Annotated in this window: 50 protein-coding genes and 1 tRNA gene (2 of these 51 cut by a window edge); 36 read left to right on the top strand and 15 right to left on the bottom strand. The window is 42.8% G+C overall.

All coding sequences use genetic code 11. From position 1 onward, the window contains the following. The 6 genes from ACHZBG_RS16925 to ACHZBG_RS16900 all read left to right on the top strand — a co-directional run. On the top strand, window positions 1–873 hold the 3' portion of the coding sequence (locus ACHZBG_RS16925) for a Gfo/Idh/MocA family oxidoreductase (RefSeq protein WP_320130643.1). Its footprint begins 144 nt before the window's first position; only the last 873 of its 1,017 coding nucleotides appear in the window; the start codon falls outside the window, past its left edge; it ends in the stop codon at window positions 871–873. 23 nt (window positions 874–896) lie between these two features. After that, on the top strand, window positions 897–1,889 hold the full coding sequence (locus ACHZBG_RS16920; protein WP_320130642.1) for an ABC transporter permease: 993 nt from the start codon (window positions 897–899) through the stop codon (window positions 1,887–1,889). Between the two features lie 82 nt (window positions 1,890–1,971). Then, the gene (locus ACHZBG_RS16915; protein WP_320130641.1) at window positions 1,972–2,928 is read left to right on the top strand and encodes a sugar ABC transporter substrate-binding protein; all 957 of its coding nucleotides are present in this window, start codon (window positions 1,972–1,974) and stop codon (window positions 2,926–2,928) included. Window positions 2,929–3,037: 109 nt separating this feature from the next. Next, window positions 3,038–4,069 carry a Gfo/Idh/MocA family oxidoreductase gene (locus tag ACHZBG_RS16910; protein ID WP_320130640.1) on the top strand — a complete coding sequence of 344 codons (1,032 nt, stop codon included), beginning with the start codon at window positions 3,038–3,040 and terminating at the stop codon, window positions 4,067–4,069. Between the two features lie 74 nt (window positions 4,070–4,143). Further along, on the top strand, window positions 4,144–4,347 hold the full coding sequence (locus ACHZBG_RS16905; protein WP_320130639.1) for a hypothetical protein: 204 nt from the start codon (window positions 4,144–4,146) through the stop codon (window positions 4,345–4,347). Window positions 4,348–4,438: 91 nt separating this feature from the next. Beyond that, window positions 4,439–5,458, top strand: coding sequence for a LacI family DNA-binding transcriptional regulator (locus tag ACHZBG_RS16900; RefSeq protein WP_320130638.1), 1,020 nt, complete (start codon window positions 4,439–4,441; stop codon window positions 5,456–5,458). On the opposite strand, the gene ACHZBG_RS16895 is transcribed toward ACHZBG_RS16900, so the two are convergent. The 5 genes from ACHZBG_RS16895 to ACHZBG_RS16875 form a co-directional block, all read right to left on the bottom strand. Further along, window positions 5,447–7,558, bottom strand: coding sequence for an AraC family transcriptional regulator (locus ACHZBG_RS16895; protein WP_320130637.1), 2,112 nt, complete (start codon window positions 7,556–7,558; stop codon window positions 5,447–5,449). The two genes, ACHZBG_RS16900 and ACHZBG_RS16895, sit on opposite strands and share 12 nt — an antisense overlap. Window positions 7,559–7,663: 105 nt before the next feature. Further along, entirely contained in the window at window positions 7,664–9,376 is a 1,713-nt protein-coding gene (locus tag ACHZBG_RS16890; RefSeq protein WP_320130636.1) for a DUF4091 domain-containing protein, read from the bottom strand. 13 nt (window positions 9,377–9,389) lie between these two features. After that, a complete protein-coding gene (locus ACHZBG_RS16885; protein ID WP_320130635.1) occupies window positions 9,390–10,217 on the bottom strand; it encodes a carbohydrate ABC transporter permease in 828 nt (275 codons plus the stop codon). Then, window positions 10,210–11,085: a sugar ABC transporter permease gene (locus tag ACHZBG_RS16880; RefSeq protein ID WP_320130634.1), complete on the bottom strand. Its 876-nt coding sequence runs from the start codon at window positions 11,083–11,085 to the stop codon at window positions 10,210–10,212. Before ACHZBG_RS16880 ends, ACHZBG_RS16885 begins: the two co-directional genes overlap by 8 nt. Before the next feature lie 155 nt (window positions 11,086–11,240). Continuing rightward, the gene (locus ACHZBG_RS16875; RefSeq protein WP_320130633.1) at window positions 11,241–12,506 is read right to left on the bottom strand and encodes a sugar ABC transporter substrate-binding protein; all 1,266 of its coding nucleotides are present in this window, start codon (window positions 12,504–12,506) and stop codon (window positions 11,241–11,243) included. A gap of 481 nt (window positions 12,507–12,987) precedes the next feature. Between ACHZBG_RS16875 and ACHZBG_RS16870 the strand changes: the two genes are divergently transcribed. The 10 genes from ACHZBG_RS16870 to ACHZBG_RS16825 all read left to right on the top strand — a co-directional run bounded on the left by ACHZBG_RS16870 (window position 12,988) and on the right by ACHZBG_RS16825 (window position 21,523). Continuing rightward, complete coding sequence (locus ACHZBG_RS16870) at window positions 12,988–13,407, top strand: YjdF family protein (RefSeq protein ID WP_320130632.1); 420 nt, start codon at window positions 12,988–12,990, stop codon at window positions 13,405–13,407. A 149-nt stretch (window positions 13,408–13,556) separates the two neighbouring features. Next, window positions 13,557–14,285, top strand: coding sequence for a metallophosphoesterase family protein (locus ACHZBG_RS16865; RefSeq protein WP_320130631.1), 729 nt, complete (start codon window positions 13,557–13,559; stop codon window positions 14,283–14,285). Between the two features lie 190 nt (window positions 14,286–14,475). After that, window positions 14,476–14,949 (top strand): hypothetical protein, encoded by a 474-nt coding sequence (locus ACHZBG_RS16860; RefSeq protein WP_320130630.1) that lies wholly within the window; start codon window positions 14,476–14,478, stop codon window positions 14,947–14,949. Between the two features lie 7 nt (window positions 14,950–14,956). Then, window positions 14,957–15,040: transfer RNA gene (locus tag ACHZBG_RS16855), tRNA-Leu, on the top strand. Window positions 15,041–15,173: 133 nt separating this feature from the next. Then, window positions 15,174–15,611 (top strand): MarR family transcriptional regulator, encoded by a 438-nt coding sequence (locus ACHZBG_RS16850; protein WP_320130629.1) that lies wholly within the window; start codon window positions 15,174–15,176, stop codon window positions 15,609–15,611. 25 nt (window positions 15,612–15,636) lie between these two features. Beyond that, on the top strand, window positions 15,637–16,542 hold the full coding sequence (locus ACHZBG_RS16845; RefSeq protein WP_320130628.1) for a DsbA family protein: 906 nt from the start codon (window positions 15,637–15,639) through the stop codon (window positions 16,540–16,542). After that, window positions 16,539–17,540 (top strand): pirin family protein, encoded by a 1,002-nt coding sequence (locus tag ACHZBG_RS16840; RefSeq protein WP_320130627.1) that lies wholly within the window; start codon window positions 16,539–16,541, stop codon window positions 17,538–17,540. Before ACHZBG_RS16845 ends, ACHZBG_RS16840 begins: the two co-directional genes overlap by 4 nt. 755 nt (window positions 17,541–18,295) lie before the next feature. Beyond that, window positions 18,296–19,204, top strand: coding sequence for a sugar ABC transporter permease (locus ACHZBG_RS16835; RefSeq protein WP_320130626.1), 909 nt, complete (start codon window positions 18,296–18,298; stop codon window positions 19,202–19,204). After that, a complete protein-coding gene (locus ACHZBG_RS16830; protein WP_320130625.1) occupies window positions 19,204–20,043 on the top strand; it encodes a carbohydrate ABC transporter permease in 840 nt (279 codons plus the stop codon). Before ACHZBG_RS16835 ends, ACHZBG_RS16830 begins: the two co-directional genes overlap by 1 nt. Window positions 20,044–20,158: 115 nt before the next feature. Beyond that, complete coding sequence (locus ACHZBG_RS16825; RefSeq protein ID WP_320130624.1) at window positions 20,159–21,523, top strand: ABC transporter substrate-binding protein; 1,365 nt, start codon at window positions 20,159–20,161, stop codon at window positions 21,521–21,523. 168 nt (window positions 21,524–21,691) lie between these two features. Here ACHZBG_RS16825 and ACHZBG_RS16820 read toward each other — a convergent pair whose 3' ends face one another. Continuing rightward, a complete protein-coding gene (locus ACHZBG_RS16820; RefSeq protein ID WP_320130623.1) occupies window positions 21,692–22,918 on the bottom strand; it encodes a pyridoxal-phosphate dependent enzyme in 1,227 nt (408 codons plus the stop codon). A 59-nt stretch (window positions 22,919–22,977) separates the two neighbouring features. After that, entirely contained in the window at window positions 22,978–24,444 is a 1,467-nt protein-coding gene (locus ACHZBG_RS16815; RefSeq protein ID WP_320130622.1) for a pyridoxal-phosphate dependent enzyme, read from the bottom strand. A 654-nt stretch (window positions 24,445–25,098) separates the two neighbouring features. On the opposite strand from ACHZBG_RS16815, the gene ygfK reads away from it, so the two are divergent. From ygfK to ACHZBG_RS16765, 10 genes are all read left to right on the top strand, one after another. Beyond that, window positions 25,099–28,374, top strand: coding sequence for a putative selenate reductase subunit YgfK (ygfK, locus tag ACHZBG_RS16810; protein ID WP_320130621.1), 3,276 nt, complete (start codon window positions 25,099–25,101; stop codon window positions 28,372–28,374). A 10-nt stretch (window positions 28,375–28,384) separates the two neighbouring features. Next, window positions 28,385–29,707, top strand: coding sequence for a putative aminohydrolase SsnA (gene ssnA, locus ACHZBG_RS16805; protein WP_320130620.1), 1,323 nt, complete (start codon window positions 28,385–28,387; stop codon window positions 29,705–29,707). A gap of 50 nt (window positions 29,708–29,757) precedes the next feature. Then, a complete protein-coding gene (locus ACHZBG_RS16800; RefSeq protein ID WP_320130619.1) occupies window positions 29,758–30,972 on the top strand; it encodes a YgeY family selenium metabolism-linked hydrolase in 1,215 nt (404 codons plus the stop codon). 468 nt (window positions 30,973–31,440) lie between these two features. Continuing rightward, window positions 31,441–32,553: an amidohydrolase family protein gene (locus tag ACHZBG_RS16795; RefSeq protein WP_320130618.1), complete on the top strand. Its 1,113-nt coding sequence runs from the start codon at window positions 31,441–31,443 to the stop codon at window positions 32,551–32,553. Beyond that, entirely contained in the window at window positions 32,547–32,828 is a 282-nt protein-coding gene (locus ACHZBG_RS16790; protein WP_320130617.1) for a hypothetical protein, read from the top strand. Before ACHZBG_RS16795 ends, ACHZBG_RS16790 begins: the two co-directional genes overlap by 7 nt. Next, a complete protein-coding gene (locus tag ACHZBG_RS16785) occupies window positions 32,825–33,658 on the top strand; it encodes an FAD binding domain-containing protein (RefSeq protein ID WP_320130616.1) in 834 nt (277 codons plus the stop codon). Before ACHZBG_RS16790 ends, ACHZBG_RS16785 begins: the two co-directional genes overlap by 4 nt. Next, a complete protein-coding gene (locus ACHZBG_RS16780) occupies window positions 33,655–36,534 on the top strand; it encodes a molybdopterin-dependent oxidoreductase Mo/Fe-S-binding subunit (RefSeq protein WP_320130615.1) in 2,880 nt (959 codons plus the stop codon). Before ACHZBG_RS16785 ends, ACHZBG_RS16780 begins: the two co-directional genes overlap by 4 nt. Before the next feature lie 104 nt (window positions 36,535–36,638). Continuing rightward, a complete protein-coding gene (gene ygeW / locus ACHZBG_RS16775) occupies window positions 36,639–37,838 on the top strand; it encodes a knotted carbamoyltransferase YgeW (RefSeq protein WP_320130614.1) in 1,200 nt (399 codons plus the stop codon). 187 nt (window positions 37,839–38,025) lie between these two features. After that, window positions 38,026–38,883, top strand: a complete 858-nt coding sequence (locus ACHZBG_RS16770) for an aldo/keto reductase (protein WP_320130613.1) — start codon at window positions 38,026–38,028, stop codon at window positions 38,881–38,883. A 17-nt stretch (window positions 38,884–38,900) separates the two neighbouring features. Continuing rightward, the gene (locus ACHZBG_RS16765) at window positions 38,901–39,653 is read left to right on the top strand and encodes a VOC family protein (RefSeq protein WP_320130612.1); all 753 of its coding nucleotides are present in this window, start codon (window positions 38,901–38,903) and stop codon (window positions 39,651–39,653) included. Window positions 39,654–39,696: 43 nt separating this feature from the next. On the opposite strand, the gene ACHZBG_RS16760 is transcribed toward ACHZBG_RS16765, so the two are convergent. The 6 genes from ACHZBG_RS16760 to ACHZBG_RS16735 form a co-directional block, all read right to left on the bottom strand. After that, complete coding sequence (locus ACHZBG_RS16760) at window positions 39,697–41,040, bottom strand: MATE family efflux transporter (RefSeq protein WP_320130611.1); 1,344 nt, start codon at window positions 41,038–41,040, stop codon at window positions 39,697–39,699. 2 nt (window positions 41,041–41,042) lie between these two features. Then, complete coding sequence (locus ACHZBG_RS16755; protein ID WP_320130610.1) at window positions 41,043–41,468, bottom strand: winged helix DNA-binding protein; 426 nt, start codon at window positions 41,466–41,468, stop codon at window positions 41,043–41,045. A gap of 279 nt (window positions 41,469–41,747) precedes the next feature. Then, entirely contained in the window at window positions 41,748–42,137 is a 390-nt protein-coding gene (locus ACHZBG_RS16750) for a VOC family protein (protein ID WP_320130609.1), read from the bottom strand. A gap of 116 nt (window positions 42,138–42,253) precedes the next feature. After that, the gene (locus ACHZBG_RS16745) at window positions 42,254–42,853 is read right to left on the bottom strand and encodes a 4Fe-4S binding protein (RefSeq protein WP_394699422.1); all 600 of its coding nucleotides are present in this window, start codon (window positions 42,851–42,853) and stop codon (window positions 42,254–42,256) included. 242 nt (window positions 42,854–43,095) lie between these two features. Continuing rightward, the gene (locus tag ACHZBG_RS16740) at window positions 43,096–44,349 is read right to left on the bottom strand and encodes an NAD(P)/FAD-dependent oxidoreductase (protein WP_320130607.1); all 1,254 of its coding nucleotides are present in this window, start codon (window positions 44,347–44,349) and stop codon (window positions 43,096–43,098) included. Window positions 44,350–44,956: 607 nt separating this feature from the next. Then, entirely contained in the window at window positions 44,957–45,379 is a 423-nt protein-coding gene (locus ACHZBG_RS16735) for a helix-turn-helix transcriptional regulator (RefSeq protein ID WP_320130606.1), read from the bottom strand. 107 nt (window positions 45,380–45,486) lie between these two features. Between ACHZBG_RS16735 and ACHZBG_RS16730 the strand changes: the two genes are divergently transcribed. From ACHZBG_RS16730 to ACHZBG_RS16690, 9 genes are all read left to right on the top strand, one after another. Continuing rightward, complete coding sequence (locus tag ACHZBG_RS16730) at window positions 45,487–46,116, top strand: hypothetical protein (protein WP_320130605.1); 630 nt, start codon at window positions 45,487–45,489, stop codon at window positions 46,114–46,116. 62 nt (window positions 46,117–46,178) lie between these two features. Continuing rightward, the gene (locus tag ACHZBG_RS16725) at window positions 46,179–46,778 is read left to right on the top strand and encodes a hypothetical protein (protein ID WP_320130604.1); all 600 of its coding nucleotides are present in this window, start codon (window positions 46,179–46,181) and stop codon (window positions 46,776–46,778) included. A 131-nt stretch (window positions 46,779–46,909) separates the two neighbouring features. Further along, window positions 46,910–47,482, top strand: coding sequence for a hypothetical protein (locus tag ACHZBG_RS16720; protein ID WP_320130603.1), 573 nt, complete (start codon window positions 46,910–46,912; stop codon window positions 47,480–47,482). 3 nt (window positions 47,483–47,485) lie between these two features. Continuing rightward, entirely contained in the window at window positions 47,486–48,001 is a 516-nt protein-coding gene (locus tag ACHZBG_RS16715; RefSeq protein WP_320130602.1) for a hypothetical protein, read from the top strand. Window positions 48,002–48,017: 16 nt separating this feature from the next. Beyond that, window positions 48,018–48,830: a hypothetical protein gene (locus tag ACHZBG_RS16710; RefSeq protein WP_320130601.1), complete on the top strand. Its 813-nt coding sequence runs from the start codon at window positions 48,018–48,020 to the stop codon at window positions 48,828–48,830. 209 nt (window positions 48,831–49,039) lie between these two features. Next, window positions 49,040–51,538, top strand: a complete 2,499-nt coding sequence (locus ACHZBG_RS16705; RefSeq protein WP_320130600.1) for a hypothetical protein — start codon at window positions 49,040–49,042, stop codon at window positions 51,536–51,538. Then, window positions 51,525–52,232, top strand: a complete 708-nt coding sequence (locus ACHZBG_RS16700) for a hypothetical protein (RefSeq protein ID WP_320130599.1) — start codon at window positions 51,525–51,527, stop codon at window positions 52,230–52,232. The genes ACHZBG_RS16705 and ACHZBG_RS16700 overlap by 14 nt, the downstream gene beginning before the upstream one ends. Window positions 52,233–52,352: 120 nt before the next feature. After that, window positions 52,353–53,363, top strand: a complete 1,011-nt coding sequence (locus ACHZBG_RS16695; RefSeq protein ID WP_320130598.1) for a hypothetical protein — start codon at window positions 52,353–52,355, stop codon at window positions 53,361–53,363. An 8-nt stretch (window positions 53,364–53,371) separates the two neighbouring features. Further along, window positions 53,372–54,451 carry a hypothetical protein gene (locus ACHZBG_RS16690; protein WP_320130597.1) on the top strand — a complete coding sequence of 360 codons (1,080 nt, stop codon included), beginning with the start codon at window positions 53,372–53,374 and terminating at the stop codon, window positions 54,449–54,451. Window positions 54,452–54,850: 399 nt separating this feature from the next. Here ACHZBG_RS16690 and ACHZBG_RS16685 read toward each other — a convergent pair whose 3' ends face one another. Both ACHZBG_RS16685 and ACHZBG_RS16680 read right to left on the bottom strand, forming a co-directional pair. Further along, entirely contained in the window at window positions 54,851–55,771 is a 921-nt protein-coding gene (locus ACHZBG_RS16685) for an EAL domain-containing protein (RefSeq protein ID WP_320130596.1), read from the bottom strand. Between the two features lie 233 nt (window positions 55,772–56,004). Further along, window positions 56,005–56,646 (bottom strand): GntR family transcriptional regulator, encoded by a 642-nt coding sequence (locus tag ACHZBG_RS16680; RefSeq protein WP_320130595.1) that lies wholly within the window; start codon window positions 56,644–56,646, stop codon window positions 56,005–56,007. Window positions 56,647–56,794: 148 nt separating this feature from the next. On the opposite strand from ACHZBG_RS16680, the gene ACHZBG_RS16675 reads away from it, so the two are divergent. Beyond that, a protein-coding gene (locus ACHZBG_RS16675) for a zinc-binding alcohol dehydrogenase family protein (RefSeq protein WP_320130594.1) crosses the window boundary here: on the top strand, window positions 56,795–57,671 show its 5' portion. 143 nt of this gene lie beyond the right edge of the window; 877 of the gene's 1,020 nt are visible here — the first part of the coding sequence; it begins with the start codon at window positions 56,795–56,797; its stop codon lies beyond the right edge, outside the window.

Here is a 57,671-nt window from a genome sequence, read left to right as displayed (position 1 = left end):
TACCCCCTGGTGCAAACTTTTCAGGATTATCATGAACTTCTGGCCCTGAAGGAGCTTGATGCTGTAGTAATAGCTTCCTCTACAAGTATGCATTATGAAATGATAGTTGCCTCTTTGCAGGCAGGAAAAGCAATTTTCTGTGAGAAACCCCTTACCCTTGACAGAAAGGAAGCTTTGGCTCTCAAAACACTGGTACATGAAAAGAAAGCGTTTGTCCAATTGGGCTTCATGCGACGCTTTGACAAGGGGTATCAGCAAGCTAAGAAGATGATTGAAAGTGGGGCAATCGGAAAGCCGATCTCCCTATTGGGGATCAGTCGCGATCCTTCCTGTCCTCCTCTTGCCTTTGCAAAGACGAGTGGTGGTCTGATAGCTGATCTTTGCGTGCATGACATTGATCTCTGCCGTTGGTTTTCCGGTTCAGAGGTAACCCAGGTGTATGCCAGGGGTGGCGTAGTTCGATATGACGAATTGCTTAAAATCGGGGATATTGATCATGTCAATATTGATTTTACGTTCGAGAATGGATTTCTTTGCTCCTTGGAAGGCAGTCGGAATTCTTCATATGGGTACGATGTGAGAACTGAGGTTGTCTGTACCCAAGGAGCTGCCTTTATCGGAAAGCTCAATGATTCATCTCTAAGAGTTATGGATTCCCAAGGTATCCATAAAGAGACGATTCCCGGGTTCCTGGAACGTTTCAAGGCTGCTTATCTAGCTGAAATGGAACATTTTATTTCTGATCTCAGGGAAGGGAATCCTTCTTCTGTACCGGTTGAAGAGGGCCTTATGGCATTGGAGTTGGTTTTGGCGGCCAATGAATCCTTGCGTACAAACAGTCCCGTTTCTATCAAAAATACAAAAGATATCTGAAAAAATGGGCGGAGGAAGCAGTTATGAATTTATCGGTAATGAATCTAAAGAAGAAACTCAGGGAAAGGGCAACGCACACAAAGCACCATAGCTATGGAATTATTCTCAGTTTGGTAGTCTTGTGCATTATCATTGCAATACTGTCACCTCGGTTTCTGACTGTTGATAACCTGAAGAATGTCGCGGCGCAAGCTACTGTAACTGCCATAATATCGGTTGGCGGGTTCTTGGCAATCCTGACAGCCGGTATCGATCTTTCGGTGGGTTCAATTCTTGCCTTATCCATCATGATGATGGGTATCTTTGCCGTGAACCTGGGAATTGATCCCTATATTTCAATGTTCCTGTGTCTTGTCGTCGGAAGTCTCATTGGTCTTTTCAATGGGCTCTTGCTTACAAAACTAAAACTTCCGCATCCCTTCATCTCTACGATGGGCACAAAGTATATAGCAAGGGGATTTGCCCTGGCCGTAACAGCTGCTGCCCCGATAAGTGGGTTTGCTGCTCCCGTCCAGTTCTTGGGCAGTCGTTCCGTAGGACCTATTCCTGTGAGCGCCTTACTGGTTGCCGTTCTCTATTTTTGTATGTATATGTTTTTGACCAGGACAGCAATGGGAAGGCATATCTATGCTGTCGGCGGAAATGTTGAAGCCAGTAGGTTGAGTGGCATCAACGTAGATAAGGTTCTCTGTGTTGTCTATACAATCAGTGGTTTTACCGCGGCCTTGGCAGGTATCGTATTGGTCGGTCGTGTAAATGCTGCCTATCCCCTTGCCGGGCTTGACTATGAAACCGATGCCATTGCGGCAGTCATTATAGGTGGTGCCAGCTTTTCTGGTGGAGTAGGCAAGATAGGAAACACCATTATCGGAGTTTTGGTTATTGCCGTTTTGAGAAATGGGTTGAATCTATTGAATGTAGATTCTGCCTACCAGACCGTTGCAATAGGTGTTGTCATTATCCTGGCTGTGTATCTTGATGTCCTTCGCCAGCGTAAATCCAAAGTTTCCCATTAAGAAACAAGGAAAGTGCATTGCACTTCCTTTGGAAATAAGTTTTCGGTATCTTCTTCGTTTCATGACAAAAAGGAGGATTGAAATGAAAAAAATTAGCGTGGTTCTTCTGATTCTGGTGCTTTTTCTCATCCCTGCAAATGTTTTTGCACAGGGTGGAAAAGAAGTTGACACTGCTGCAAGCGGTGGCAAAATGAAAGTTTCCATGGTTCTCAAGACACTAAGCAGTGAGTATTGGAAACGTGTTGTCGCCGGTGCAGATGAAGCAGCGGCAAAGTATAATGTTGATCTGACCAAGCTTGGTCCTCCCTCCGAAGACGCGATTGAGCAGCAAATCAACATGGTACAAGATGCTTTGACGGCAAACCCTGTGGCCTTGATTTTTTCACCGTCCCAGCCGGCGACTGCAGTCAATGTCTTGAATTCGGCAAAGGCCAAGGGAATTCCGGTAATATTGGTTGATACCCCCATGCCTGATGGCTTTACAGATTATGCTACGTTCATCGGCACTGAAAACTATGCTGCCGGAAAACTCGGAGCCGAGGCAATAATCAAGAAAGTCGGAAAGAGCGGAAAGGTAGTCATCATTGAAGGTGCACCGGGAAATCCGACCACAACCCAGAGAGCTGATGGAGCCCAGGATGCTTTCAAGGCTGCTGGATATGAGATTCTTTCCCGTCAGCCTGGATATAGTGACCGTGAGAAGGCTTATACGACCATGCAGAATATCTTGCAGGTCAACAAGAAAGTTGATGCAGTGTTCGCCTCAAATGATGAGATGGCCTTGGGTGCCTTACGTGCACTCCAGCAGGCAAAAGTGAATGCCGCTGTTGTCGGTACTGACGGAAACAAGGGTGCCCTGGAATCGATTCTGGCCGATGGGCTGTTTGGATCCGTTGCCCAGAAACCAGAGATGATGGGATATTTAGCTGTTGAGAATGCCATCAAACTATCAAAAGGTGAGACAATCGAGAAGCGGATTGATAGCGGCGTCGATGTAATTACAAAGGAAACCGCGCAAGCTGCCTTGGATAAGCTCTAGAAGTTGTCTGTATGCTTTTGGGGGAGGCTAGGTAATGCTCTCCCCCTTTCTGCTTTTCTTGGTTATATGTTGGAACTGCTGTAAAATTTGATGATCAGGGAGGATTCATATGGGCGATTCAATCGTTTCGATCGGCATCATTGGTGCCGGAGGAATGGGAGGGCAACATGCCCTGAATATGTATTCTTCCTTGGCTGGTGCAAGACTTGTCGCCCTTTCGGATAAAGATGCAGATAAAATGGAATCCATTGCTCGATTGACAGGTAATCCTCACCGATATAAGGATCCTTATGCATTGATTCTTGACAAGTGTGTCGATGCAGTTGTTATTGCTTCCCCTGACAATACTCACGCAGAGTTCGTTTTATCTTGTCTTGAAGAGGGGAAGCCTGTGTTTTGTGAAAAACCTTTGGCAACTAATCTACAGGATGGCTTGAGAATTATTGAAAAGGAAGTCTCTCTGGGCAGAAAACTGGTTTCTCTTGGATTCAACCGACGTTTCGATCCTTGGCATTGTGATGTCAGAAAGGAATGTCAGTCAGGGAATCTGGGAAAACCGCTTCTCTGGAAGGGAGTACATCGAAATGCCTCGGCGATGTATGCAAATTCCGGTGCGTTTATTTTGAATAATTCAGCAGGGCACGATGTGGATTCTGCTCGATGGATACTGGACTCTGAGGTTCAGCAGGTTTTTGTATGTGGCTTGAAATCCAGGGAAAGCTTACCTATGGATGCCCAGGACTTGCTGATAATCAATATGGGTATGGAAAATGGGACGCGTGCCGTTGCCGAGGTGTATGTAAATGCTTCCTATGGCTATGAGGTGTCCGTTGAGGTCGTTTGCCAGGAAGGGGTTGTCTCCACGCTTGCTCCCGAGAAAATTGTCGTGAGAAATAAAAGCGGAAGATCTGTTGCGCTATCTGATGATTTTAGGCAATATTTTTCTGAATCCTATCGCATGGAAATGGCAAGTTGGATAGAAAGTATCAGAAACGAGCAGCAATTTCTTGGTTCTGATGCCTGGGATGGCTATTCAGCCATGGTAGTAACGCAAGGGGCAAGTATTTCCCTTGCATCGGGAAAAATCGTGAACCTCGATGCAAGGAAGAAACCGTTGCTATACAACCGACTGGGAATATAAACTTGGTATTGAATCCTTTGGAATTATTCGGTACGAGACAAAAGGATCTGATGCAATGAGTGAAGGACGGCCAAATGCCAGGTTTTTCTGTCCTTGAAACCTATCACAAGTATATTGGCCATCTGTATTGTGATGATAACCTTGGACGTTACGAATCGGGGACAGGAGAGATCAACGATGGCTGGATTTCTCATCGATTGGATGGTTTATTCCATTCGGGGGAAGAGCTTTTGAGCTATCTCCCTTTCAAACATATGAAAAAACTGTCAGAGCAGTGATGTCCCTATGATGAACCAGTTGCTTATCCACTCCTTGAAGTTGTATAAAAAGATATACTGTGATTAGTCAATTGCTCTAAAGGAATCGAATATGGTAAGTATCAAAGAAATAGCAGAAAAGGCAGGCGTCTCGGTCTCTACTGTTTCCCGGGTAATCAATGATAAGCAGAATGTGAATCCCGAGAAGAGGGCAAAAATCCTGCAAATGGTAAAAGCTACCGGATATGTTCCCAACAGAGCTGCGAGGGACATGGTCATGAAACGTAGTTTTACGGTCGGGATCATTATCCCCATGACGTTCAATATGTTCCAACGTCAATTATTTTCTGATATTGAGCATCATTTGGAGGAATTTGGCTACCATTCCAGTTTTTATTTCGTTGCCATGAGTCAGGAGAGTGAAACAGCCTGCCTGAGACGACTGAAAGGTGAAAAGACTGATGGGGTAATCTTGCTTCATGAGATAGAGTTGCCTGAGTTCCATGAGTACTTGGAAACAAATGATATTCCTTCTGTAATCGCTACCTTTGAGAAGGAACAGTGGAAGGCGACCAGTATACATATCAGCGAGAAAGAAGCTGCTTGCGCTGCCGTTAACCACTTGATCATGCTCGGTCATAAAGAAATTGCCCTTATCTGCGGGAAACGATATTCTTTCGGAAACCAACGCTGGCAAGGGTATATGAATGCACTGGAAGCTGCTGGAATTTCCTATGATGAGAAAAATGTTGTTTTTGTCGATTCTTACAGTATTCCTGATGGTATGGCGGGAATGAAAGAATTGCTTGATCGGAAACTATCTTTTTCTGCTTTGTTTGCCATTACCGATGAATTGGCCATTGGGGCAATGAGATACTTGGAGGACCAGGGGTATCATGTCCCTGGTGATATTTCGGTGGTAGGGTGCGATGATATCGAAATATCTTCATATACCATTCCCCGTTTGACGACAATTCGGCAACCGGTTTCGGAAATGGGCCATATGTCAGTTTCCATGCTCCATTCGCTGATAACCAGTGAAAGCAAGATGAACGTGAATATTGCTCTTCCCTTCACCTTGATCGAAAGGGAGTCAACAGCCAAACCAAAGAAAGCCAAGCTACTTCCGTAACATTCCAGGAGTTTTCCTCTCATATCTCTTGAATACCCTGATAAAGGAGATGTCGCTGGAGAATCCGACTTCCAGGGCAATCTCCTTGATGCTTTTATTTGTTGAAAGGAGCATCTCTTTTGCCAGCTTGATTCTCAACTGGTTGATATATTGCACGACTCCAATTCCATAGGTTTCCTTGAAGGTTGTTGAAAGGTATGAGTTGCTGACTGATAATTTCTCTGCAAGTTTATACAAGCCTAAAAAATAGTCGGTATATTCACTATCGATGATCTCTTTTGCCTGTTTTGCCATACTAGGTTGCGAAAAAACCTTAGCTGGGCTTGCAACTTCCTTGGTGCAGAGCGAAAGGACTGACAAGAATCTTGATTTCCAGTATACCCCTTGTTCATCAGTACCTATTTCATGAGCGATGGACTGTGCACGAAAATATGTATTGAATACCTCAGCTAACGGTTCTCCCATTGTTTTTGAAATTGTTTTTTGTCCATTAAACATTGAGTCGATCACTACCAAGATGGCATGCCCATCGTTTTTCTTGAGAGCCAGTTCCAAGGATTGCAAGAGAGTGGAGTTGTCATTCTTTTCGCTTGCAAACAGTATCGATCCCGCGTTTCTGGAATTGCCTGGATACTCTTTCAAGACAGCAGTGAAGCGATCCCTGATTCCCAGTAAGGAGTCTGAACCAAGGGCGATAAGAGCTTGGGTATCAACGGAGACGAAGACTTGTTCCCTGATCGTTCTGGCAAGGTTCTCCAGCTGTTGATTCTCCAGGACTTCATCTGCATGGAGAACCATGACAAAAAAACTTTTCCATGGAGTTGCCCAGCACTCATAGCCCAATTCAGTGAGAAGTGACATGAATCTATCATTATTGACCTGGCCAATATCCTGTGGTGATGAAAAAATAATAGGATAGAAATACTGGTTTTGCATCATGATTCCATTGCGTTTGGCTATTTGGAATGCTTGTTCCTCACTGGTAAGCGAAGGGGAGAGCAGCAAGAGCAAGAATAGGCTATCAATATTGTCTTGTTGGGCTTCCAGTTTGGATATTCGCAAGGATTTTTCATCCAGAAGCAAGTCCAATCTATTGTTTATGGTTGTATATTCATCTGAAACTGAGTCAGGGGAAGCTCCCATTTTCAACAGGAGTTCCCGTAGCGGTTTGCTTGTGGCCACACTGAGGCTCAGCGAGAGGATAAATGCCGCAATTCCGATGAGAAGGATTCCCCCTAGCGTGAGAATGAGTAACAACCTCAAGGAACGATAGCTATCTCCAAGATCATAGATGTTTACATAGGAAAGATTTGAAAAGCTTGATGGAATGACGTGAATTTGCAAGGAATTTTTATTGAGTATTTCATATTTACCATTTGCAAGGTCAATTCCCTCCAATAGGTTCTCTGTTGACGAGCGATAGTTCTCCTGGATCAAGGGAATCCCGTCTGCAAGCAAGGAGAGCTTGAAATTCTTGATAGTTGGGGTAATTTGCTCTGAGAAGGATGAAAACAAGTTCTTGATGTTCAAGACAAACACGATATATCCTTGGGGATTCTGGTCATCCCCGATTCTTCTCAGATAGCAGAGAGATTGCTTCTGGGGAAATGACAGTACTGATAACTCAAGAGGTGCCGTAGAAATATCCTCGATCCAATTTGCGTACGTGTCCGTATGTTGATTGCGATAGAGTGCAAAAAAGGATTTGGAAGGGAAGCAACCAATATTTCCCACTATCAAATCAGATTTAGGGTAATAGATGTAAATATCATCTACGATGGGGGTAATCGACTGATAATTCAAGAGATCCAGGGAAAGCTTGTAGATGGGATCAGGGACCCGTTCATAGGATTGAGTATGTTTTGCAGTATCGATACTGGTGGTGTTCAGTTCCAAGAAAAGTGAATAGCGACGAATGTTCTGCAACTGATCATCCAGGGAATTTTTCACGAAGGCACTCATCGATTGGTAATTCTCAAATGTATCCGATCGTAGCGTTTGCATGAGGTATCCAAGGATAATCGAGCAAAACAGGAGGACCAATAACACTACGGTCATGATGTTCATTACCGTTCGAACTTGTGATTTACTTAGTTGCATTATTGTTTTTCCTCCTCTTACGTAGTTTATCCACATGGAAATTGCCACATGATATCAGAAAAGAGGAAGGAAAAACAGAGGAGAAAAAAGCTGAGGGTTCCTTGGTTACAAAATCCTCAGAAGCTTTTCGTCCAGGGAAGTCTCTATCAATCGATCCAGTACTTTTTCTCGTAATTGCAACAGATACTCAGGGGCGCGTGGGTAATCGGTAAAAGTGAAGGAACAGTTTTGTTCCGATTTGACAAGTTCGATCACTTTTTCCCTTCCAATTCTTGACTCCAGCATACAAAGGTACCGTAAATCAAAAAAGGCCTCTTTCTGTACTTCATTTCTCAAGGAAGAGAGTGGTTGTCCATCCTTGCCAGGGTATACCAAAAAAGGATCCCCAGCTGGAAAGGCCTTGTTGCCATCGGTGGTGGTAAAGGGGTTGATGGCATTACGTGAATTCTCATCATTATAAAAATTATATCCCCAATGAAGGAATCCAGAGATTTCATACAGATAGCATAACACTCCCATGATCCTGTTTCTGGCACTGGGGAGCGCAAGGAATCGATTGGGAACCAAGTTGCCTTGGGCTATGCAATAGTAAGTCCAGAGCGGCCGTACATTTTCCTTGAACAATTCAATATGGTCATTGGCAGGAATCGGGATTTGTACGCAACCTTTTTTATAGAACTCATAACTGCTGAGGGCATCCATGATCTGGTACCCTTCCAGAAGATCGGCAATTTGATTCTTTGCAGCAAGGTAGCTGTCCATGTTCGAATCATTGGGTTCATCAGAGATATGGAAAAACAGATGGGTTCGGTCGAAACCTGCTTCTTGTGCTTCTTTAAGAAGAGCAGGAACGAAAGCTTCGAGAAAATTCCGATAGGCAGGATCGGTAGCTGCCACATGCCAGCCAAACAGCTGTTTTTCTTTGCCATCTTCCTCAACCAGTATCTTTGGGGTTTTTTTCGCACCCCACTGGGTAAAGAAATGGGCGAATTCCAGGGAAGTAATCCCTTCTTCCTTGCATACAGCACACCAACGTCTGAATTTTGAAAAATCAAACGTGTAGGAATCTTCCTTTTTACTAATGGAGACCAGCTGTACCGTTGTTCGCTCGCCGCCGATGCTTGTATCGAGAGGGGGTGTAAAGATTGGGGTGAGCAACAGGTTTATGGCACATTCCTTGGCAGCAAAACGAATATAGTTGTGTACTATTTGCCAGTGTTCCTCGCTCCAGGCCTGTACATGATAATAGTTGCATAGGCAATCGACATGGAACCATTCGGTGTGAAACAGTTTCAGGGCGGGTAACTTTTGGTCAAGCACGGTAAGATGCAAGGTTTTTCTCCAAAAAGTATTGGCAATTTGCTTCTCTTCGTTTGTATCGGGATCGACCACGACCTTGCTGGCATTCAGGGTAAGCGAATAGGTCCCGCTCTTGCAATCCTGCAAGGGAAGGGTTATCCAGAGGCTCCTGTATTGATCGGCCATTGGCCTGATGCGTCCCTTGGAAGGAAGGAGCAGATCTGGGAAGAGACCAGGAGTCGTCGAAAGGTAGAAGCGGTCACGCTTTTCGGTTGCCAGATATTGGGCTGGTACAAGTTCTACATCCCTGAACGTAGATTCGCCTGCTTCTGTTTGCAAGGAAATGTCAAAGTATTCAAATCTGCAACTGTTATCTGCATTGGTGAGCTGATAGACCAGCTGGAATGAAAAGGTATCTCCGATTGCTGCCATGAAAGAGTCCTTGACCAAGGCGGTCGGTCTTTTATCAGGGAAAACCTTCTCAAGGGAGCTGCAGAGAAAAAATTCGTATTGGTTCATATGTGTCTCCAAGTCAACCTTTGATGCCACTGAGCGCGATACCTTCAACAAATTGTTTCTGAAGGAACATATACAGAATGAATGGGGGAAAGAAGGTGAAGGTCGCCCCTGCCATCACCAACCCATAGTTGGTGGAATAGCTTCCCTCCAGGGCAGCAATGGCCAAGGTAAGGGTTTTCATCGACGGTTTCGATGCAATTATCAGAGGCCACAAAAAATCGTTCCAGCTACTGATAAAGGTGAAAATGACCAACGAAACCAAAACAGGTTGTACCAAGGGGATGACTATGGTAAAGAAAATCCTGTTTTCGCCACAGCCATCGATGCGTGCGGCATCAAGCAAATCATTGGGAAGACTGACCATGAACTGACGAATGAGAAAAACCCCGAAAGCATTGATGATGGGAAGAATGAGGGCAATATAGGTGTTCATCAGTCCAAGGTTCTTCATGATTATGAAGACAGGTATCATCGTGACTTGTCCGGGAATCATGAGCGTTGCCAGATAGATTGCAAAGAGCTTATCCCTGAAAGGAAAATGTTTTTTCGCAAAGGCATAGGCGGCCATCGAAGAGATGAGTCCATTCAAGATACAGGCTGAAAACGTAACAATGATGCTGTTGCGAAGATTTACCAGGATATTGAAATTCTTTATAACCTTGATATAGTTGAGGGAACTGAAGGTTGCAATATCGAAATCAAGGTTCAGGGTATCCTTTTGGGTCAAGGACATCAGTGCCATGTAGAGAAAGGGAATGCAGGCAATGACTGCAGAAAGGGTCAAAAGTGTTTTGAACAGATAGATACGTAGTTCTTTTGGTTGCTTGGTTTGTTTATTCATTGTCGGTATCTCCGAACACCTTACGCTGAATGGCCTGGGTAAAGAGAACCAGTGCAAATAACAGGAGCGCAATGGCAGAAGCGTATCCCATGTTATAACCTTTGAAAGCTGAGTTATAGATGGTAAGTACTAATGTTACCGTAGACATGCCTGGACCTCCCCCTGTCATGGTGAAAACCATATCGAAAATTTGGAAGGACCAGATTGTTCCCAGGGTTACTACCAGATACGTGACCGAGGAGAGTCCTGGAAGCGTGATGTGGAAAAAACGTTGCCATGGGGTTGCCCCATCCACTTGGGCCGCTTCATAACGTTCCTTGGGGATATCGAGTACCCCTGCATAGAAGATAACCAAAAAATATCCGACATTCTTCCAGATAGTAGCCATGCAGATACTGATCATCGACGTGTATTTTCCTCCTAGCCAATTTACAGCAGGAATATGGAGGAATTCCAAAAAAAGATTGATTGGCCCATGGGGTTCCAAAAAGATTGACCAAAGGGTTCCTACCAGCACTGAAGAGGCAATGACTGGAATAAATAGGGCGCTTTTCAAGGTATCCCCGAATTTTCCCCTAAAATATTCAGCTATGAGATGGGCAAATACCAAGGAAGTGATTGTTTGCAGGGGAACTGTAATCAAGGTAAAGACAATAGTATTTATTATTGAGGAGGTAATATAGGGGTCCGAGAGCATCCGTATATAATTCTTCAAGCCTACAAGTTGAGGAGGTTTGATAATGTTATATTTGGTAAAGCTAAAAAAGATGTTCATGGCAATGGGAATAAGCGAGAAAATGCAGATGAGAATAAAACTGGGTAAAATATATAGATAAGATTGGATGACATCTTCTTTTCTGTAACGCATCGGACACTCCTTGATGAAAATCCCCTCCAGTTAAAGAATACAGGTAATAAAACTATATGAGCGAAGGGGAGTAGGTTCTTCCAGTTCTGTTGGATCACGTGAAAATAGGGCACAGGCGGAGACTGCTCTCCGCCTGGTTTGTTCTGGACAATACATTAGTTCAGGACATTCTTGCTATAATCCATTGTCATTTGAATTGCTTTCTCTGGACTGACTTCACCCATCATCATGAGCTGGAGGTTCTTGCACATGTTATCCATGATGGTTGCAGAACCTTTTGCTACGGGAAGGGTGTGGAAATAGGCAGTATCCTGCTCATACATATCTTTGAATTGTGGATTGTCATTATAGACTTCATCTCGTGAAATTGGGGTGAACTGAGCCACTTCAGTATGGAATTTTGTCATGATTGGGGCACTGGTAATGGTTTTGATCAAGCTTGCTGCCAAATCTTTATGCTTGGAAGCGCTGTTGATGATCAAGGCATCACTTGCAACCCAGATTGCCTTGGTTTTCTTTTCAAGGCTAGGAATGAAATCCCAGTTGATTCCTGCATCAGTCAAGCGTTGTCCTGTTTTGGCATCCATGCAAGCAAATGCAATGGTGCCTTGCTTGAAATCATCCCTTACAGTGGTTCTGCCCAACTCAGCCTCATCGATGATGCCATATTTGAAACGAAGGTCATACAAGAATTGTGCGGCTACAATTGCGGCATCATTGTCCATCAGGGCCAGTTTGGTTCCTTCATCATTATAGATCTTGCCACCTGCCTGCCAGAGGTAAGGGAAGTAGTTGTCATCCAAGAGTCCGATGGAAGGGTCGGCCCAAGCCTGTCCGAATGGCGTAACATCAGGTACATTCTTCTTGATCAAGAGGCAAGCCTGAATGAATTCGTCCCAAGTCTGTGGAAGTTTTGTGACCCCAGCTTTTTTAAGGATGTCCATATTGGCATACATGACTCGTGCATTGCCGACGACAAAGGGAAGGGCATATTGGGCACCTTTGATTTTGCCTTGGTCGTAGTAATAATAATTATCTTTCTCGGCTTGGGTAAAGTACGGGTCCAGATTTTCCAAGGCACCCATTTCAATGTAATCATCGAACATTTGCATGTACATGTAGCCTACATCGGGGCCGTCCCCAGAAGCAAAGCCTGTAAGATACTTTTCCTCATAACCGCCCCAAGGTGTAATCTCAATTGAAAGATTTACATTGTTTTCTTTAGCCCAGGGAGCGAGGGTTGTTGACCAGAATTGCTCATCGAGAGTGTCTCCTGATGAGGCAAACGGTGGAAGCCAGAGAAGCAAATCGGTTTTTTTTGCAGTATCTGTTGCAGCGGTTTCTTTTGATCCTTGGGCAAAAAGCGGTGACAGGGATGCACAGATTGCTAGGATAGAAATAATCAGTACAGTTTTTTTCATAGTCCAGTAACTCCTTACAAAGATGATTTTTATTGTAGGTGACAAAGATACTGCCGTAAATTTTCTATTTTTCCTATAGGGATAATTTGTTTTCGAGCTTACGATTCTTTTGGTGACTAACCATTATTGCTATTTTATAACTGTAACAATTACAAATAAATACTATTAAATAATTAAAAAACAAGAGCAAAATTGCTCATGTTTTTTATCTTGATATTGCGTAATTAAAATGAATATCCATACATAAAATATACAAAATTTGAACTAAATCTTTTTTGAGGTATTTGAAGTGTCCTTGTCTTTGGTTAGTTTTTATCATTTCCCCTTACATAAGATTGACCAAATAGTGATGGCATAGTAAGTTTTCCTTGTCGAAATAAAAACACAGTTCCGGTTGGTAGTCCGGACGCAGATACCTGTCAGTAACCTGCCTCCTTGGTTGTCCGTTTCCGACATTTGATTTTTATAGGAGGCCATATCTATGGAACGGATCGAAGGCAGTTGTACTGTCTATTTTGATGCCCCTTTTTGGGTAGGGGTATTTGAGTGTAGCTACATGGGAACGTATCAGGTAGCAAGGGTTGTGTTCGGCGCAGAGCCAACACCTCAGGAATTTCTTGATTTTCTTGTAAATCAGTATGATCGGATTCATTTCAGCACTCCGCTTGAAGTCCAAAACATTTCCCCAGATACCAAGATGAATGTAAAACGTGCAATTCGAAAGGTAAAAAAGGAAACAGTAAAGGGAATTGGAACGGCAAGCCAGTTGGCCTTGAAAAAACAGCGGGAAGAAATAGCCGTAACGCGAAAGGCGAGCAATAAGGTGAGAAGGGAAGGTCAGTTGGAAAGAAAATTTCTTCTCAGGCAAGAAAAGCGAAAAGAAGCAAAACGAGGAAAGTAGCAGCAGAGAACTTACCTTTTACCTTTCAGCATATTGCTCTTTTGGAATACCCAGATTTTCCTGTTTGCCTGCAATTTTCCCTGTCTATCGGTTTTCATTTATTTAGAAACTGAGACGGTGTATACTGATTAACAGAAGAGGCTCATTCGATGAAAATTGCATGTATCAGTGATGTTCACGGGAATTTGCCTGCCTTTGAGGCCGTAGCCAACGATATCTGTCAGGAAAAACCTGATATGGTAGTATTCCTTGGTGATTTGGTTTTTTGTGGTTTGTATCCAAGGGAATGCTATGAGATGCTTCTGTCCTTGCATCCTTCTTGCTGTATCAAGGGTAATACCGATGCAAATCTGGAAGAGATCACTTCTTTCAAACCGAGTACTGACCTGGAAAAAAAACTATATGAGAATATGGCTTATTGCGATCAACAACTCACAGAACAGGCAAAGGCCGATATTGCTTCCTGGCCAATCGCCCAGCGCATTGTCCTGGAGGGTGAAGAGATAATTGCCTGTCATGGAAGTCCGTATCATTCCAAGGATCATTTGGCACTGGGCAGCAATCAATTGAAGCTTTTATCTTGCAAGATTGAAAAAGAAAAGGTAGGCCATATTTTTTGTGGCCATACCCATATTCCCCAAACTTTCATGCTTGGAAATACCACGATAGTAAACGCAGGAGCCATCGGATATTCCTTTGACGGAGATAAAAGGCCTTCCTACTGCCTGGCAACCTTTGGCAGGGAGATTGAGACTATCCAGATAAAAAGGCTGGGCTATGCAAGCGAGGGATACAAAAAGAAGGTTCTGGGCAGTCCCCTTTTTGGTCACGATCTTTGGTATATCCTTGAACATGGGACCTACGAAAAGAGGGCTTGAAAAGGAACGGCTCTGTATTTCTGCAACTAGGGCGAGTTTCAAAAGTCATGATGTTTCCAGGGATTTTTGCAATTCTGGAACAAAAATCATTCAAACAAGGAGATTGAGAAAGATTTGATTCCTTTTCTCCTTTGACAAAACTGTTTCATTACAGTACCTTTTAGCAAGAGTTTGTAAGTAGGAGTCATGCATGCAGAACTTTCTTATCGGTCTCGGAATCGGAGTTGTTCTTGCTATCGTCCTTGTGGTTACGATGTCGGTGAAACGACACAAGGAAATCCTTGTCGCGACCAAGGAGAACGAAAGACTGAAGCGGATGATTACTGACAGAATGGACCTTGAGGGTGATGGGATTGCGAAATTGAAAGATCTTACCGAGGAGCTCAAGAAACAAAACGAGAATCTCAGGATCAGTTTGAATACCTATTCCCAGAAACCTGGTAGGAAGGAAGTTGCAAGACTTCATGTCTATCAGCTTGCCGTTGACCGATTGACGATCAATAGCCCTGGTTTCGGGGCAGCTTGGCAGGCGGCACTCAAGGAAAGTGAAGACGAGTTCCAGAAGACGTATATCGGAGTCCAACCGTTTATCAAACGATTGATTCCTATAAGGACGGATGCCTCGGTATTTCCCAACATGCTGGATACAGACGATAAAAATTGATCTCTTTGCCGAAATGGTGGAACTGGTAGACACAAGGGACTTAAAATCCCTTGACTGCAAAGTCGTACGGGTTCGATTCCCGTTTTCGGCATGCCTTATACAAAGTAAGGAATTACACCCAAATCAACAATATGTTGGCTTGGGTGTTCTCTTATTACAATGGAAATGATTGAAGACATGCAATCAGCTTGCCGATTGCTACTAATTAGTAGTATTTTGAATGTATGGAAAATAAGAGACTATTCGAAGAAGATGATATAAAGGATCTGAAGCTGATGATTGCACTCAGCAGGACTACCAAGCGGGTGCATGCAAGATCGGCGACAATTTTCATGACTGGAGGTTTGACTGCCAGCCGGTTTGCGGTTTTGGAAGCACTTTACCATAAGGGTCCCCTTACCATACAACAAATCATTGACGCAGTACTTTCAACCCCAGGAAATATGACCGTTGTCATCAGCAACTTGGTCAGAGACGGGCTTGCCAGGCGAACTGTCAATGCCCAGGATAATCGATCGGCTTTCATCGAAATTACAGAAAAGGGACGATCCTATATTCAGGAAATATTTCCACACCATGTAATTGATCTGAAAGATAGTTTCTCTGATTTATCAGAGGAAGAGAAAGACCAATTGATTCATTTATTGAAGAGAATCAAGTAAAGGGTATATGTATATACGAAAAATTATGAGTGAAATACAAAAAATAAAAATTATTGAATTTACTGATCCTGTTTGCAGTTGGTGTTGGGCCCTTGAACCCATTCTCAGAAAGTTGGAGACACGATATAAGGACCACCTTGAACTTACATTTGTCATGGGGGGCTTGGTACGGGATATCAGTGATTTCTATAGCAGTTCGATCAGTTCCGAAAGAAATCCTGAGCATACAAACGACGTTATCAATTCTCATTGGAAAGAAGCCTCCGCAAAACATCACATGCCTGTAGTCGCCAAGGGTTTTCATCTGTTTTCAAAGGAATATCCATCCGCCTATCCTTTGAACATTGCCTATAAAGCGGCTCAGATGGAGAACCAACAGCTTGCAGATAAATTCTTGCGAAGGCTCAGGGAGGCTTCCATTGTGGAAGCAAAACTGACCAATAGACAGGAAGTCCTTATTGAATTGGCTTCGGAAGTTGGCCTTGATGTCAGTCAGTTTATCTTGCACCTCAAGGATGGTTCTGCCGAAAAGGCTTTCAAGGAAGACCTTGCAACTACCCAACGATATGGCGTCCATGGTTTTCCTACTTCGCTTATCCAATATGGAAATAAAGAGGTTTTGCTTCGAGGATACCAGAGCTATGAGTCTTTTAAGGCTGTAATTGACTCCTTGTCAGGCGGGAAAATCATCGAGGCCATCTCTCCTGTTTCCAAAGAGAATATCTTGCAGTTCATCAAGACTTATAAAAGGGTAGCCCCTGAAGAAATCAGGATGGCTTTCGATATACAGGTATCAGAGGTTTCAGCCTATATGAAGACCTTGGTACAGGAAAAAATTGTTCGCAGTATTCTTGCCGGAAACGGAGAATTCATTGAACTTATAGGTAATCCGGTGGTTTGTGATCCGGAAACAGGAGTTTGCCAGATATGAATAAGCATAGTATAAAGATAGAAAAGATTGGATTTCACTGGTCTACAGAGAGTCCCTATTTGTTCGTTGCCCACCATCAGGATCATTATCCTGCCGGCAATGACCAATTAGGACCGAAGGTCTCGTTGCAAGGGCGTCTGATGGGACAGGATTTTTCAGGTAAGGATGGGTTTTCCATGTATCATGGAGAAGTCGTTCCAGGGTTCCCAATGCATCCCCACCGTGGATTTGAAACCGTTACCGTAGTGACACAAGGCTTGGTCGATCATTTTGACTCCAAGGGATCTTGTGGACGGTATGGCAACGGGGATGTCCAATGGTTGACCACCGGTAAAGGTTGTCAGCATGCCGAGATGTTTCCCTTGGTCCACAAGGATAGGGACAATCCCCTGGAATTATTCCAGATATGGTTGAATCTTCCTTCAAAGGATAAAATGGTCGAACCTCATTACAAGATGCTTTGGGCAGAGGATATTCCCAAAGTGAATTTTGAGGGAGGAAGCGTGGACGTCATTGCGGGAAGTTTTTCCGATACCTTGAGTTTGGATCCTTCCCCTGATTCCTATGCAATGGATCGAGCTCATCAAGTGGGTATTTTTCTGATAAAGCTGGAGGCCAAGGGTACTGTGGTGCTTCCCAAAAGAACCGAGAAAACCAAACGAAATCTGTATTTCTTCCAAGGAACAGATACTCTTTCGATCGATGGGGAGAAAGTTGAATCTTCCCATCGAGTGAAATTGGCTGGTGATGAAGAGATTCTCCTGGAAAATGGGAATGCCCAAAGCTTCCTGTTGATTCTTGAAGGAGAGCCAATTGATGAACCAGTTGAGCAGTATGGACCGTTTGTCATGAATTCAGAGTCAGAAATCCAGAAAGCCTTCGAAGACTATCAAGAGACGGAGTTTGGGGGGTGGCCCTGGGAACGTCCTGATCAAGTCAATGCTGGAACACAGGGAAGATTTGCCCGCTATGCAGATGGAAGAGTTGAAAATAGGTAGATGAATCGGTAGTCGATTTCGTAAAAGGGTCCAGAGGGAATTTTCCTCAGGACCCTTTGTTCAATTCCTGGTAGATGAAAAAATAATACCCTAAAAGATAGCTTAAAGGAACTTCCCTACCAAAATAGAGTGAAATGCTCGCCGATCATTATCAGGAGCAAGAATCCCCTACAGATGGATTTATAAAGAAATCAATACTGACAAAGCTGTTTCCATGGTAGACTTATATTGTAGTCAAGAATATTTGAACGATCTTTGGTTTGAATATTTTTTTTCTCATTTGATGTTTTTGCTACAGCAAAAATAAATAAAAGTGTATGAAAACGTTATCATATTATATTTATGTATTAAGAAGATTCAATGCTTACAATTTGATGGATACCGCAGAATATGCGGTTCCTCTTTATAAGTCGTTTTATATAAAAATTAATATATTCCTAACAAAAAAGAAATTAATTCATTCTTATAGTTACTGCAGAAACTCAGAATTTAAAAAAATGCCTTTTTACTTGACGATTCTTGAAAGCCATAAATATAATAAATCTGCTGGTAACGTTTTCAATTATCGGTTCATGATACCTTATTTCAGGGTGGAAATAAGAAAGGGGAGGTTTGAAAGCTGAAAGGCGTTACTTAGTTTTATTGACGTCGTAGGGCTAGGCTTTGCGTTCGTTCCCAATGAAACGAATAGGTCGACCCCAAAAGGGTTTTTATGATCTTGCCGGAAAAAAACAACCAACTGATTGGAGTGCCTAATGAAAGTATCCAAAAAAATACGGATTGCATCTCTTGGGAAGAAAAGTATCTTGAACATATCTGAACCTTACTTGTTCTTACTTCCCGCTCTCACTGTTTTTGCCCTGTTTCTGTATTATCCCTTTATTCGTACAATGTATCTCAGTGCCTTTTTGACCAACAAAGTAGGCAAGCCAAAGATCTTTGCCGCATTCACGGCGAATGATAATTATCTTGCTCTGTTCAGGGATCCTTCATTCTGGGCAAGCATTGTCGTAACGTTTCAATTTGTTATTATCGTAGCACTTGGAGGGTTGATTATCGGCTTGACCACGAGTCTCCTTACAGAAAAGAAATATTTTGGGTCCAGTATAACGGCAGCAGTGTATGCCATGCCTATTGCAATAGCTTCCGCAGCTGCTTCCATGTCTTTCAAGATGATACTGCATCCGACCATTGGGTTGCTAAATTCCTTGATGGGCACCCAAATCAATTTCACTGGGGATTCTCATTATGCGCTGGCCGCAGTGGCGGGAATGACAATTTGGCTTACCAGTGGCATCAACTTCATTTTTATCAGTGCCGGACTTCGCGGAGTTCCTGCAGAACTGTACGACAGCGCCTCCGTAGATGGCGCGGGATATTGGAAAAAAGTTTTCAATGTCACCTTGCCGAGTATATCCCCTACATTGTTCTTCCAAGTGATCATAAATGTCATCGGAGCCTTTCAGTCCTTCAGCCAGATTAAGTTATTGACTGAAGGAGGCCCGGGGGATGCTACCAATGTTATGGTATGGTCAATATACAAAGATGCTTTCAGAAACTTTAGGTTCGGGTCAGCCGCAGCACGATCGATCATCCTTTTTTTGATAGTGCTTACCATTACGGTTATTCAGTTTAGATTCGAGAAGAGGAGTGTAAACTACTGATGCGAATAAAAACCATACAAAGAAAAAGATTGCAAAATGCAGGGCGTTTTGTATTGAATATTCCTCTTATGCTGATAATTTTGGTTCCTTTGCTGTATACGCTATCCATATCGGTAATGCCGGCTGACGAAATATACAGTAACCATCTTTTCCCGACTTCAGTCAATTTTATCAATTACATCCAGGCGTTCGTTAACCCCTATTATAACTTTCTGAGGATGATTTTTAATTCCTTTATCGTATCGACGGTCGTTATGCTAGGACAGATGGCTACCTGTTCGCTGGCAGCGTTTGCTTTTTCCTTCCTTGAATTCAAGGGAAAGAAAATATTGTTCATATGCGTTCTAGCCACGATGATGGTTCCCGGTGAGGTCACCATAATCGCAAATTACCTGACTATGGCCCAGTGGGGCTGGTTGGATACCTATCAGGCTTTGATTTTTCCCTATCTAACCAGTGCAATGGGAATCTTTCTGTTGAGACAGTATTATCTTACATTTGCGAAGGAATTATACGAAGCGGCCAAGCTCGATGGTTGTTCCAATTTACGTTTCTTGGCAAGTATTGTCCTGCCGCTTTCACGGCCGGCTCTCGGAGCCTTGGGCGCATACGTGTTCCTCAATACTTGGAATCAGTATATGTGGCCATTGTTGGTCACTAATTCGCGTGATTACCGTACTGTGCAGATAGGTATATCAATGTTGTATGACATTGATGCACAGTCCCTAGGCCTGATGATGGCAGGAGTTGTAATCGTAATTGTCCCATCCTTGAGTATTTTCGTTTTCATGAACAAGCAATTGATCAACGGCCTGATGGCAGGGGCAGTGAAAGGATAGTCCTTGGAGGAAGGGCTATTATGCTCTACCCCAGAGAACCTGCCGGTTGATTGAGATATTGGCAAAAGAACGAGTTTTACGTTCTTTTGGAATTATGTACGAGGAGGAGAGAAAAATGAAGAATGGAAAAGTGAAGAAAGTCCTTTGCTTGCTTCTGGTTGGTGTCTTTTTAGTTGGAACCTGTTTCGCCAATGGTGCCGCAGAGACAAGCAAGAGTGCTCCTGTAAAGGCTGCTGGACCTCAGGAAATTACGTTCTGGCATGCAATGGGAGGAGTGAACGGTGAAGCCATGGTCTCCATGGTGGATGAATTCAACAAGCAAAATGAGGGCAAGATACACGTAAATTACGAGTTTCAGGGCACTTATGATGATGAATTTTCCAAAATCCAGGCTGCTGGGGGAAATTATCCCTGTGATATCGTCCAAGTCTATGATATCGGAACTCGTTATATGATCGATTCTGGCTGGATAGTCCCAGTGCAGAAATACATTGCGAAAGACAACTACGATATCAGCCAGCTTGAACCTAATATTGCTGCTTATTACACAGTGGACGGAACTCTGTATTCCATGCCGTTCAACAGTTCCACTCCTGTTCTGTACTATAATAAGACGGCATTCAAGGAAGCAGGAATCACTACAGTCCCGACTTGTTTCGAAGATATCTATGCTATGGCAAGCAAGCTGAAGATTGTCAATTCCGACGGAAGCGTCCAACGCTATGGCTTCGGGATGGGTAACTATGGATGGTTCTTCGAGCAGTGGATCGGAAAGATGGGAAAGAACTATGTAAACAATAACAACGGACGTGGCAAAAATTACGCTACGGCAGTTGATTTTGACGCTAATGGTGGTGGTTTGCAAATTGTCAATGTTTGGAACAAGGTACTCAAGGAAGGAATTGCACCATATCTCAACCAAGGTAACAATGATGCCAAGGCAGCTTTTATTTCAGGAAATACCTGCATGGTACTCGAATCCACGGCAGCTTTGAAATCCTTGCTCCAGAACGTTGGGGACAAGTTTGAGATTGGCGTTGCTTACTTCCCTTCGATCAACCGCAATGATGTCGGTGGTGTCTCTGTTGGTGGTGGTTCAATGTGGATGATGAATACCGGCAACGAAGCAAAGATGGATGCTACCTGGGAGTTCCTGAAATTCATGATTTCCCCCGATATGCAGGCCATGTGGAATGCAAAGACCGGCTATTTCCCTGTAACTGTTGCTGCTGCCAATACTGCGACCTTCAAGGAGAATATTGCAAAGTATCCTCAATTCCAGGTTGCTCTTGACCAGTTGCACAGTTCTTCCCCGAAATATGCGGGAGCTTTGCTCAGCGTCTTTGCCGAATCACGTCAGATTGTACAGGACTATATTGCTCGTCTTGCCAACAATGAACTGACTTCACAGGCAACTGTGGATGGAATGGCCAAGGATATCAACAAGTCCATCACTAGTTATAACCTGGTCAATTATTGATTTGAAAAGACATGCCAACTAGAGTAATGGCTGGCATGTCACAAAATGACAAAAGGATGCCGAGATATATTGCGGCATCCTTTTTGAATCTACCGTTCTTGATGTAATTTATATAGAAACAGGCAGGGATCTTGAATCTCTGCCTGTTTTATGAATCGTCTTCAGTCACTATTTCTCGAAGTATTTGATAACTGCTTCCTTGCTATTTTCGATTGCTTCAGGAATTGAGACTCTTCCGGCAAAAGCAGCCATATCCTTGAATCCTGTTCCGGTAAGGAGTGTGCAGACGCTGACTTCCTTGCCAAACTTTTCAAGAAGCATCTTACTGTCCTTGACTACTCCTGCCCAGGCGCAAGCGGCTGCAGGTTCCACGAATATGCCTGCTTCCCTGGTCAGCTCAAGTTGAGCCTCGAAAATCTCGGTATCCTCGACTTCTGTGGCCCAACCCTTGCATTCCTTGATGTAACGCACGGCCATGCGTCCGTTTGCAGGACTCTCGACGCTAATGCTGTCCGCTCGGGTTGTGGCATTTTCCAAACATTTGAATTCACCAGTCTTCCAAGCCTGGCTGATGGCATTGCTTTGTTTGCTTTGCACACAGACAATATGGGGCAGCTTCTCGATTATCCCTGCTTCCAGAAGGTCCTGGAAACCTTTGAATACCCCTGCATAGATACAACCATCGCCAACAGGTACGTACACAACATCAGGGACTTTCCTTCCCATTTGTTCGAACAATTCGATGGAGATGCTCTTCTTTCCCTCTATAGTCATCGGGTTGTACGCGGTATTGCGGTTGATTCCCCCAAAACGTTCAGTATAGGCAATCGAAAGGGCAAAGGCATCATCATAGGTTCCCTTGACGGGAACCACTGTTGCCCCATAGAGGACACTTTGCATCAATTTGTTGATCGGGGCCGTAGCAGGGACAAACAGGATGATATCCAATCCATAGGCCGCCCCTGCACAACTCATGGCTGCGCCTGCGTTACCGGTCGAGGCCAAGGCAATGCGATTTTCTCCATGGGCAATGGCCTGGGCTGCAATCAACTGGCTGGCACGATCCTTGAATGAACCCGAGGGTAGGGCACTGTCAAGTTTGCATGTCAGGTTCTTGATTCCATATTTCTTGCAAAGGCGAGCAGGCGTAGCCAAGGGAGTTCCCCCAACTGGATATACTTGTGGAGTAGGTATGGTATAAGGAAAGAAATCATACATATCCACATGATCCTTTTTTGCCAAGGCTTGCAGATCGTCTTTGTTGAGCCTGACAATCAGGTTGCCCTTGGGAAACGTAGATCCGTCATTGAGTCTGGAACAATCGGGACACTGGTAGAGCACCTCTTCCGATTCAAAGGTCTTGCCACAATCGCAACATTCATAGGTAAACCGCATATTTCCTCCAAGATAAAAAATGCCGGACGATTAAGCCCGGCATTTTTGTAAAAGCGATATTATTTCGCCAAGACTTCCTTGTTGAACGCCTTGATCATCTCATCAATCTGATCTGCCAGGGCGGGAATCTGTTTCCAGTAGTCTTTGTCGTACCACTGGGCATTGATCTCTTCGTAGGTCTTGCCCTGCTGTTCAACCCAAGTATAGTACTTGAGGTTATGAACACGAAGCCTGTCGTAGTAGTTCAATTCAACGGCATTCTCGATACCTTGGTGGTGGAGACAAGCAGCCAAAGTGCGTGCAGCAGCCAGCTCATCGAACTTGCCCTGAAGGTCTTCCTGCTCCTTGATACGTGAGGTATACATGGCGGAACTATCGGTAAGGACGGTGAAGATTACATCATCTTCGTCCATTTCGTAGTATTTGGCCATTTTGATTGCGCCAAGGAAGTTGCCGATACCACTGATTCCGTACAACGGGAGGTTTGCGATATCTTCATCATGAACACCAATTTCCTTGAGGTATTTGATACCGGCGCTTTCATTGAACAAGCGATAGACATCCATGCAGTCCTGATCATCGATGGCAAGGACCATATCGGTGTTCTTTACATTATGGATCCAAGGAACATGTTTATCGCCGATACCCTCGATTCTGTGACCACCGAAACCATTGCGTAGCAAGGTCGGGCACTGCAGGGCTTCTGCCGCACCAATCTTGATTCCAGGATAGTTTTCCTTCAGTAAGTCGCCAGCTGCCAAAGTTCCGCCTGAACCGGTAGCAGATACATAACCACGAACATTTTCAGCTTTGATACCCAATTTGTGAAGTACTTCAAGCATGGCCCCACCGGTTACCGTATAGTGCCAGAGATAGTTTGCAAATTGGTCGAACTGATTGAAAATGACGATGTGCTTGCCGCGTTCTGCGTCGAGCTCATGGCATTTGTCGAAAATTTCCTTGACGTTTGATTCACATCCTGGAGTTGCAATAACTTCACCAGCGACAGATTTAAGCCAGTTGAAACGTTCCTTGCTCATTTCTGCAGGAAGGATTGCAATGGATTTGCAAGCCAGCAAAGCACTGTTGTAGGCACCCCCACGGCAATAGTTGCCGGTGGATGGCCATACGGCCTCTTGGTCGACTGAATCGAAGTTACCTGAAACGAGTGCAGGAGCGAGACAAGCGTAGGTTGCGCCTACTTTATGTGCGCCTGTAGGAAACCATTTGCCGACAAGGGCAAGGATGTGTGCCTTGCAACCGGTGATTTCGCGAGGAACCTCAATATAGTTTACTCCACAGAATTCACCGCCCTTTTCAACTGGTTCATTATGCCAGGTAATCCTAAAAAGATTGACCGGGTCAATATCCCATAAGCCGGTATGCGCGAGCTTGGCCTTGATTTCCTCTGGTACGGTGGAAGGGTCCACCATTTGCTTGAAAGTAGGAAGGACAATACCTTTTTCCCTACAGCGGTTAATGTTCTTTTTCCTTATTTCAGGGTTGACATTCAAATTGATCAACATGTCTTTTCCTCCATGTGGCTACTAGGATGCATATTTCGATTAATCAAGTATACAGTAATGGATTAAAATGTAAAGAGAAAAATTCGTGAAAGTTAGATTTATGCATAAGTAATTGCGCTAATAATCAGTAAATAGTGAAAATATTATGGTAAAGTGAGATTTGTTTTGATACATCACTGTATTTCTGCTGACTTTTATTGCACATAGGGCTACTATAAAGACAGTAGAAATAAAGGTTTTTAAAAATGCTGAAGATTCTTCTTGGCTTTGTTATAGAGGGCTAGGCTGTCAGAATTTTGTTGTAATGCATGGAAAGGACTGAGAGTAATTGATCCTGTATAAGCTGTATGGGACCTGTTTGATTTGGTTGTTTGTCAACAGTGAGACTGGTAGTCGTGTCCGTATCTTCTGGAAAATGAGGTTTTGTATTGGAATATTGCTGTATTTGTTAATAATATTTTTTGGTTTTGTAGTATCCAATAAAATATATAGTAGAATTTATGATGTACAGTAAATTAGATTTTATTTATAGGTATTAAAAAATTCAATTGTTGTTGCAAAATGTTGCAAAAGCAATTGACTTCTCTTGAATCTGCATTAGAATAGAAAAGGTCAGGCCCTTGTGCCCCTAGACACCTTTTTGAAGGAGAGAGTATGGCAGACATTATGCGCCCGGTTCCGTTCTCGGAACTTCTCACCCGTATTGTTGGAGAATATCGTAACCATCATTCAATTTTCGGACTTGCCGAAGAACAGTTTTATATGGACAAAGGCAAACATGGCATGCAAGTATTCGGTCAACAGTGCTCAACTGCCTGTGGCCCGGCAGCCGGTCCTCATACCCAATTAGCCCAGAATATCATTACCAGTTATCTTTCTGGTGGAAGATTCATTGAATTGAAGACTGTTCAGATCATGGATGCCCTGGAGATTGAGAAACCTTGTATCGATGCCCGTGATGAAGGCTACAACGTAGAGTGGTCGTCAGAATTCTCTTTGCGTAAATCCTGGGATGAATATGCCAAGGCCTGGATTATCCTGCACGTACTTGAAGCTTTGCATCACAAAGGAAAATTCGAAAAACCTTCCTTTATTTTCAATATGTCCGTGGGATATAACTTGGAGGGAATCAAGACCGAGAAGATGCAGCAATTCATTGATTCCATGCTTGATGCCCATAAGGACTCCCGTTTCCAGGAATACCTCGATGAACTGGAGGCCATGCTCGAAGAGGGCCTTTTCGATGGTTCTCCTTGGGATGGGTTGGAAAAGAAACTCAAGGGACTGTCCTCCAAGATCAGCGCCAATATCAGCCCCTCAACGACTATCAGTACCATGCATGGTTGTCCTCCGAAGGAAATTGAGGCAATTTGTACCTATATGCTCAAGGAAAAGAAGATTGATACCTTCGTAAAACTCAATCCGACCTTGCTTGGATATGATGCAGTGCGCAATATCATGGATACCCTTGGTTTTGATTATATTGGACTTACCCGTGAGAATTTTGAGCATGATCTGCAATATGATGATGCCTTGGCCATGCTTCACCGCTTGGTATCTCTTGCTAAAAAAGAAGGCAAGGGATTTGGTGTAAAGCTTACCAATACACTGGGGACGGTCAATGACCAAGGCCAGCTTCCCGGTGCCGAGATGTATATGTCAGGTCGTTCCCTATTGCCTATCTCCACCACTGTTGCCAGTAAACTGAGCAAGGAATTTGGTGGAAAACTCCCCATTTCCTATAGTGGTGGTGCCAATGCCCTTACTATCCAGGCCCTTTTTGAAACCGGAATCAGGCCCATCACCCTTGCAACCGATATGCTCAAGCCAGGTGGCTATTCCAGACTTAACCAGATTGTCACCATTCTGGAAAAGAGCGATGCCTGGGATATGCAGTCCATTGATGTTGCAAAGCTGGAACAGCTTTCAAAGGATGCTTGCAATGGCAAATATTCGGTAACGGAAAAGAAATTCAGGGGAACTGACAGCATAAAGATCGGGCAGGCATTGCCTCTGTTCGATTGCTATGTTGCCCCTTGCCAGATTGCCTGTCCCATTCATCAGGATGTTCCTGAATATGTCCAACTGGTCGGTGAGGGACGATACGCCGATGCCTTGGCTCTTATTTACGACAAGAATGCCCTTCCCGCGATTACCTCCAATATTTGTGATCATCAGTGTGAACTTCATTGCACACGAATGGATTATGAAGGTGCAATCAAGATTCGTGAAATGAAAAAGATTGCAGTGGAAAATGGATTTGACGAATTCAAGGCGAGCTGGGAAGGCCCCACGGAAAAGAGCGAGATAAAGGCTGCCGTCATTGGCGCCGGTCCTGCTGGTCTTTCTGCATCTTTCTTTCTTGCCCGCAGTGGTTTCGATACCTCTGTCTTTGAACGTGAGGAAAATGCCGGTGGCGTAATTCGTCATGTCATCCCAGGGTTCCGTATTCCTGTTGAAGCTATTGAAAGTGATATTTCCTTTATCAAGGCCCATGGTGTTGATTTCCACTTTTCGGCAAAACCCGAGGATATTACGGTAAAAGCCCTGAAGGAAAACGGTTATTCCTATGTTTTCTATGCAATAGGAAGTGAAAAGGATAACGATATCCCTCTTATCGGAGGAGATACCTCAAGGGTTCTTCATTCACTGTCCTTCCTTGCCTCCTATCGTAAGGATCCTACTTCGGTAACCCTTGGCAAGAACGTGGTGGTGGTCGGAGGCGGCAATACCGCCATGGACAGTGCCCGTGCCGCATTCAGGGTTCCCGGAGTGGAAAAAGTCACCGTAGTATATCGCAGGACAGAAAAAGAGATGCCTGCTGATCTGGAAGAGTTTGACCTTGCAAAGAAAGAACGGGTTGAATTCCTGTTCCTCTCCAATCCGGAATCTTTTGAAGGAAACATCTTGACTGTCCGTAAGATGAAACTCGGGGAAAAGGATGGCTCAGGTCGTTGTCGTCCAGTTTCTACCGACGAGACCTTTACTTTGGTTGCTGACTCAATGATTACCGCGATAGGCGAGCATGCCGATGGTGAGGCCCTTGGTTGGTATGGTCTTCCCGTAAATGAAAAAGGTTGGCCGAAAGTCGACAGCAAAACCCTTGAATCAGAAATTGAAGGGGTATATGCCATCGGTGATGTGCAAAGTGGCCCCTCCACTGTTGTCCGTTGTATAGCCAGTGCCCGTACGGCAGTGGAAGCCTGCATTGACAAGGTGCTTGGCCCAGTTGATGACAATGAGGATGACGATGACGAGGATTGTTGCTGTGGCCATGACCATGGAGAGGATCATGAATGCACGTGCGGGCATGACCATGACCATGGGGATGACTGTTGTTGCGATGATGACGATGAGGAAGATGACGATGACGAAATGACTCCTGAGGAGCTCGAAAATCTTGCTACTGAGGAAAACGCCTATTTTGCTCTCATCAATGCAAAAAAGAGTCTGATTATGTCTTCAATGACAGAAGGGGACAAGAAATTTGCCCAGACAGAGGCCATGCGTTGCCTCGAGTGTTCCTACCTCTGCAATAAATGTGTCGATGTCTGTCCCAATAGGGCAAATGTCGCTATTGATGTGCGTAATACGGGAGTATTTGACAATCCCTTCCAGATTCTTCACCTCGATGCCTATTGCAACGAATGCGGTAACTGCGAAACCTTCTGTCCTTGGGACGGCGGTCCGTATAAAAAGAAATTTACTCTCTTTAGCAGAATGGATGATTTTGAGAATTCCACTAATGAAGGATTTTATGCCGATAATGGGGAAATCATAATTCGACTTGATGGCAAAATCTACAATTGTTCAATGGATGGAGATGGTATTTTGGTGGGCGACGAGGAAGGCGTGACTGATGAAGTCGCTGCCCTCATTGAAGAAGTATATACATCCTATGCATATCTGCTTGGTATCGTAGAAGACTAAGGAGCGTATCATGTCAACGATCGTAATCAAGAATACCCGTGTCATGCAGACCATGCCTCCCTTTGCTGTAACAGAGGATGTAGATGTCGTCATTTCCGATGGCATCATCCTCTCAGTGGGAAAGAATGCAGGAGATGGTGTCAAGGCAGACAAGGTAATACAGGCAAAAGGCAAGACGGTCATTCCCGGAAATGTTTGTGGTCATCACCACTATTATTCAGGACTCTCCAGGGGAATGCTGATTAGTGCAGGTCCTCAGACTGATTTTATTCAGGTACTGAAGGAATGGTGGTGGCGTCTTGACCGTGGGTTGGATGAGGAGGCCTGTTATTATAGTTCCCTCATTTGTTCCCTCGATGCCATCAAGGCAGGGACCACCACCTGTATTGACCACCATGCAAGTCCCAACTATATCAAAGGTTCACTCGATACCATCGCCAATGGCATGGAAGAGGTTGGGGTACGCGGAACTACCTGCTATGAGGTGACTGATCGCAATTTTGGAATGAAGGAAGTCGAGGCAGGAGTGGCGGAAAATATCTCTTTTGCAAAATCCAGCAAGAGAAGAAAGCTCGTTCGTGGAATGATCGGAGGGCATGCCCCTTTCACGATTCCTGATGAAGGGCTTCGTATGATGTCAGAGGCAATGCAGGAAACCGGATCGGGACTTCATCTTCATGTTGCCGAGGATAAATATGATGTTGTATATTCTCATCACCATTACAATAAGGATATCATAGACCGCCTTGATTTCTTTGGATTGCTTACTCCCAATTCCTTGCTGGTCCATGGGCTTTGGCTCAATGAAAAGGAAATTGCCAAGATTAACGAACAGGGTTGTTTCTTTGCGCACAATGCAAGGAGCAACATGAACAATAATGTAGGGTACTGCAAACATATCCAGGATGTGGATAACCTTATCATTGGTACCGATGGTTGTGGCGGAAATATGTTTGAGGAACTCAAGATTGCCTTTTTCAAGCATAAGGATCAGGGAGGATCTTGGTGGCCGGGAGATTATCTGACGGCTCTTTCCCGAGGCAACAAGCTGGTTGAAAAATATTTCGATGGCAATTTTGGAAGAGTCGAAGCAGGCTATAAGGCTGATTTGGCAATCCTTGACTACCAGAACCCTACTCCTCTGGTAGCGGATAATGCTGCAGCACATTTTGTTTGGGGTATGAGTAGCAATTGCGTGGAAAGTGTTATCGTTGATGGGAAACTTGTCATGGAAAACCATGCTTTTCCTGGCCTCGATACAGCGGAAATCTACGCCAAGGCAGCTGAAGTTGCCCAACGCGTATGGAAAAAAGTTGATAAAATCGCTCCCTGAGTTGGACGATTGAAAAATAAGACTGACAGAAAATCAAAGGGGTTTTTATTATGAGTATTCAGGAACAGATTAGGGCCAAGGCCAGTGAATATCGTGACTATACGGCGCTGAATCTCTCAAAACTGGTGCAGACAAAAAGTTATAGCGCCCAGGAAGAGGATGTTTGCCGTCTCATCGTTACGCTTTGTCAGGAAGCTGGATTCGATGAAGTGTATATTGACGGACTTGGTTCTGTGATAGGTCGTGTAGGAAATGGGCCAAAGAAGCTTGCTTTTGATGCACATATCGATACCGTGGAAGTAGGGAACCTGAAAAACTGGGCTTTTGATCCGTTTTCAGGGGAGATAAAGGATGGAAAGGTCTGGGGCCGTGGCTCTTCCGATCAGAAGGGTGGTGCAGCCTCAATGATAACGGCCGGTCGTATCCTTAAGGAACTCGGTTATGGTGGCGAATATACTTGTTATTTTACCTTTACCGTAATGGAAGAGGATTGTGACGGTATGTGTTGGAAGTATCTTATCGAAGAGGAAAATTTCCGCCCTGACTTGATTGTTTCTACTGAACCTACTTCTTGCCGACTGTATCGTGGCCACCGTGGTCGTATGGAAATTCGTATCATCCTCAAGGGTATTTCCTGTCACGGAAGCGCTCCTGAACGAGGTGTCAGTGCTGCTTATAAAGCTGCCAAGGCAGCTTTGGCCATTGAACAACTCAATAAGGACCTCCAACCTGATGAAGAAAAATTCCTTGGCAAAGGTACCATCACTGTCAGCCAGATGGACGTAAAAGGCCCCAGTCAATGCGCCGTGGCAGACTATGCCATGCTCTATTGTGACCGAAGGCTTACCTGGGGTGAAGATGCAGATCTGGCCATCAGTCAGGTCCGTGAATATGTCTCCAAGGCAACTGGTGATGATCCGCAATCAATTATCGTTGAAATGCCCAACTACGAAAAAATCGGTTGGACAAAGAAACCCTATTCACAGGAACTCTACTTCCCGACTTGGAAAATCGATGCAACTCATCCTTTGGTGAAAGCCGGGGTAGCAGGCCATGAGGCACTGTTTGGAAAGTCTCCTGTCGTAGACAAGTGGACTTTTTCCACCAACCTTGTTGCCACCACCGGACGTCATAAGATTCCGGCTATCGGCTTTGGACCTGGCGATGAGTCCCAAGCTCATGCGCCAAACGAAATCAACAGAATAGATGACCTTGAGATTTGCAGTGCTTTCTATGCAATGCTTCCCTATTCTCTGGAGAAATAAGGCGTTGACTTTCTTGAGAGACTAACTATTGTAGATATACAGCCACGAAGCCGTTCAGGTTTGTGGCTGTATGACTCTCCAAGAGATCATTATGCAAGAAAAAAACTAATGGATGATGATATAATGGCAATAGATATGAACAATTTGGATGTGATCGAAACCAAGTACGGATTCCATCAAAAGAAAGATATGCCAGTTGGGAAAACCCGCTCTGGATATTGTTCTGCAAGAAGGGTGCTGTGAGTTTTGGATTGTTTGAAACAAAGAACTGAAAGCTACATTGATCGGGAAAAACCACAAGGATACTTCCATTATGGTTCCCGCCTTCCTTTTAGGGTATGACAAGAATATACTATGTTATGCCAGAATTGAATCAGAAGGGAGTCGAAAATGAGAATGCTCACATATTTTGGGTAAAAGGTCATCCAAGAAACCTTTTTCAAGATATTTGGATAGGAGTGTCTAGCAATGAACTCTTCGATTTTATTGAAAAACATTTTCTGCTTGCAACCAAGTTTTGATGGTCCTCAGTATCATGGGGCCGATTTGCTCATCATTGGAAACAAGGTGGCAAGAGTTCAGGTTGAAGGTGGTCTGAAAGCTCCCGATGGAGCCCGTGTCATAGATTGTTCGAAGCATGTGGTAATTCCTGGTCTGGTAAATACCCATCACCATTTTTATCAAACATTGACTCGCAATCATCCTGCCGTCCAGGATGCCAAGCTCTTTGATTGGTTGAAATATCTATATGATGTCTGGAAATATATTGATGAAGAGGCTGTTTATTTTTCCTCGATGCTGGCCATGGCCGAATTGATGAAAACAGGATGCACCTGTACCACCGATCATCATTATCTCTATCCTCGAAATTTTACAGGGGATTTGATGGGGTTGCAATTTGAAGCCGCTGATAAACTTGGAATGCGATTCAGCCCTACCCGAGGTTCCATGAGCCTAAGCAAGAAAGATGGGGGACTTCCTCCTGATAGCGTGGTCCAAACCACGGACGAAATCCTTGCAGACAGTCAAAGGTGCATCCTTCAATACCATGACGGGGCTCCTGATGCCATGCATAAGATTGCCCTTGCTCCTTGCAGCCCCTTCAGTGTTACCAAGGACCTGATGATCGAGACTGCGAAGCTTGCACGAGAATATGGGGTCCGGTTGCATACCCATCTCTGTGAGACAGCTGATGAAGCAGATTTTTGCCAATCCATGTACGGCATGCGTCCAGTTAAACTGATGCAAGAATGTGGTCTCATAGGCAATGATGTCTTCTATGCCCATGGAGTACATTTCAACGATGAGGAACTCAAGATATTGCAAGAGACAGGAACTCACATTGCCCATTGTCCCTCTTCCAATATGCGATTGGGAAGTGGTATCTGCAGGGTTGCCGAGATGCTTCCTATGGGAATCAATGTAGGCATAGCAGTAGATGGCAGTGCAAGCAATGACAGTTCCGATATGCTAGCAGAAGTTCGAATGGCTTTGTTGCTCCAACGGGTGAAGTATGGTTCTGGAGCCTTGACAGCATCGCAAGCCTTGACCATGGGAACCCTCAATGGGCAAAGATGTTGAATTTCACGAATGTTGGCTGCCTCCTTGAAGGATGGGCCGCCGATATGGCTATATTCGATGTTTCTACCATACCTTATGCCGGCAGCCAGAGCGATCCTGTGGCGAGCTTGGTGTTTTGCGGTACTGATCATAATACTGATTACACGATTATCAACGGGAAGGTTGTCGTCGACCATAGGCAGTTGGTTGGCTTCGACGAACAGGCATTGGCTGACAAGGCAAATGCCATTAGCAGGAAACTGATGGAAAAGGCTGCCAACAAGGAGATGGTATGATACAGGAATTTCTTATTGCAGATGATATCAAGAATGCCTTGGCTCTGAAACGGAATAATCCCAGGAGTATCTTCTATGCAGGCGGTACTGAAATTAACAGATTGGATTCCACCATTGAGGCCAAGACAGCAATCAGTTTGGTGAAACTCAAGCTCAACACAATCACTGAGGATGGTTCGACCATCCATATTGGGAGTATGGTTACCTTTCAGCAGTTACTTGATTCTCCCTTGGTTCCCCAGTGGCTCAAGGATGCGGCAATATTCTGTGGGTCTTTTCCTAAACGCAATATGGCTACCATAGGCGGTAATCTGGCACTCGGACGCGATGATTCGTATCTGGCCCCTGTCCTGTTGGCCTCTCGATGCCGTCTTTGCACGGCAAGCCTTACCGAGAATGGTAACTATTGTGAAGATAATGTTCCTATTCGGGAATACCATGCCTATCATAACCAGTTCAAGGGAACTTTGTTGATTGCCTTCATCATTTCCAAGGCACCCCGGTTTATCGGGACCTTGAGATTTTCCAATACGGTGGAAAGCCATGCAGCTGTTACCGTTGGTTTTGGGGCCTCTGTCGATGGGGAAGGGGTAATCGACCATGTTCGAATGTATGCCGCAGTGAAGGGCAGTGGAATCCAGCGTCTTTCCTCCATAGAGAATGCGATTGAAAACGGTGAGCTGACTACCGAAACCGATGTACAGCTTGCTATTGTGGGAGTTGTAGAGGCAAAGGATGATTTTTTCGGTAGTTCTGCCTATAAACGGTATATTGCAAGTGAATCCCTTGCCAAATTGTATGCCAAGTTCCTGGAAGGAGGCACAAAATGAGTATTGTTTCTTGTACGATAAATAATAGAAAGGTGAGTATTGATTGCAAGGATTGTGAATCCTTGCGTGAAATGCTCGTACGTTCCGGCCACTTTTCGGTACGTGACAGTGATGACTGTGAAGGCTTTGCCGGAAGCGATACCATTCTGTTCAATGATACGCCGGTCTATGCCAATTTGATGTTGGCCCTTCAGGCAGAAGGGGCTGTCATCCGTACCCCCGATGGCCTGGGTGATAGCCGACATCTGACAGTGATTCAGCAGGCAATGATCGATGCAGGTATCGTCCAGAGTGCCTACAATATTCCAGCGGCAGCCCTGTTGTTGACTTGGTTGCTGGAACACGAAAAAAATCCTTCAAAAGAGGCAATTGACAAAGTCCTTTCCGGCATTTTTATCCGTGATACCGGATATGAACATTTCTACCTTGCCGTAAAACTTGCTACGGAAAAACTTGCATTCGGTTCCTATAAGACACCTGTTTCGCCCTCTTTTCGGGAGAACCTTACCTATATCGGAAAACCGAAATCAAAGGTGGATGGTCCCCAGCTGGTGGCAGGGGAATCCAGTTTCGTTGAGGACAGGGTCTTGCCTGGTTACGCCAGCATGGTTGTTCTTCGCAGTCCCTATGCTCATGCCTATATCAAGAAAATTGATACAAAGAAAGCAGAGGCAATGGAAGGTGTTATTGCAATCATTACCGCAGAAAACTGCCCTGATGTCTTTTACATGCAGGCCGGGCAGGGAAATCCTGAACCCAGTCCACATGACAGACGTTTGTTGAACTGGAAGGTCAGGCATGTCGGTGATCGTGTGGCGGCAATTGTGGCCGAAACCGAGGAACAGGCAATTGCTGCAAAAGCTGCAATTTCGGTGGAATATGAAGTACTCAAGCCAGTTTTTTCTGTAGAAGAGGCCATGGCAGAGGATGCACCCCTTGTCCACAATGGCATTGTTGAGTATCGTGTCGGCGCTCCAGCTGATTTGGACGAATATAACAAGAGTGCTGATAAACGTGATGGAAAAGTTATTTATCAGTTCCCCTTGCATGGCGATATTCATCACAATGTTGCATCGGCTGCCCATGGGCATATCGGTGATATCGAGAAAGGTTTTACCCAAGCCGAGGCTGTGGTGGAACGTACCTATCAGACTTCTCAGATACAATGCACACCGCTTGAACCCCATGTTTGTTATGCTAAAATTGACAACGGAAGATTGGTACTCCATGTCTCGACCCAAGTTCCCTGGCATGTTCGACGTATTGTTGCCTGGGTATGCCAGATTCCCGAGAACAAGATTCATGTGATCAAGGAAAAGGTTGGTGGTGGCTATGGTTCCAAACAGGATATCCTGGTTGAGGATTTGGTAGGATATGCTACATGGCTTACCGGAAAACCGATATATTACCGAAACACACGGGAAGAGGAATTCATTGCCAATTCAACTCGCCATCCCATGAGGGTCACAGTAAAGATGGGTGCGACCAAGGAAGGGTATCTTACTGCAGTCTATATGGACGTAAGGGCCAATACCGGTCCTTATGGAAATCATTGCCTTACTGTTCCCATGAATGCTTGTTCCAAGACACTTCCCTTGTTGAAGTGCGATAACATGCAGTTCGATGTCATTACGTATTATACCAATATTCCCCCGACCGGTGCCTATCAAGGGTATGGAGCCCCCAAGGGCACCTATGGCCTTATGGTATGCATGGCTGAGCTTGCTGATAAGCTTGGTATCGACTACTACGATATGGCGATGAAGAACAAGGTCGAACCTGGCTATATGCTTGAGATTCTCAAGGGCCTCGGAGAGGGACGGGAAGGCAATGTCGTTCCTGTGGGTTCCTGCGGTTTGGATCAGGCTCTCAAGCAAGGAGCAAAGATGATTGCTTGGGGCAAGAAAGAAGTTTCCGAAGATCCTGATTGGAAAATTGGCAAGGGATTTGCCATGATCCAGCAAGGGTCTGGGCTTCCTGGTCTCGATCATGCAAATGCCTGGGCTAAGTTGCTTACCGACGGTACTTTCCAGATTTTCAGTGGTGGTGCTGATTTGGGAACTGGGCTCGATACGATAAGCGTAAAAATGATCAGTGAAGCGTTTTGTGTTGACATGGATAGCGTTACCGTGGTCAGTGGAGATACCGATAGCTGTACTTTTGACACGGGTGCCTATGCCTCCAGCGGAACTTTCTTCAGTGGAAATGCTTCGTATCTGGCTTCGGAGGACTTGAAGAAAAATCTGCTTACAGAGGCTGCCTTGCAAATGGGAGAGTCTTTTGACGACTTGATCTGCAGGGCTCCCGGTGAAGTTTACAGTACCAAGACAGGTAAAACCCTGGGATATGGAAAACTCTCTCACGATGCCCTTACCGGTACAGGCCGTGGGCAGGTCATGGGACGGGCTTCGTTTACGACGAATGCCAGTTCCATCCCGTATGGGGCTCATTTTGCGCAGGTTGCAGTGAATGTAAAGACTGGACAAGTCAAAGTACAGAAATTCTATGCCCTTCAGGATGCAGGAACTCCCATTAACCCGGAGCTAGCCCTTTGTCAGATGTATGGGGCTGCCCTGAAGTCAATAGGACATACCTTGTCAGAACAGATGGTCCTGGATTCCAACGGGCGATGCGTCTCAGCTAATTTCACCGATTATGGAGTTCCCATGATTTGGGAAAAGCCTGATGATTTCAAGGCAGTGCTTATCGACATCAATGATGATGCAGGGCCTTATGGAGCAAAGTCCATCAGTGAGATTGCGACCAATGGGGCCGCTCCGGCAATTGCGACGGCTATTCATGATGCTTGTGGCATATGGATGCGTTCGTGGCCATTCTCGGCAGAAAAAATACTGAAGGAACTTGGAAAGATCTAATAAAGTTGCAACAAACCGCAACATATTCTCTGGACAGCGGGCTTTAGGAATGGTATAGTTCCGCTGTCAAGGCTATTTATGAATATCATGAGGGAGGTTCTTACATGAAGGACAAAGCCACTATCAAAAAGATGATCGAAGAGTTGAAAACGCTCAAGACAGAAGACATGTACCTGAATGACTTTTTCCATACTTGGAAGGAGTCTGATGACGAAATCGAGGCAGTATTCGAAGTTGCGGAAATACTTCGCGCCATGCGTGAGAATAATATTTCTACCAAGGTTTTTGACAGTGGGCTTGGAATCTCGGTATTCCGTGACAATTCAACACGCACGCGGTTCAGTTTTACCAGTGCTTGTAATTTGCTTGGCCTGGCTGTGCAAGATCTTGACGAAAACAAGAGTCAGATTGCCCATGGTGAAACTGTCAGGGAAACTGCCAATATGATCAGTTTCATGGCCGATGTCATTGGCATTCGAGACGATATGTATATAGGAAAGGGTCACGTTTATCAAAAGACCGTTGCCCAAGCAGTTCAGGAAGGATATGACGATGGAATCCTCGAACAGAGGCCTACTATCGTGAATCTCCAGTGCGATATCGATCATCCTACCCAATGTATGGCTGACATGATGCATATCATCAACTATTTTGGTGGTGTCGAGAACCTCAAGGGCAAAAAAGTTGCCATGACTTGGGCTTACAGTCCTTCTTATGGAAAGCCACTTTCAGTTCCCCAGGGAGTAATCGGACTGTTTACCCGTTTTGGAATGGATGTTGTGCTTGCTCATCCCCAAGGCTACAATGTAATGCCTGAGATTGAGGAAATTGCCAAAGCCAATGCAGCAAAATGTGGTGGTTCCTATCAGAGGGTGGAAAGCATGGAAGAAGCTTTCAAAGATGCCGATATCGTCTATCCGAAGAGCTGGGCCCCGTTTGCCGTAATGGAAGAACGAACCAAGATTGTCGAGAATGGCGACCAGATAGCTCTCAAGGAGCTTGAGAAAAAATGTCTTGCAACCAATGCAGAGTTCAAGAACTGGACTTGCACCGAGGACTTGATGAAAACCACCAAGGAGGGAAAGGCTTTGTACTTGCATTGCTTGCCCGCCGATATTACTGGGGTTTCCTGCAAGGAAGGGGAAGTAGAGGCTTCTGTGTTTGACAGGTATTTGGTTCCTTTGTATAAACAGGCCAGTTATAAGCCTTATGTTATTGCTGCCATGATTTTCCTTGCAAAATTCCAGAATCCTTCAGTAAAACTTGATGAGTTGCTCGAGCAGGCAACCAAGCGAATCCTGTAGACTTCTCCATATATAGTTTTGCAATTTCTGCGAAGGCCAAGATTATTCTTGGCCTTCGTTTTGCATGGTAAGGGGAAGTGTAACTATCATCTGTGTATCTTGTTGAAGCTATATACTGGTATATTTTATTGATGCAAGACTAAAATTGTCAGAGAATCTGCTATATACTGGAAACAAGAGGTGAGACATGATACCACGCATGGAATTTGGGCGGACCGGACATCTAAGTACCCGGATTATTTTTGGGGCTGCTTCCTTGGGCGAGGTAACATCGGAAGAAACCGAAAATACTTTTGAATTGCTTGCCAAATATGGAATAAATCATATCGATACGGCACAAAGTTATGGAAAATCAGAAAGAAGGATCGGTCCTTGGATGAAACATCATCGAAAGGATTACTTTCTGGCTACCAAGACTGATCAACGGACCAAGGACAAGGCGCTTGTGGATCTGTATGAATCTCTTGATAAATTGCAAACTGACCATATTGATCTGTGGCAGTTTCATTGTCTGGTCGATCAGAAAGAATGGGATACAGCAATGGGCGAGGGCGGGGTGCTTGAAGCTGCCCTTGAGGCCAAAAAGCAAGGTTTGGTCAAGTATATCGGGGTTACTGGTCATGGAATGAACGCCCCTTTGATGCATTTGAAAAGTCTTGAGCAATTTCCTTTTGATTCTGTCTTGTTTCCCTATAATTATACAATGATGCAGCAACCTGCCTATAAGGAGCAAGCGACAAAGTTGCTAGCTCTCTGTGAGGAAAGAGGGGTCGCTGTGCAGACAATCAAGTCCGTGGCAAAACGAAATGTTGAGGATAGGGATAATTCTTACGCTACTTGGTATGAACCTCTCGATGAAGAGAGGGCAATAGAACAATCGGTTCAATGGGTATTGGGAAACCGACAGGTATTTCTCAATAGTGTCGGTGATATCCATTTGCTTCCCCATGTCCTGGAGGCGGCTTCGGCCCAGATCAATCCTGTTTCGGATGCCACCATGGATGCGATGATAGAAACCTATGGTATGAAACCTTTGTTTACCTGATTTTTGGGAGCGAAAGTATGAAAATTGATCATCTGGTGCTAGCCGTGGATACTCAATACCAAAAAGATGGCAAGATTTTCAAGGCAATACGCAATGCAGGCTTTCCCTGTAGGCAAGAATCAGGAAAAAGAACAAAAGGATACAGAACTTCTTCTCTCTATATTGGGGATGAATATATTCAATTGGTTCGTCTTTTGATGCCTTCAGGGAGCTCCTGGAAGAAGGATTGGGTCGAGGCCTATAATAAAGGGCATCGGGGTCTGTTTTGTCTGCTCTTTGAAACCTCCGATATAGAAAGTGAGTACGCCCGGCTTTCCACCCTGAATGTTCCTGTTACACGACCGGAACCAATGAAAATCAAGAAATTTCTGGGTATGTTTTCCAGAACTCTCCCTTGGAGAAATTCTTTTGTTTTTCGATTCTCGGGAGTCCCCCTGCAAATTGGTTTTATAGAATACAAAAATGCAAAAGCTCATAATATCTTGAGAAAGCGGAGGATGCCCAATAGTCGCATACATTCTGTTGAAGGAATCGAGGATATTTCCATCAAAGGATCCTTCAGCGATGGTGATTTGTGGATTCTCACTCAAGTATTTCCCGATGCCAGGGATACTTCTGAAGGACTGGTGGTGACACTGGAAGGAAACCAGCATCTTGTATGCGAAAAAGGTCCTGATTATCTTGTTTCCGTACGAACCGATTGTACTGAAGGCCAATGGAGAGGCAAGGAAGTTGTCATCGAGAATGTAACAGTGAAAAATGGAAAGTGATCGCTTCATCCAGCCCAGGAGCACTGGACTGGATGGAGTGTCATCAATGATTGATTTCTTCCTTCTTTAGTATTCTTTGGAGGATGGAAAAGGAAAGGATCAGCATTATGGCATCAGTGATGGGCTGTGCATAGATGAAGCCATTGAACCCGAATAACAAGTTCAGCAACAAGAGCAGAGGGATGAAGAGCAATCCCTGACGGGAAATGGAAAGAAACAAGGAAGGAAGTACTTTTCCCATTGCCTGTACCGAGATGGTGCAGAGCATCTGGCCTCCCATGATTGGCAAGGAGAGCACCAAAGCTCTCAATACCGTAATCCCATAGGAAATTACTTTGTCGACACTGGTAAAGGTACTGATGAACGGATAAGCAAAAATCCACATCAAAATTCCCAGCACCAGACCGATGGCAGTCGTAAGTCCAATGCCATTGAGTATGATGCTTTTCACCCTGCTAAAATTTCTTGCCCCATAGTTGTAGCCAACCAACGGTTGGCTGCCTGCGCCTATGCCCATAAATATAAAGGTTCCTATGGTAATTATACGGGAGGCTACACCAAGACCTGCAACAACCGAATCCCCGTAGCTTGCAGCTATGTTGTTCATTACTATCAAGGCAACGCTCATCAGGCCTTGTCCCAAGGATGCCGGGATGCCTATGGTAAAGATTTCCTTGGATATCTTTTTGTCAAAGGAAAATTCTTTCAACGAGAAATGCAGTAAGGTTTTTCCCCTGCGGTAGCGGAGAATATAAAAAAGGAGCGAGGCTATATTGGCCAGCACCGTGGCAAGGGCAGCTCCTCCTACTCCCAGTGAAAAGATAAATATAAATAGAGGATCGAGCAGGATGTTTGTCACTGTCCCGATGAGCATTCCAAACATCGATCCCATTGCATCCCCTTCGGCCCTGAGTAATTGCCCTAAGGCAAAGTTACTCATTATAGGGAGAATGCCCCACACCAATACCAACACATAGGCATGGGCAAAGGGAAAGGTTTCTTTGCTTGCTCCTAGTATCGAAACCAGTTTATCAAGAAAGAGCAGCGTAAAGGCAGTAGCTACTATACTTATTATGATCAGGTAAATCATGCCTATGGTCAGAGTCTTGTCTGCCTCTTTATTATTCTTTTCACCCAAGGCACGAGATATATACGAGGCTGCCCCTGTCCCGATTATTCCTGCCATTGCCATGGAGAAAATGAAAACTGGAAGGGAGATGTTTGCGGCAGCAAGTTGGTTGGTATCTCCAAGCCTTCCAATAAAGAACGTATCTGCAAGGTTGTAAAACACTTGTACCATCATGCCCATGACCACAGGCAGGGACATGACGAGGATTGCTTTTCGTACAGGAGTCTCTGCCAATATTTTTATTCTATCTTGATTCATATTTAATTTCCTTTTTCCTGATCGGCGAGTATTTTTGCACGGTCAGTTATTTTTGCAAGCACCGCCAAGAATACTGACTGCTCCTCAACAGAAATTCCTTTCCAGATTGAGGTATCCCATTGCTTGGCAATGTCGTACACCTTCTGGACCTCGGATTTTCCTTTTTCAGTAAGTGAGACAATCTTTTCCCGCTTGTTTTTGTTATTCACTATTCTGTTGACCAATTCTTTTTCTTCAAGTTTTGCCAGAGTTTTTGCAATTGTCCCTTTATCGAGAACAAGATGGCTGGATATGGCATCCTGGGTTACGTAATCATCAAGGGAAAGGGACATGAGTACTGCATGTTCCGAACCAACGAGATCTGCTTCCAGAAATTTTTTATGGGTATAGCTGCACCAGTATTTTGAGATAGCTGACAAATCTTTCATGAACATAGGCAATTCCTTTTGTTGCAAACGCAACAGTTGCGATAACAACTAATAGGAATGTATAACTATGCCCATCAGTGGTCAAGAGTCTTGAGTACTTTTTTTTATTCGTTGCCTAGGGAAGGGAAGATTGTCATCTGTTGGATTGTTGAAGAATAAGCGATACAAGAATTACGATAGCTCGAGACCATAGGGCCTTGCAATCCAGTCTAAAAGTTACTGTGATAGTACGAAAATCAGGGAAAGAACAATCTTTCCCTGTTTCCTTGCAATTATGTTTTAAAGAATTTCCTGGAATTCCAGTCTTTCTTGTTCCGGTCCCCTGAACATGAAATAACGGCATCCATTGGTTCCTGAATCGGGAAGAGTCACGATACCTGGTTGTTCAATCTCGATTTTATTTTCCAAGAGATAGGAATGGACAGCTTCAATATTCTTGCAGGCAAGGGCAATATGTCGTTTTTCATTGTGATTTTCAGGTTTATGATCAACACCATCACAAATCAGTTCCAATACAAGATTGCCGTTTCTTACAAATATAATATTGTTTTTGTAGGAAGATTCCTTATTAAAACCAAGGATGCCACAATAAAAATCCTCGGATCGTTTCATATCCTGTACAAAAATGCCAATATGGGCAAGATTGCCCATGATCAATTCTTTTTTCATATTGATTTTTCTTTCCTTTTTTGTAGCATACTATCTAGGAAATTGAGGAACAAGAGATAATTTGTAAATCTATTGGACTTTTTTTGATTCAGAAGCTGATTCAAGAATTTTTCTGGTTATTGTGGCCTTGCGATCTTGAGTTGCAAAACGTCCTTGGGACAAGCTTGTACACATTCCCCGCATAGAATGCATTCACTATGATACATTCCTTTTTCTTGTCGTACTAAGTCCATTACTTCAATGCTCATGGGACAGACGGAAGAACATTTTTTACAGGAAATGCAAGCTTCCTTGTTTGCTACAAGTCGATAGGAAGCAAATTTTGTTTGTTCTTTGAGCTTGCATCCCAGGACCATCCAAGGAGAAATCCAGCAAAGAGAATGGCAAAAGGCATGTTTTCCTACAAAAAGGGAAGGAATCAGTATTAAGGTGACTACCGGCAAGTAGATGAGATAATTATAAATCGAGGAAACAGAAATGCCGTAATCGGTCATAAAAATGGGATTTATCTCATGGATCCCTCCTGCTGTAATGAACCCGATTATAATGGTGAGTACCCAAGGAATCCAGATTATGTATTTGATTTTATTCATGCGTGGCTTTGTCTTTTTATCCTGAATGGTTCTGGCGACACTCTGTATTCCCCCGGCAGGACAGAACCAACTGCAAAAGGCTCTTCCAAAAATGAGCGAGGTTATGAATAAGCTCACGAACACCAAGAAACTTCCCGAGACAATGCCAAAGAAGCTGCCTTGTATAATAAGATATGGCGATAAGTAATTAATAGTTATGGGAAACAGGAGCATCGAAATAAGAGAACAAGTTTTTCTGATTTTATTTTTTTGCATTGATTTCATGCATATAAAAATATCGTAGGCACAGTGAAGAATCAATATTCTTAAAAAAGAAAAATATTAGTTTTCCATGAATAACACATGATGATATATTGGGTAAGAACTTATTCTGTTGTTTTTTTGCAGGATATTTTCAAGGCTTTTGCAATGAGCATGGCTGTAGAGAACGCCGTTTGCAAGTTGTATCCTCCCGTATCACCATCGAGATCCAGAACTTCCCCAGCAGCATAAAAACCAGGTACCAGGCGAGACTCCAGAGTCCTTCGATCGAATTGATCCAAACAGAGCCCACCCACCGTTACCATGGCAGAAGAAAATGAGTTCTTAGCCGAAACTTCAAAGGAAAAATCCACTAGGTCAGTTATAAGATTTAGCCTTTTTTCTTTGCTGAGGTTTGCACACGTATCTGTTTTTCCAATTCCTTGACTATCGAGCAATTTCAATGCAAGACTGGAAAATAAGCCGAGGCCTTTGATAAGTGTATAGACCTGTTTCTTGGGGTTATCTTGAATGAAGGTCCGTAATTCTTGTTTTGCTATTTCCTTGTTTTCTGTGGGTATCAAGGATACTGCAAGAATATCTCCTTTTTGAATATATCGGGCATTGTTCAATATCACGGGGCCTGAGAGTCCATTATGGGTAAAAAGCAAGTCTCCTTGAGCCCTGAGGTACCGTTTGGGTTCCCCCTTATGGGTAAAATCGATAAGGGTTTTACGAATAGAGTTTCCTGCAAGTTCAACAAACGGATAGTTTTGTATAGTTACTCCGACAAGGCCCGGGGTGGGTGGAACTATGGTATGTCCGAGCTCTTTTGCCAGGACATAGCCATCTCCCGTTGAGCCTGTAGTGGAATAACTCATTCCTCCTGTTGCAAGTACGACTGCCCTGGCTACATAGGTTTCTTTGCCAGTCGATACAGAGAATCCAGAATCTGTTTGTTTGATGGTTGAAACCCTTTCATTGAATTTATATTGCGCTCCATTTCTTTGGGAAGCTGAAAAAAGTAAATCTACTACTGATTGGGCACGCAAGGACTGGGGAAATACTTTTCCATCCTCCCGTACAACCAAGGCCAGTCCATGTTCTTCAAACCAGTTTTGTGTTTGGCTTGTAGAAAAGGCTGATAGTGCAGGTTTTAGAAAATTGCTTTGCTTTTTATTCGTGAAATGGGTCAGGAAGGTTTCGTTGTCGTCGCAATTTGTCAGATTGCACATTCCTCCACCTGTAATAAGGATTTTCTTGCCTGGCCTGTCATTCTTTTCCAGTACCAATACCTTCAAACCTGACAGATTGGCCGCCAAGAAAAGTCCACTTGCACCACTTCCGATGATTATTACGTCGTACATGAAATAAATCATACAATACAACTGAAAGAATGTCTGCTATGTATAAAATACGGTTTAGAACAGAATATTCCTGGACCAATTTTCTGGTGAACCAAGAGTTCTGAAGATTCCTGATGATGATTCTGGTACAGTACATTTTGATAAAATCACAAAAAGTATATATTTTGTTCTTGATCAAATATTTTATGCAAAATGAACCGGCTGAAGCAAAATTGTTTATTTAAAAAAGCCATTTATATATAAAATATATCTACATCATTCCACTTGGATTGGAAAATATGTTGATATTAAGATGTTCAATAGTATTTTTATTAAAGTTATTGGCAAATAATTGTTCTTTTTTTTAACGAAAACTTTGCAATCTACAGATTTCTAAAATGCCTATTTGAATTATCATACATTTAGATTATCATTCTGATAAATAACGCTTTGGGGAGGGTTTTGTTATGTATTGTATTTGTATAAAGTTGGCATGAGAGGCTAGCCGGCTTAAAATCCATGAAATATTAAATAATTTATATCTCAGTAATTCTTCATTAATCATGAGAGGTCGTTTTTTTGCCTTTCTTTCGCCAGCCTTCTTGTGTGTTTGGAAAGTCTGGATTCAGTATTACCCGAGCTAAACCAGCTTTTGTTTGCTTTTATCAGTACTGTTGTCTATGGCCTCTACTCCCCAAGAGTTCAGTATTTCCATAAGAATCTTATACTGTTCAAGTTTTATGAACGGTATGTATTTAGTAAACAGGCTTGCAGGATGGCTTGTCCGAATATAGGCAAAAGCTTCTTCAAGGTCTTCATCAACATCTTTCTGTTGGCAGTCTGAAGTTGATCCGAAAACAAGATATTCGACTTTTACATCAAGAGCTCTTGCAATTTTTATTGCATTGTCCGCCACAGGCATATTGCCAACTTTACTTCCCCCTGAAATTGTGGAGGTAGATATGCCTGTCTTTAGAGACAACTCCGTTTGCCTCATCCCTTTCGCTTTCAATAGGTTTTCTACGCGTTGCCAAAAAGCAAACCCAAGAGTATTATCTCGCATATCTAATTATAATTTGTTAAGCAAATTTCTTCATGAAAAAATACGAAGTTTCAAAAAATATGCAGAAATATATTGACATAATGTTCTAAGTATCGAAAAATAGACACATGAAATTCGAAGTACCGAATAAAATTAGCTTTAATTTTCTATCTCCATTCGAACAAGTATATATACAAAAGCTGTCATTTGTAAATAGTGTCATATGTACACAACTGTTGCCAATGAGGATGTTTCTGCTTGTTTCGCTTTTTACTCTCCTTTCAATAGGTAATCTATACGCCTCTGATGTGATTAGCGTCAATGTCTTGGATGCTATTTCTCTTTTATCAGTTGTATCTTCCTCTGCTTCAGTAAGTACCCTTGATACTGTGGAGCCTGGCATAGAGCCGGGAAGTAAACCGAACCATTCAATTGCGGAGGTCACGCAAGAGGGTGGAAGACTTCACTATAGTGTTTTTGCCCAGAATGGACCAATGGATATTACAGTAATGACTGAAACAGGACTTTCCTCAGGTAGCCTTTATGTTGAAGTCGTTCCCAATAGTGTTGCAGAAGGTGTTTCGAGTGGCTTGGTGGAAATAACCGCTTCTCCTCAAGTTATTCTAGAAAATATAGGAAATTATTACACGGGAACAGGGACCTCTGATGGTCCGTTGATTCGCTATACGCTCAAAGGTGATCCCGGATTTTCCAACGGTGATGTCGATGTAGTATTTTCCTTGGTTTTGGCGGGATGAATTTGGTGAATAACGACCGTTGGTCGTTTTAATGGATAGAATTGTTTTTTAAGGAGTATGGAATGAAAACAAGAAGACTTGTTGTATTGCTGATTACATTTGCAATGCTTTTCTCTTCAGTGGGAATGGCTTTTGCCGATGATCTGTCTTTGGATGCAACAGCAACTGATGCTGTTGGTGTAGCTTATTCGATTGATGGTACCTGCATGGTCCTGGGCATTGTTGATAATGACGCAGTAAGCTTGACCTTGAGTGGTGGAGCCTATGGCGTTACCGTACCTGGTGAACAAGCTACGCTTAGTGGTGCTGTTTCATCAACAACTGCTACTGGTGGTTATTTGCATTACACTCTCTATGGTATGGGAACCTCCAAGATAACTGTCGAAGCTACGGAAGCTGCTAATACGGGCTATGCTGCAGATACTCTGAGTGTCAAGATCAATAACATCGTTGACGCTGGTTCAGGTTCAGCAACGTTAGGAACCGGATCTTCAACCTATGTTGGTATCAATACTACAGCAGCGGATCTGGTAACAGCTATTACTGGTACCGATACCTATACAGGAACAACTACCGCTCAAGGTGCTCAAGTAGAATATGAGCTTAGCGGTAATCCTGGAGTTTCCACAGTGAATGTTTTGTACACCATTGTTGAAGCCTAAGAGGCTATTGTAGTTTGAAAGGTGTTCTGGTTTATGGGGGGGAGTTTTATGCTCTCCCCATTCAATAGCTGGAAACAAGGATATATATCATGATTCACCGTCAGCATTGTATTATGTATAGAGACTGTAAAATGTTTGTTCTATTGGCAATCCTTTTATATCTGTTGCTTTTGGGAAGTTCCTTGTTTGCAGAAACAACTGCTTCCGATGTTGTAGGAGTTTCCTATACGACGGAAGGCACTGTCCTGGCTTTGGGAATGGTTTCGAACAACAGAGTCAGCCTCACTATCTATGCAGGTTTTTCTCTTACTGAACCAGGAGCTTCTGTAGTTCCCGGTGGAACTGGAGCAGCACAGAGTGCAGGTGGAAGACTTCACTATACTGTATATGGAATGGATGATGATACGTATAAAATTACCGTTGGGACACAAGAAACTGACTATAATGATGGAACTTTGAGTGTACAGATACTTTCGCTTGCTGCTGGAGGATCTAATCTTGCTACTCTAGGGACAGCCGTAAGTGGTTATGTTCCTATCAATACTGGTGATTCCCAAATATTGATTTCTGGTATTGCTGGATTAAATACCTGGTCTGGTACGGATAGCGGAAAAGGTGCATGGGTTCGATATAAGTTGAGTGCAAATCCCGGCGGAGTCTCAGGAAGAACCCTGTTGGTTGAATATACAATCTTGGCAGAATGATTGATGAATAATACCTTGATAAAAAACAAACGAATGCTATTCTTTATTATTTTTTTATATATCCTTTATTTCCCCTTGGGAGCTGAAGCTATTCTTACTGTAGTGCCTTCTGACGCTGGAGGCTACGCCTTTGATATTTCTTCCAGTAGTCTTGCATCCGGGGCAGGAAGTGATTTCCAAAATACGTTTGTCTCAAATACTGCCGCTGAGCGATTGTATATTTCAGATACTTCTGGAACAGAAGAGGCCTGGAGTGTCTATATAAAGAAAAGTGATAACTATTGGGATGATGACCTGGTCCTGAGTGCCTATGTAAGTAGCATAGGTAGTGGGGAAGGGACGGTAGAAACTACCGGAGACTATCAAGAAATAACCGATGCAAACGCAGTGTTTTTTACAGGTACAGGTGATAGGGATTCCCTTACAGTCCAATTTAAAATACGTGGCATATCAATTTCGACTATTGAGAAAGAAAATTATTCTACCGAAATAGTATATACCCTTGCCGATACCCAATAGTTAGGAGTTGTTCTCTATGAAAATAATAAAAAAAAGCTCGAAGATATTCTTTACCCTGTTATTTTTTATGGTCTGTACTACGCTCTCCGCCCAGATTGCCATCACGAATGAAATGAGCCATTATGATGTCTCTTTTCCTGGTCAAACCCTGTATGGAAGCATAAAGATACAAAATATAGGAACAAAAAATGAACGAGTTTCTCTTTATCAAAAAGACTATTTGTACCATGCTGATGGGTCAAATATCTTTGGAGATCCTGGCCTTGATGTTCGATCCAATGCAAAGTGGATTGCATTATCTCAAAACGAGGTATTGATTGCTCCAGATAAACAAGTGGAGATTCCCTATAGTGTAAAGATTCCCTCTGATGCCAATCTTATAGGAACCTATTGGAGTTTGGTCATGGTCCAGTCAGTTACCAATAGCTCCTTGAACCCCGATAAACCGCCCGAGGATTCTCTTGGAGTTCAAACGGGAACGCGATTTGGCGTTCAAATAATAACTGCAATTGGTGATACAGGTGAAGGAAAGATAACCTTCAGCAACCCTAAGATCATACACAATGACGATACCTATGGGCTCCAGGTCGATCTCGAAAATTCTGGTGATCGATTTTTAAAAGCAGGAATATACGTTGATTTGTATTCATCCAATGGGGATTACCAAGGACGGTTTATCGGAGAAAAACGTTCATTGTTGCCTAGTACTTCCGTTCGTTCCTCAATTATGTTCCAGAAGGAGGAGGCAGGACGATACAAAGCCCAGGTTGTAGCCGATTGCGGTGGAAACGATTTGTTTGGTGTAATGTATTCTCTTACATTTAAATGACAATTTGTACCAGACAAATAAGAAAGATTATACCAATTCTATTGACGCTTAGTTGCTTGAGCTCTCAATACATTTTTGCTTCCTCATTGGTAAGTACTTCTTCTGTTGTTTTTTCAGCAAATGTACAACAGCTACAGTCTGCTCCTCGTTCGATTGTAAACGTGATATATACCGTGGAAAACAAAACAAGTGTATTGCAGCATATCGAAGTGTCTGCTATCTTACCGTCCCAATGGACGCTCAATTCTCAATTGACCCCAATGGATCTGGAAAGTGGTGATACCGATACGATTTTTGTGAGTTTCCTTATTCCAGGGAATACTCTTGGTGGTAATTACCCTGTTTCTTGTAGTATTACTCTGGAAAATGGAGAAATGTTTCAAGCCATGACAGAGGTTGTTATTCCAAAAGTACTTGGACTTGCGCTCAAGATGTTTTCAGCTCCTTCGACTGAATTTGCAGGAAATGCCTATCAGTCGGTATTCTTGCTTCAAAATACAAGCAATGCTGTTGCTACTGTGATTCTGGAAGCGGAAAGTTCCCTAGGCCATCAGTGCAAGCTCGAAAGTTCTCGTGTAACCATGGAGGCAGGGGAATCCCGCCCAATTTCAATTCAAGTACAAACAAATAAAAAGCTGACAATGGTAAGTAAAGATATCATTCGGCTAAAAGCTTTATTAGCTGAAGATGCAACAATCTCTGCTCGGGCAAAAGCTACCGTAAAAATTCTTCCCAGCTCTTCAAGCGGGGATTTCTGGCATAAGTATCCTGTAAGCATTACCTGGTCTACTGTCTTTGATTTGATGGAATCTTCAGAAACCACAAGCAAGGTGTTTTTGTCAGGTGATGGCTCCTTGAATGATAAAGGGAATGATCGTCTTAGATTCTCTTTTGGCTTTCCTCTTTTCCCCAATGACAGTATCGTTGCCAGTGACTACACGTATCTCATGGATTATAGCACCTCTTTATATAAAATTTATGGGGGAAAACGATCTTTTAACCTATCTCCCTTAACTACCGGTAGTATTACGGGAAATGGGATTGGTCTTGAATTATATGCGAATTGCTTTACCCTCTCAACATTTTCCGTAAAAGATTCAACTGCATTTTCTGCCAGATATTCTTTTAAAAAACTCAACTATCTGGAATTTGACCTGTATCATGATGGACAAGACTTACTGTTGGGAACCAGGGGGTTTCTTCGTGCATACGATCAGGTGAGTCTTGCCTTTGAAACCGTCAAGGGACTTGCCAATTCGAATGATTATGCGTTCTCTGTTGATATTGGTGTCAAGGAAACGGAATATGCTTACAATTTGAAATTTCGTCGCTATGGGGAGGGTTTTGGGGGAAGTTCGTCTGATAAGGAAAATTTTTCGGCCTATCTGAAGACCACGGTGTTTTCTCCTATCATCTTTACGTTCAACTATAGTTCGGGAAACGACAATCTTGATACTGACTCCACTTCGATATGGATTCAAACAATTTCATTGGCTCTTTCCTATCGAAGTTCCGGTGGCTATGTCTATACTGCTTTATATAAAGATTATCTCCAAAATGATCTGGCAACCCCTTCTCGATATAGCATCTTGAAAAAACATATTACGCTTGGTTTTGAAAAAACATGGAAATTGGTTCATCTGCAGGCTAATGCCGAATATGTTCATAATCTTGATTTCCAGAATGGGATTGTTTCCAGCAAACAAGTATATAGTCTTCTATTGGACTTCAGGATTAAAAAAGACCTTTCCATTCTGAACACGCTAGCGTTCGATACAGGACTTTCTTCACTTGGTATTACTGATATGCTTATTACCAATACCTTGAGGATACAGTATATTGGCTTCCTTGATTCAAAAATCAATGGATCTTTCAAAACAACCATAGGTCCATATCTTCCCCTTTCTCAATACTATAGTTTTTCAGTAGGTCTTACGCATTCATTCGAAGATAATGGAGAGTTTTCAGTATCCTTTGGTAGTACCTACTATGAAGATCCTGCAATCGAGGATGCGGCAACTATTTCCATTGCCTTTCGGAAAACACTACAGGTTCCTGTTACGATGAAATCAAATATCGGATCTTTTTCTGGGCAGATACTTGATCATGAAACCCATAAGCCTATAGCACAAGTAATCGTTTCTGCAGATAAACAAGTAAGTGTAACTGATAAAGATGGAAAATTCTCCTTTCCCAGTGTGCGACAAGGATCGTTATATGTTCAATTTGACCTCACTCGTCTTGAAAGGAAAATGATTGTAATTGGACAAAACCCATTGGTTGTGGAAATTGGGGACAAAGAGAAAAAAGTAGTGGAAATTGAGCTGGTAAGGCCTGCCTCGATATCAGGAAAAATACAAAAGACTAAAGATTTGCAGGCCTCCATGACAAAACTTTCCTTCTTGGGGAAAACTACTGGCGATACTGTAGATAATATTCCTCGCGTTCTTCTGAATCTGGAAAGTTCTCAAGGTTCTTGGAGAACCTATTCAGATGCAGAGGGTTCTTTTCAATTCAATGATTTACAACCGGGAACCTGGAACCTTACTGCTTATTATGAAGATTCGGGCAATGGTTATTATCTTGAAAAAAAGCAATATCAAGTGGTTTTGGAGTCAGGTGGAAATAAAGAGGTTGAGATAAGATTGTTACCGGTGGCCCACCCTGTAATCGCCATGCAAGAAGGAGGAATTCTTGAACTTGAATAAAGTAATGACATTATTAATCCTTACGTGCATTCTTTGTTCGGCAACTCTTTTTGCACAGAGTGAATTTCTGGATTCAAGAGATTCCGGGAATGGTGGAAGACTGATGATATATTCTGATGGAATAAATCCCAGTGGTATTCGATTTGATGTATCTCATTCCCAATCAGGAATTCTTGATATTGGTATCAGTGTGTCCTATCGGTGTAATAGAGGAATTGCTGGTGATGAAAAGGAATATTCTTTGTCTGTTCCTTTCCTGTTTACTGTACTGAAGCAGGAAGCTTTCATTCCGTTTTCCATAACTATTCCGGGTGAATTATCAGTGACAACTATGCAGTCAGAGACACTTACAAATAATGAATTGGTCAAATCGGGGGTATCGTATCGTATTGGCCTTGAAATCGTGCGATTCGTACCGATACATCCCAGATTGTATTTTGAATATGGGTTAACCGCGTATCTGTCTTCAGGCACCAATACAACTGAACTTGAATCTGGCGTAAAAAGCCTTGAATATCCTACGAGCCAGATTGAATGGGATGTAGCCTATGGCGTACTCGCAGGAGCAACCTTTCGTCCGAAAAATCCAAATCATGGGCTTGCCCTCTCTTTTGATATTAGATCCTATTTTCATTCGGAAAATGTCTTGAGTTTTGAAGCGTCAGTATATTTCACTTTTGTGAATGCAATTTAAAAAGGATGGATAATCATGTATCAGTATAAAAAAATAACAATATCACTTGCTATCCTTTGTTTGGTATTTGTATTGCTATTGTTTGTTGTGCATCTTATTAAGATAGGAACCCAGGACCTTATGATTACAAAAGGAGATATATCCCTTGAGAAATCAGAAGAAGGGGGATATGACCTTTGGATCAAGAAAAAGCATTTTTTGCGTTCAATTCAGTTGGTGAGTACTTCCTTGAATAATACTGACATTGTGAAACCCTCGGATTCTTTATTCAAGAGTTTTGGATTGAATGAATTTTTTAGGATCAATGGAACGATGCAAGTGCCAACAGAAAACACCGAATGGTTTTTTGGAAATTCTGCTATTCATGAACATCCATATCTCGGTCTTGCTTTTCAGGTCCATATTCCTTACGAAATCAGTATTGATGCATCTTCTGCAATAAAATTTTCTGATGGTGGATTTTTATCTATTATTGCCTTTTCAAAAAACAGATCCGCTAATAGAGCTCTTTATCGAATAAATAGGTTTGATGCCATTGCTTCGCAAAAAGGTGAAGGGGAGATTGTTGTTGCCGGCAAGAAGGAGGTGCAAAAGCCGGCCACAAAGACTGTCTCTGAAGATATTGTGCAATCCTTGCAGCAAAATAGTCAAGAACCAGTAAAAAAAGGAATGGAAGATTCCTCAACATCCTTGCAAGCAGGAAAAGAACCCCTTGTTGTTGCTGCCAAGAAAGAAGTGCAAAAACCAGTCATAAAGACTGTCTCTGACGAGATTTCGCAATCCTTGCAACAAAGTAGTCAAGAACCTGCAAAAATAGCTGCTGAAAACTTATCAGTAGCTTCTTCCAGTATTTCTAAACCAGAATTGGTTGATTCGGAGGAAAATGGATATGTAATTGATGCAACCGATCCAAACAGTATTGAGGTTTATATCAATAAGATATTTCGGTTTGACCCCGAACATGGTATCAAGGATGGAAGTTATGGATATGTATTCAGAAATGAAGGCGAACCAATTGCCTTAGTCAAATTTTCTGTAACGAACATGCACATCGTAGCGATACTCAAGGAATTATATCAGCCACAGAATCCGATTAAACCGTTTGATAAAATTCTCTTGGACTTAAAGTAGGAAAGAAGATGAAAAAGAAAATTCTTGCTATTATATTCCTGATAATTATCGGGGTTTCACCGATAATGGCTTCAGTTGATTTTGCAACCTATGGTTTAACATATAAAAACAAAGAAATAGAAAATGATGTTACAGTCATGTATTTTCTTGATAAAGATGCCAGACGAATTTCTGTTTCTTCGAATCAGTCCTTGGATGCGCAGGATTTTGAAAAAATATCGAGTATCAATAAGACTTTCTCCTCATGGAAGTATCTGGAATATACCTCCCTTTCTTTTTTTATTGATGGTGAAAGAATTCAGATACTTTTGAAACCTGATAGTTTTGTCTATGAATCAATCAATTTGGTTCCATATGCACCTGCGGGTTTCTTTTTTACCCAGACTCCATCAGGCCTTGCTTATAATTTCAGGTTGACAAGTGGTGCTTCATTTCCAAAACTCAAGGGGATTGTCAATGATGAAGAATCCTTTTGTAAGGAAGTGTTGGCTGTTCTTGGCTTTTCTCAGGTCCCCAAAGTTCCTTCTGAGGCTAATTCCTTCACTGCTGCGCAGGAATCTCCCTCTGCATCTGATACGACTATGTCGGATTTTGAAGGAAATAATGTGCAAATTATGGAACTTATCAAAAAACTACAAGAAGAGGGGAGTCAAAACAATGATGCATTTGAGTTATTTAAAGATAAAGTATCGGACAGGATCGGTTCAATTGAAGAAAATGTTCCTACCCGTCAGGAAATTGTAGATCTTGAAAATAAAAATGCAAAATTGGCTGGAGAACTTGAGGATTCTTTAATCCAACAAAAGGACCTTATCAAAGAAGTCTTGGAATTACAACAATCACTTAAATCCTTGTCTGAAGAAGTGGAGACTCTTCGGAAGGCAATGATAACGCTCCATGACAAAGGATTGTTCGGTAGCGTAAATATTGTTGATAGTGAAACTATTTCCCGTATCCTTAAGATGAAAGATAAAGATCCCAAGCTTACAATCGAGGAAGCCTATTCAACCTTGGCGAAAGAAAAATATTCTGTGACAGAATATGAAGTCATGCTTATATTCAGTGTGTATTTCAACGAGTTTAAATAAATAGGAATTATACTGAAGCAATTGAATTTATCACAGGATTTGAAGCAGTTAGCTCTTCAAGCAATCTTACTTGAGATGATTCAGTAATGTACTGATGCGTCTTGTCAGGGGTCTCTATATTACTCTGAGGGTTATCTCCTCCAAAGGCTGTGGAATGCAAATGATTGTGTTGCTTTCCTCCAAGGTGATAAAGAAGAAATTATGCCAATACTGATGCTATGTCACTATTCAAACTGTAATTCTATAGCAAGTTTACCTGTCGACTCAAGATAACAAGGAATTTGCTACCTATTTGGGTAATGTAACAACCAAGGTTGTATTCTGCATTCTTACATGGATACAAGTCTGGGCATGCTCAGTCCCTTGGTTATAATAATAAAAATACTACAAGATGGAATTTTATCTTGAGGCTTGAAGAATTTCTTTATAAGCTTTTATTGGCATTGGTTTTGCATAGAAATATCCTTGAATGTGAGTGCATCCAATGGCTGCGAGGAAGTTGGATTGCTCTTTGGTTTCAACTCCTTCAGCTATAACGTCTATCTTCAGATCTATTGATAGGTTTACAATAGTTTGTAAAGCCCGTTCACCTTTTTTTGAACATCCTATCATCTGTATAAAATCTTTATCGATTTTTAAGATATCTATGGGAGCTTTGCTTAGAATGTCCAAAGAGGAATATCCTGAACCAAAATCATCCAATAAAATGGAAAATCCTAAATTTTTAAGTGATTGCAGAGTTGCAAGCAATTGTTTTTGATTGTCCATGTAAGTACTTTCTGTTATTTCAAAGCAAATCAAGAAGTGGGGAACCCCATATTTTTCAACAATAAAAAGAATCTTGTCGCTAAGAGCTTGGTCATAGAAATCTAGCTGTGAAAGATTTACCGAAATTGGTAATGGCCTGATGCCTTCCTTAAGCAAGGAATGCTGAAAAGAGCATACTGCATCGAGAATATATAAATCAATTTCATGGATTCTGCTATGTCTTTCAAACGGGGGAATAAAAATATCAGGGGAAATCAGTCCTTGCTCAGGATGTTGCCAGCGGGCCAGAGCCTCTGCCGAAATAAATTTCAATTTCTTGGTGTTGAAAACTGGTTGCAAGTAAAAAATAATTTGACTTGTTTCCAAAGCGAAAGAAATTTGTTTCAACAGTATCTGTTCTTTTATTTCCTCTGCTTCTTGCAAGAAACCATCAGAAAAAATTATCGGCTCTTTTTTTTGCATAACTAAGAAAGACCTATCGGCAACTGTGCTTAAACCCTCTGTCGAGGACTGTTGATTGCTTATTGTTTGTTTCGAATTTTCTGATGACATATATTACTATAATTCGATATATCGGATTAAATGTCAACTTTTATATTCATTTCTTTGAGAAATTATTCTTGCAGTTATGAAAAAAGATACAAAAAAAGTAGTTGTACAATTTGTAGAAGAAAAGATGAAGCGGCCATCATCAAATGCTGTATCAAAGATATCGGAATAATATTGAACACGTAAAAAATCGGTCCGATGCCATGGGAGCGTCTGGAAAGAAATATCTAACGCTATTAAATCGAATTATTATCAAACAATAATTCAAAAGTAGATCGTTTTGATGCTTGCAAATGCAAAAGCATCGCATTCGCTGCAGTTTCCCAATCAGCCATCAATAGAGCTTTTGTTATAGATAAATGTTCTTCAATGGATTCATGGATACGTTTGTCTTTTTTTCCTGTCAGAATCATCAAGCGGTAGTTTTTTTCCATAATGCTTTCAAAAAATTGCTTTAAATAATTATTTGTCAAATCATTGAGAATCAAACTGTGGAATTCAGAGTCCAATTCAAATGATAATGATTTATTATGCGGATCACAGTTTGATTGACGGGAAAAGAAATCCAATAGCTTATCTTGGTTGAGTGTACTGCCATAAGTTTGTAATAAGTATGGTTCAATAAGGATTCTTGCTTCAAATATTTGATTGACATCATCTATACTGATAGGGGAGACCAAAATCCCTTTCTTTGGTTTTATTGACACCAATCCTTCATTCTCCAGTATTCCAAGGGCTTCTCGTATGGGTGTCCGGCTTACTCCACAGGTTTCTTTTATTTGTTCTTCATTTATCATGCTTCCTGGGAGATAAGTACAATCAAGTATTCGTTTCTTGATTTGTTTATATGCTAGAATTTTTAAACCTTTTTCAGCCATATCTAAAAAATACAACATTGTTTCAATTCTGTAAAGCTACAAAAAAAATTAAAATACTTCTTTGTTTTTTCTACTTGACAAACTGAAGTCACTGATACGACTATGTGTTGTATACAACAAAAAAATAAATTTGTTGCTTGGAGGGATGATGAAGGCGATTCAAATATATAGACCAGGAAATGTAAGGATCATTGATATCGAAAAACCAAAAAGAAAAAATGGCGAGGCCTTGTTGAAAATTCTTTATGGAGGTATTTGTGGTAGCGACTTAGGCTCTTATCGTGGTACATTCTCGTATTTCTCATATCCTCGGATTCCAGGTCATGAATTCTCGGCAAAAATTATGGAGATAGATGAAAATAAGCTTGGTCTGGTTCCTGGAATGATTGTGACTTGCAATCCATACTTTAATTGCACTCATTGTTATTCCTGTAAAAAAGGCATCGTCAATGCATGTTCAGACAATCAGACCATGGGAGTTCAGAGGGAAGGGGCTTTTGCTGAATATATCACAATGCCAATCGAGCGGATTTATGATGGCAAAGGTTTGGATCCAAAGGTATTAGCAGTGATTGAACCCTTTTGTATTTCCTATCATGGGGTTACTCGAGGGCAGGTCAAAACTGGTGATACTGTATTGATTGTCGGTTCTGGTACGATTGGGATACTTGCAGCCATTGCAGCGCGTGAAAAAGGGGCGTGCGTCTGGATTTCTGATGTTTCCGAGGGGAAATTGAAGATTGCCGAGAGTTTTGGGTTTGACAAAACGATTTTAAATAGTACTGAAGAACAATTCAATGAAAGAGTAAAGGATGCAACCATGGGGAATGGTTTTGATATTACGATCGAAGCCGTTGGGTTACCCTCGACATTTCTGGATTGCGTTAATGCAGCATGTTTTGGAGGAAGAGTTGTCCAAATTGGGGTAGGAAAGAAAAATGTCGATTTTAACTTTACCCTCATACAAAAAAAGGAACTAACTATAGTTGGTTCCAGGAATGCGATGAAGCAGGACTTCATTGATT

The sequence above is a fragment of the uncultured Sphaerochaeta sp. genome (assembly GCF_963676625.2).
Classification (GTDB): domain Bacteria; phylum Spirochaetota; class Spirochaetia; order Sphaerochaetales; family Sphaerochaetaceae; genus Sphaerochaeta.
The sequence above is the reverse complement of the archived record's forward strand: the minus strand, read 5'-3'. Positions and strand labels throughout refer to the sequence as shown.

Excerpts from the sequence above, each read along its gene's own strand:
- ACHZBG_RS16920 (WP_320130642.1), top strand. The coding sequence starts at position 897 with ATGAATTTATCGGTAATGAATCTAAAGAAGAAACTCAGGGAAAGGGCA.
- ACHZBG_RS16915 (WP_320130641.1), top strand. The coding sequence starts at position 1,972 with ATGAAAAAAATTAGCGTGGTTCTTCTGATTCTGGTGCTTTTTCTCATC.
- ACHZBG_RS16910 (WP_320130640.1), top strand. The coding sequence starts at position 3,038 with ATGGGCGATTCAATCGTTTCGATCGGCATCATTGGTGCCGGAGGAATG.
- ACHZBG_RS16905 (WP_320130639.1), top strand. The coding sequence starts at position 4,144 with ATGCCAGGTTTTTCTGTCCTTGAAACCTATCACAAGTATATTGGCCAT.
- ACHZBG_RS16900 (WP_320130638.1), top strand. The coding sequence starts at position 4,439 with ATGGTAAGTATCAAAGAAATAGCAGAAAAGGCAGGCGTCTCGGTCTCT.
- ACHZBG_RS16895 (WP_320130637.1), bottom strand. The coding sequence starts at position 7,558 with ATGCAACTAAGTAAATCACAAGTTCGAACGGTAATGAACATCATGACC.
- ACHZBG_RS16890 (WP_320130636.1), bottom strand. The coding sequence starts at position 9,376 with ATGAACCAATACGAATTTTTTCTCTGCAGCTCCCTTGAGAAGGTTTTC.
- ACHZBG_RS16885 (WP_320130635.1), bottom strand. The coding sequence starts at position 10,217 with ATGAATAAACAAACCAAGCAACCAAAAGAACTACGTATCTATCTGTTC.
- ACHZBG_RS16880 (WP_320130634.1), bottom strand. The coding sequence starts at position 11,085 with ATGCGTTACAGAAAAGAAGATGTCATCCAATCTTATCTATATATTTTA.
- ACHZBG_RS16875 (WP_320130633.1), bottom strand. The coding sequence starts at position 12,506 with ATGAAAAAAACTGTACTGATTATTTCTATCCTAGCAATCTGTGCATCC.
- ACHZBG_RS16870 (WP_320130632.1), top strand. The coding sequence starts at position 12,988 with ATGGAACGGATCGAAGGCAGTTGTACTGTCTATTTTGATGCCCCTTTT.
- ACHZBG_RS16865 (WP_320130631.1), top strand. The coding sequence starts at position 13,557 with ATGAAAATTGCATGTATCAGTGATGTTCACGGGAATTTGCCTGCCTTT.
- ACHZBG_RS16860 (WP_320130630.1), top strand. The coding sequence starts at position 14,476 with ATGCAGAACTTTCTTATCGGTCTCGGAATCGGAGTTGTTCTTGCTATC.
- ACHZBG_RS16850 (WP_320130629.1), top strand. The coding sequence starts at position 15,174 with ATGGAAAATAAGAGACTATTCGAAGAAGATGATATAAAGGATCTGAAG.
- ACHZBG_RS16845 (WP_320130628.1), top strand. The coding sequence starts at position 15,637 with ATGAGTGAAATACAAAAAATAAAAATTATTGAATTTACTGATCCTGTT.
- ACHZBG_RS16840 (WP_320130627.1), top strand. The coding sequence starts at position 16,539 with ATGAATAAGCATAGTATAAAGATAGAAAAGATTGGATTTCACTGGTCT.
- ACHZBG_RS16835 (WP_320130626.1), top strand. The coding sequence starts at position 18,296 with ATGAAAGTATCCAAAAAAATACGGATTGCATCTCTTGGGAAGAAAAGT.
- ACHZBG_RS16830 (WP_320130625.1), top strand. The coding sequence starts at position 19,204 with ATGCGAATAAAAACCATACAAAGAAAAAGATTGCAAAATGCAGGGCGT.
- ACHZBG_RS16825 (WP_320130624.1), top strand. The coding sequence starts at position 20,159 with ATGAAGAATGGAAAAGTGAAGAAAGTCCTTTGCTTGCTTCTGGTTGGT.
- ACHZBG_RS16820 (WP_320130623.1), bottom strand. The coding sequence starts at position 22,918 with ATGCGGTTTACCTATGAATGTTGCGATTGTGGCAAGACCTTTGAATCG.
- ACHZBG_RS16815 (WP_320130622.1), bottom strand. The coding sequence starts at position 24,444 with ATGTTGATCAATTTGAATGTCAACCCTGAAATAAGGAAAAAGAACATT.
- ygfK (WP_320130621.1), top strand. The coding sequence starts at position 25,099 with ATGGCAGACATTATGCGCCCGGTTCCGTTCTCGGAACTTCTCACCCGT.
- ssnA (WP_320130620.1), top strand. The coding sequence starts at position 28,385 with ATGTCAACGATCGTAATCAAGAATACCCGTGTCATGCAGACCATGCCT.
- ACHZBG_RS16800 (WP_320130619.1), top strand. The coding sequence starts at position 29,758 with ATGAGTATTCAGGAACAGATTAGGGCCAAGGCCAGTGAATATCGTGAC.
- ACHZBG_RS16795 (WP_320130618.1), top strand. The coding sequence starts at position 31,441 with ATGAACTCTTCGATTTTATTGAAAAACATTTTCTGCTTGCAACCAAGT.
- ACHZBG_RS16790 (WP_320130617.1), top strand. The coding sequence starts at position 32,547 with ATGTTGAATTTCACGAATGTTGGCTGCCTCCTTGAAGGATGGGCCGCC.
- ACHZBG_RS16785 (WP_320130616.1), top strand. The coding sequence starts at position 32,825 with ATGATACAGGAATTTCTTATTGCAGATGATATCAAGAATGCCTTGGCT.
- ACHZBG_RS16780 (WP_320130615.1), top strand. The coding sequence starts at position 33,655 with ATGAGTATTGTTTCTTGTACGATAAATAATAGAAAGGTGAGTATTGAT.
- ygeW (WP_320130614.1), top strand. The coding sequence starts at position 36,639 with ATGAAGGACAAAGCCACTATCAAAAAGATGATCGAAGAGTTGAAAACG.
- ACHZBG_RS16770 (WP_320130613.1), top strand. The coding sequence starts at position 38,026 with ATGATACCACGCATGGAATTTGGGCGGACCGGACATCTAAGTACCCGG.
- ACHZBG_RS16765 (WP_320130612.1), top strand. The coding sequence starts at position 38,901 with ATGAAAATTGATCATCTGGTGCTAGCCGTGGATACTCAATACCAAAAA.
- ACHZBG_RS16760 (WP_320130611.1), bottom strand. The coding sequence starts at position 41,040 with ATGAATCAAGATAGAATAAAAATATTGGCAGAGACTCCTGTACGAAAA.
- ACHZBG_RS16755 (WP_320130610.1), bottom strand. The coding sequence starts at position 41,468 with ATGAAAGATTTGTCAGCTATCTCAAAATACTGGTGCAGCTATACCCAT.
- ACHZBG_RS16750 (WP_320130609.1), bottom strand. The coding sequence starts at position 42,137 with ATGAAAAAAGAATTGATCATGGGCAATCTTGCCCATATTGGCATTTTT.
- ACHZBG_RS16740 (WP_320130607.1), bottom strand. The coding sequence starts at position 44,349 with ATGATTTATTTCATGTACGACGTAATAATCATCGGAAGTGGTGCAAGT.
- ACHZBG_RS16735 (WP_320130606.1), bottom strand. The coding sequence starts at position 45,379 with ATGCGAGATAATACTCTTGGGTTTGCTTTTTGGCAACGCGTAGAAAAC.
- ACHZBG_RS16730 (WP_320130605.1), top strand. The coding sequence starts at position 45,487 with ATGAAATTCGAAGTACCGAATAAAATTAGCTTTAATTTTCTATCTCCA.
- ACHZBG_RS16725 (WP_320130604.1), top strand. The coding sequence starts at position 46,179 with ATGAAAACAAGAAGACTTGTTGTATTGCTGATTACATTTGCAATGCTT.
- ACHZBG_RS16720 (WP_320130603.1), top strand. The coding sequence starts at position 46,910 with ATGTTTGTTCTATTGGCAATCCTTTTATATCTGTTGCTTTTGGGAAGT.
- ACHZBG_RS16715 (WP_320130602.1), top strand. The coding sequence starts at position 47,486 with ATGAATAATACCTTGATAAAAAACAAACGAATGCTATTCTTTATTATT.
- ACHZBG_RS16710 (WP_320130601.1), top strand. The coding sequence starts at position 48,018 with ATGAAAATAATAAAAAAAAGCTCGAAGATATTCTTTACCCTGTTATTT.
- ACHZBG_RS16695 (WP_320130598.1), top strand. The coding sequence starts at position 52,353 with ATGATTACAAAAGGAGATATATCCCTTGAGAAATCAGAAGAAGGGGGA.
- ACHZBG_RS16690 (WP_320130597.1), top strand. The coding sequence starts at position 53,372 with ATGAAAAAGAAAATTCTTGCTATTATATTCCTGATAATTATCGGGGTT.
- ACHZBG_RS16685 (WP_320130596.1), bottom strand. The coding sequence starts at position 55,771 with ATGTCATCAGAAAATTCGAAACAAACAATAAGCAATCAACAGTCCTCG.
- ACHZBG_RS16680 (WP_320130595.1), bottom strand. The coding sequence starts at position 56,646 with ATGGCTGAAAAAGGTTTAAAAATTCTAGCATATAAACAAATCAAGAAA.